Source organism: Brenneria sp. L3-3C-1 (assembly GCF_016456245.1).
Lineage (GTDB): Bacteria > Pseudomonadota > Gammaproteobacteria > Enterobacterales > Enterobacteriaceae > Brenneria.
This window is the reverse complement of record NZ_JAEMHF010000001.1, coordinates 922,747-980,417: the sequence shown is the minus strand read 5'-3', so window position 1 is coordinate 980,417 and position 57,671 is coordinate 922,747. Positions and strand designations below refer to the sequence as shown.

Sequence of the window (57,671 nt, the reverse complement as noted above, 5' to 3'; positions counted from 1 at the left end):
CGCCCATGTCTATATCCGCAGTTGGATCGGCACCTATGGCTATATGTACCGTGATATCCAGATGGTGCGAACCATTATGTATCTGGCGATGGTGCTGGTGATTGGGGTGGCGTGTTTTAATATTGTTTCCACGCTGGTGATGGCGGTTAAAGATAAGAGCGGCGATATTGCCGTGTTGCGTACCCTGGGAGCAACGGACGGGTTGATCCGCGCTATATTTGTCTGGTATGGCTTGCTGGCCGGACTGTTGGGCAGCGTGATCGGCGTGATTGCGGGGGTGATCGCCACGCTACAGTTGACCAATATTATTCGCGGTATCGAATCAATAACCGGTCATCGTTTCCTATCCGGCGATATCTATTTTATTGATTTCCTGCCGTCAGAGTTACAAGCGGTCGATGTTATCAGCGTTTTGGCGACGGCACTGGCGTTGAGCCTGATCGCCAGTTGGTATCCGGCGCGGCGCGCCAGCCGGATTGATCCCGCGCGGGTATTGAGCGGGCAGTAACCTTGTACATCCACACTCACAGCCGTGCGGCGTGGAAATGTGTCATCAACCATTTAAGGGGCGGTCATGTATTACGGTTTTGACATGGGCGGCACGAAAATCGAGCTGGGCGTATTTGATGCCGGGCTAAATATGGTTTGGCAAAAGCGCCTTCCCACGCCTCGCAACAGCTATGAAACGCTGCTGAATACGCTGGTCGACATGACCAAAGAAGCCGATGCGCAGGTAGGCATGGAAGGCAAGGTCGGCATTGGCGTGCCGGGTATGCAAACCGGCGACAACGGCGCCCTGTTTACCGCCAATTTGCCGGCGACCATGGGGCGGCCGCTGGGCGCGGATCTGGGGCAGTTATTACAGCGCGAGATCCGTATTAATAACGACGCCAACTGTTTTGCCCTGTCTGAAGCCTGGAATGAGGAATTTCGCGCTTACCCGGTCGTATTGGGCGTGATCCTCGGTACGGGCGTCGGCGGCGGATTGGTGGTGAACGGACGTCCGGTGGACGGGCGAAACGGCATTGCCGGGGAGCTGGGGCATTTCCGTTTGCCGTCCGACGCGCTGGCGATCCTCGGCGAGGATATTCCGCGGGTTAAATGCGGCTGCGGGCAGTCCGGGTGTATTGAAAACTATATTTCAGGCCGCGGATTTGAATGGCTGTATGCGCATTTTTATCAACAGACGTTGCCGGCGGTGACCATCATCCGGCACTATCGCGCGGGCGATAACAATGCGCTGGCGTTCGTCGATCGGTTTATGGATTTACTGGCGGCCTGTTTAGGCAATCTGTTGACGCTTCTCGATCCCCATCTGCTGGTGCTGGGAGGCGGGTTATCGAATTTCGACGAAATTTATCAGATATTACCGACGCGTTTGCCGGCGCGATTATTACCGATTGCCAAACTTCCACGCATAGAAAAAGCGCGTTATGGCGATGCGGGCGGCATTCGCGGCGCGGCATTGCTACACTTAATGGATCAATAGCAGGAGCAGATATGCAAACGCATCAACGGTTAGGACGTTTTCATAAAGGGAAACGAATGCGTCAGCAGCGTCTGCGTGCACGTATTTTCCACCGAGATTATCTGGCGGCGACCGAAGTGAAAAAGCCAAGAGTAGTGGTGTTGACCGGCGCGGGGGTTTCCGCGGAATCAGGCATCCGTACCTTTCGGGCGGCCGACGGTCTGTGGGAAGAGCATCGGGTTGAGGATGTCGCCACCCCCGAGGGATTTCATCGCAACCCCGAGCTGGTGCAGGCATTTTATAACGCCCGCCGCCGCCAGTTACAGCAGCCCGACATCGTGCCCAATGCGGCTCATCTGGCGCTGGCTAATCTGGAAGCATTGCTGGGGGATAACTTTTTACTCATCACGCAGAATATCGATAATTTGCATGAGCGGGCCGGCAGCGAGCGGATTATCCATATGCACGGCGAGTTACTGAAGGTGCGCTGTTGTCAGAGCGGGCAGATTTTCGACTGGACGGGGGATCTCTCCGCCGAGGAGCGATGCCACTGCTGTCAGTTCCCGGCGCCTTTACGTCCGCATATCGTGTGGTTCGGTGAAATGCCGCTTCAGATGGATAAAATTTCTCAGGCATTGGCGCAGGCGGATTATTTCATCGCCATCGGCACGTCCGGGCACGTATATCCTGCCGCCGGGTTTGTGCATGAAGCGCATGCGCATGGCGCCTATACGCTGGAACTGAATCTTGAACCCAGCCTGGTGGAGAGCCAGTTTGACGAAAAAATTTACGGCCCGGCCAGTACCGTGGTGCCCGAGTTTGTCAGCGCCTGGTTGACGCGTCGGAAAACGATCGTGTTCTGATGATTCGTCTAGCCTGCCGCTTATTCGATTAGCGAATAAGCTTTATTGTCTTCGCTTAAACGATCTGGTTCGGTAGCTTCCTGGCGAACCAGATCGTTGACTTTCGTCATCAATCCCGCACGCTCGGCGAGGTGGTTTTTTCCTCCCGCGGCAAGGCGTAATTCTCGCATTCGTTGACCTGGTCAAACGCAAAGGTTGCCGAGTGGTTGAAGAAACAGAACTCGCACTCGCGGCAGCGTGCGTGCGTGTCCGTCTCCGCGGGGGGGATATCTCGGGGAGAGCCCACCCGCTGGACAAAATTCCGCAAACTCGTCAACATCGCCATACCCTCACTGAAGCCTGCCGTGGATCACCACCAACCGAAATGAATGAGAGCTATTCTCATAGGATTAAGCGTAGTCGATATCCGGATAATCAGGGAATGACAATCCAATGCGAAAGCGACGGATAAAATCGGTTACCATAGCGCAGGCGTCTGTCGGGACAGGCGCTTTTCCTTTGTCGCGGATGGACTATGCAGCCATTGAATCCGGGGTATACCCAGTTAAAACGACAGCAGCGCACTGACGATCGTCGGCGATTAATCCTGCTGTTTCTTCTGACATTATTTACGCTGACGATCGGCCTGTGCGCCGGCGACCGCTGGATTTGGCCGTTATACTGGCTGGATGACGCACAGCGCATCTTTATCTGGCAGTTGCGCTTGCCCAGAACGTTGGCCGTGATGCTGGTGGGCGCGAGTCTGGCGATGTCCGGCGCGGTGATGCAGGCGATATTCGATAACCCGCTGGCGGAACCGGGATTACTGGGCGTCGCCAACGGCGCGGGGGTGGCGCTGGTGCTTACCGTCCTGCTGGGACAAGGTATGCTGCCGATATGGGTATTAAGCCTCAGCGCTATCGCCGGTGCGCTGCTGATCACCTTTCTGCTGCTGCGTTTTGCCCGTAGACAAGTATCCAATGCCCGTCTGCTGCTGATTGGCGTTTCGCTGGGAATTATCTGTAGCGCGATGATGACCTGGGCGGTCTACTTCAGCACCAGTCTGGATTTGCGGCAGCTAATGTACTGGATGATGGGCGGGTTCAGCGGGATCGACTGGCGGCAGGGCTGGCTGATGCTGGCGCTGCTGCCCTTGATCCTATGGCTGAGCCGCCGGGGGACGGTGCTGAACGGGCTGGCGCTGGGTGAGATACAGGCGCGCCAACTGGGGGTATCGGTTTACTATTGGCGCAACGTGCTGGTGCTGGTTATCGGCGCGCTGGTCGGCGTGAGCGTGGCGCTGGCGGGGGTGATTGGGTTCGTCGGATTAATTATTCCGCATATGTTGCGGCTGTGCGGGTTAACCGATCAGCGTTATTTATTAACCGGCTGCGCGCTGGCCGGCGGTTCGATTCTTATGCTGGCCGACACCGTGGCGCGGGTGGCGCTGGTTTCCGCCGAGTTGCCGATTGGCGTCGTTACCGCTACGCTGGGAGCGCCATGGTTTATCTGGTTGTTGTTACGTAACAGGATTTAGCTCACCGCACAGCCAGCAATGGCCGACGGCCCCTATCTGACAGAATAAAAAGGATTAAGACGATGAGTAATGAAATCTACGCCATTCCACTGAAAACCATTGACGGACAACAGACGACGCTTGAATCCTATCAGGGCAAGGTGGCGTTAATTGTCAATGTGGCTTCAAAGTGCGGCTTGACCAAGCAATACGACGCATTGGAGAAAATCTACGAAACCTATCGTGACCAGGGATTTGTCGTGCTGGGGTTTCCATCGAATGAATTTGCCGGACAGGAGCCGGGTAGCGATGAAGAAATTCAGGCGTTTTGCCGGACGACATTTGGCGTTCAGTTTCCGATGTTCAGCAAAATCGACGTTAACGGCGCCGGACGACATCCGCTGTACCAGCTATTGATCCGCGAACAGCCTAAAGCGACCAACTCGTTGCTGAGCGGGTTTTACGCTCGCTTAGTCAATAAAGGCCGCAAGCCGGCGAATCCGGAAGATATCCTCTGGAACTTTGAAAAATTCCTGATCGCCCGCGATGGCAGCGTAATTCAGCGTTTTGCCCCGGATCTGGCCCCCGACGACGCGACGATTACCGATGCCATTGAAGCGGCGCTGGCAAAGTAATTGGCTGCGCAATCCACGCCCTTGCTGCAACTGAGGCAGGCCGGCGTTTCCTCCCGCCTGTCTCCGGTTGATGTCGAGTGCCGCGCGGGTCAACTGCTGCATATTATTGGCCCGAACGGCGCAGGGAAAAGCACCTTGCTTGCCCGAGTCGCGGGCATGCTGGCCGGCGAGGGGAGCGTTTATCTGTGCGGTAAGTCGCTGTCGGACTGGTCCGCGCCGGATCTGGCGCTGCGGCGGGCCTATCTCGCCCAGCAACAGCCTCCGTCATCGATGATGCCGGTGTTTCAATATTTGCGTTTGCACCAGCCTCCCACGGCCGATGAGGCGGTTGTCGATGAGGCGGTGGGTTTTCTGGCCGCCCGCCTGATGCTGACGGATAAACTGACGCGTTCGTTAACCCGGCTTTCCGGCGGCGAGTGGCAGCGCGTCAGGCTGGTCGCCGCGCTATTGCAGATTTGGCCGGCGGCGAATCCTAACGGACGGCTGCTGCTGCTGGATGAACCCGCCAACAGTCTGGATGTCGCGCAGCAGGCCGCGTTGGACGAACTGCTGCATATGCTGCGTCAGGCGGGGCTAAGCGTGATTGTCTGCGCCCACGATCTAAACCACAGTTTGCACCATGCCGACAGCATCTGGCTGATGTCCGCCGGACGACTGGTCGCGCAGGGCGACGCCACTGAGGTAATGACGCCGGAAACGCTGTCGCCGGTGTTTGGCGTCGATTTCCAGCGCCTTATGGTGGATGGCCGCTTCTGGGTGATAGCGGGTCGCGCCTGAGCGAAAATCAGCAGAAACCGGCTTTACTTGCCAGTTATGCCCTTTCAACGCTAAATTAAATAGAAATATCATTCTGATAGATAACCTCTGCCGAGCGCAGGCGCGATCCGGCAGATTTCTCAGGTAACAAGCATGATACGTTTACGACTCTGGCTGGTATTGGCAAGCCTGATCATGGCGGGATGCAGCAGCCACAACAACCCGCCGCCCAATGCGCGCCTGAGTGATTCGATCATGGTGGTGGCGGAGCTTCACGATCAGCTTAGTCAATGGTATCGCACCCCTTATCGCTACGGCGGATTAGATCGAAACGGTATTGACTGTTCCGGTTTTGTTTATTTGACGTTCCGCGATCGGTTCGGCTTGCAGTTGCCGCGTACCACCGAGGATCAAACCGAATTGGGTGAACGGGTGGATCGCGACAACCTGTTGCCCGGCGATCTGGTGTTTTTCAAAACCGGCAGCGGCGGCAACGGGCTGCATGTCGGCATCTATGATAAAGACGATCAGTTTATCCATGCCTCCACCAGCCAGGGCGTTATTCGATCGTCACTGGAAAATGTCTATTGGAAGCGGGCATACTGGCAAGCGCGGCGTATCTGATGGTTTTTATTATTTAGCTCGTTGGCATGGTGGCGCAGTGATACAGGAATATATTGCTATTCTATTTTTTATCAGGGCAATCACAGTATTTTCCAATTATAAACATCACGACAACGGCTATTGATAAGTGGATTATTTTTTCACTTCAGGGCGCATATCCAACGAAAAGTAGATACAAAATAATAAAAAAATAGGCTTAATGAAAAAATGCAAGTTGATAAAATATAAGTCCAACTATCTTCTTGATAACGTCAAGTATGACTTTTTCGCCGTTCATCTATTTTATTAATCAGAGCGTCGATTTCAGGGCAGGCGTGATGCCTATCAGCGGTGGTGAAGGGCGGCAAATGGAAGCGCGGCCGGCGAACCGGCGCCGTTAACAAACAGAAACTTTAGTTTGAAATCTGCCCTCGGTGTGAAAGATGCATTTTTTAGTCTATAAATTAGAGAGTATTTTTATAGGCTATAACGGCTTTATGCGTATTCGTCTGGAAGTGGATTATGTAAATGATTATGTTTTCTGGCCTATGTATAGCCTGGAAGGCAGGCTATTGGCGGTAGAAATGATCAGCCGATTTAATAGCCTGTCGGGGAACCTGAGTATACCGCCAGATATTCTGATTAATATGCTGAAAAAATCGCAAAAACATGATTTTGTTAAAGAACAACTCGGTTTTATAAAAAACAGCGCCGACTGGTTTACGCAGAACAACACGTTGCTGGTGCTAAAGGTTGACCATGAAATAGCCGATTTCCTGGTAGGTTCGAAAAGCGTGTGCGACGAGATTAAAACCATGCCGTTCATTCAGTTAGAGATTAATGAGCTATTCCCGAATTTATCTCGGGGTAAAAGAGATGCCCGCCTTTTAAAACTGAGTGAATGGTTTGATCTGTGGCTGGATAATTTTGGTTCGGGGAAAATTAATCTGCAACCGCTGCATGATGGGCTGCTTAATACGGTGAAAATGGATCCGAATTTTGTCGGGCATTTATTATCCCGATCGGCGAATACCTTGATCATGGAACCGTTATTGCGAGTCATTAAAAACCATTATCAAGGGGTAAGAATTATCGCCAAAGGTATCGACACGCCTGAGTATCTCAACAAGGCCAGACTGCTGGATATCGACGCGGTGCAGGGAAATCTTTGGCCGGCGGTTCACTTTGATGAACTAAAAACGCAGGCTGATTTTTTCTCATAAGCCCTTTTTTTCGTTCGCGAATTTCTTTTCAATTCGGCTTAGTTTGCCAGCCGGTGCGCTGGATAAATAATAACCACAGACTTACTCCGTGTTAATTCCCGGCTTACCGCTCTACACTTTCCGGTAAAGGGAGAGAACATGCCGCAGACACTATCGTTCGTTAATCACTATTTTCAACAGCTGCCGGGGTTTTATACCGCACTGCATCCTACGCCGCTTCAGGGCGCGCGTCTGCTGTATCACAGTACCGGACTGGCGGATGAGCTCGGGCTATCGCCTGAGTGGTTTACCCGCGAGCATGAAGCGGTCTGGCGCGGCGAACGATTATTGCCCGGCATGGCGCCGCTGGCGCAGGTTTACAGCGGTCATCAGTTTGGCATGTGGGCCGGGCAACTGGGCGACGGACGCGGTATTCTGCTGGGTGAACAGCAACTGGCGGACGGCCGCAGCATGGACTGGCACCTGAAAGGCGCCGGCCTGACCCCGTATTCCCGGATGGGAGACGGCCGTGCGGTATTGCGCTCGGTTATCCGTGAGTTTCTGGCTTCTGAAGCGATGCATCATCTGGGCATTCCGACGACACGCGCCCTAACCATTGTCACCAGCGATCAAACCATACAGCGCGAGCGGGAAGAACCGGGAGCGATGCTGCTGCGGATGGCGGAGAGCCATGTACGCTTCGGCCACTTTGAACATTTCTATTATCGTCGCGAAGGCGAAAAAGTCCGTCAACTGGCGGATTTCGTTATCGCCCGCCACTGGCCGCAGTGGCAGGATGACGGCCAGCGCTATGCCTTATGGTTCGGTGACGTGGTGGAGCGCACCGCGCGACTGATGGCGCAGTGGCAGGCGGTCGGTTTTGCCCATGGCGTGATGAATACCGATAATATGTCGATTCTCGGTTTGACCATCGATTATGGCCCTTACGGGTTTTTGGATGACTATCAGCCGGATTATATCTGCAACCACTCCGACCATCAGGGACGCTATGCTTTCGATAATCAACCCGCGGTTGGTTTATGGAATCTGCATCGCCTGGCGCAGTCGCTATCGGGGCTGATGAGCGCCGACGAGCTGGAAACGGCGTTGGCCCGTTATGAACCGGCGCTGATGCAGAAATATGGCGAACTGATGCGCGCGAAACTCGGGCTGTTCAGCGCGCAGGCGACGGATAACGCTATTCTTCAGGGTTTACTGCGTCTGATGCAGCAGGAACGAAGCGACTATACCCGTACTTTTCGCCTGTTGGCGCAGAGCGAGCAGCACAGCGCGCAGTCGCCGTTGCGCGATGAGTTTATCGATCGTCCCGCTTTCGACCACTGGTTTAGCGGTTATCGCCAGCGGCTGATGCAGGAAGAGCGGGGCGACGCCGAACGCCAGCGGCGAATGAAAGCGGCCAACCCGAGGTTTATTCTGCGCAACTATCTGGCGCAGAACGCGATTGCGCAGGCGGAAAAAGACGATATCAGCGTGCTGACCCGATTACACCAGGCGCTGTGTCAACCCTATGAGGATCGTCCTGAGATGGACGACCTGGCGGCATTACCGCCAGAGTGGGGCAAACATCTTGAGATATCCTGTTCCAGTTGAATCCGGCTACTGGCGCAGGTAAACCTGTGGGATCGGGTATTCGGGGTGCGGGCTGACGTTCAGGTCGGCCTGATACCAGCGGGTCAGGATCTCTGCTTGCAGCACCTGAGCCGGCGTGCCTTGCGCCACCAGTTTGCCGTCGTGCAGCAGTAAAATCCGATCGGCATAGAGGGCGGCGAGATTGAGATCGTGCAGTACGCAGCATACCGCCAGCGGCTGCTGTTGGGTCAACTGCTTCAACAGCCGCAGCAGGTGCTGCTGATGATAGAGATCCAGCGCCGACGTCGGTTCATCCTGAAACAGCCAGCCCAGCGTCGGCTGCGGGTGCCAGAGCTGAGCCAGTACCCGCGCCAGCTGCACGCGCTGCTGTTCGCCGCCGGAGAGCTGGCGGTAATCGCGATTGGCTAACGTTAAGCAGCCGGTTTGCTCCATTACCCGGCGGATGACCTCATCATTCCGCCGATCGCGGCTATAGGGTGAACGCCCCATAGCGACCACCTCCTGTACGCTGAATGCGAAGGCCATGCCGCTGTGCTGGCGCATCACCGCACGGGTTTTCGCCAGCGCGGTAGGGTTCCACTGTGCAAATGGCTTACCGGCTAACCGGCATTCGCCCCGATCGGGCGTCAGATAGCCGGTCAATAAGCGCAGCAGCGTGGATTTACCTGCGCCATTCGGCCCGATAATGGCCACGATCTCACCGCAGTTGATTTCCAGCGAAATATCGTCAGTCAGGCATCGTCCGGCGGTGTGGAAATGGAGATTACGCGCCACCAGCGCGTTATCCGGAACGAGGTTATTCATTGCCGCGTCCTTTATGCTGCACGATCAGCCATAAGAAGTAAGGCCCGCCAATCAGGCTGGTTAACAGCCCGACGGGCATTTCCGCCGGCGATAACACCGTGCGGGCCAGCGTATCCGCCACCACCAGCAGGCAGGCGCCGCCGAGTATCGAACCGGGAATAAGCCAGCGGTGATCGGCGCCCAGATGCAAGCGTATCAGATGCGGAATAACCAGCCCGATAAAGCCGATAACGCCGCTGACCGCGACGGCGACGCCCACCAGCAGCGAGCTTAATAGCAACAGCGTGTACTTGGTTCGTTTAACGTTAACCCCAAGATAATGCGCTTCTTCATCGCCCAGCTGTAGCAGGTTTAAGCGGCGGGTATGAAACAGGGTTATCACGATGGCGGGAAGCGCCAGCGTGGCCGCCACCAACAGCATCGGCCACTGCGCCTGTCCCAAACTTCCCATGCCCCACAGCGAAAGTTGGCGCAGTTGCTGGTCGTTACTGATATAGGTCAGCACGCCGACCGCCGCGCCGCACAGAGCGTTAAGCGCAATCCCCGCCAGCAACAGCCGGGTCAATCCGCCTTGTTCGCTGCGGCTAAGGATGAAAATGATGGCGGTAATCGTCAGGCTGCCGGCAAAAGCCGCGAACATCGGGCTGTAAAGCGCCAACAGCGGCGGAAGGCTGAGCGGCAGAATAATGCTCAACGCCATGGCAAGCGCCGCGCCGCCGCTGATCCCCAGCAGACCGGGATCGGCCAGCGGATTGCGGAATAATCCCTGCATGATGGCGCCTGAACAGGCTAACGCGCCGCCGACCAACACGGCCAGCAACACCCGGGGAAGACGAATATTCAGCCAGATATGCCATAGCGGGTCGTCAAGCGGCGTCTGCCACAGTGTCTTGAACGACAGGGCGAGCGCGCCCATATTCGCCGCGCACACCACCAGTATCAGCATTAGCGCCAGCAAACCCGCCAGTAAATAGCGGGGATTGAACCGTTGCGTCATTGTATTTTTTCTGCGACCTGGCGCAGCGTCGCCATCAGCGCCGGCGTCTCCAGCGTAAAGCCGAGCATGGCCATGTCGTCAACGACCAGCAGCCGACGCGCTTTACCTGCCGGCGTCAGCGCCAGGCCCGGTAATTTCCATATCTGTTCTTCGCCGCCCAAGCTTTTTAACCCCTGGCTGGAGATCAGCACCAAATCCGGCGCGCTGGCTACCACGCCTTCCTGCGATAAGGGCTGATAACGTTCGATGCCCTGCATGGCGTTGGTTAACCCAACGCGCCGGATGATGGTATCGGCAGGGGTATTCTGTCCGGCGGCCATGGCGGTCATGCCGCCGTGGCTGAGAACAAAGAGCGCCTTAACCGGCAGAGGCGTTTGGGCGACGTTGGCGATTTGTTGTTGATAAGCCTCGGTCAGCTTCTTGCCTTCGGCCTCTTTATGCAGGGCCTGGGAAATCACGCTGATTTTTTGCGGCACCGTTTCCACCGCCGGTTTGGCCGGAACGTGAATCACTTTGGTTCCGCTGTCCGCCACCTGCTTTAATACCAGAGACGGTTGGGCCAGTTCGCTGGCAATGACCAGTGAGGGTTTCATGGCCAGGATGCCTTCGGCGTTGAGCTGACGCATGTAGCCAACGTCGGGTAACGCCGTGGCGGCGTCAGGATGCAGGCTGGTGCTGTCTCTGGCGACCAGATCTTTTTCGGCGCCGAGCGCATAGATGATTTCCGTCACATCGCCGCCAATGGACACAATGCGTTCCTCGGCTGAAACGCTGAACGGCAGCGCCATCAATAACGGTATTAACCAGTTTTTCATGCGGCAAGATCCTTAAGCGGTTTCAGCGCGCCGATCTGCTCGCGCCACTGCTGTTGTTCAGGCGTGCCTTCGGTACGCTGCCCAAATAACTGCGCAATCTGCGTACCGTCCGCGGCGTATAATTCCAGACTGGTCACGATGCCGTCGGCGGTCGGTTTGCGGGTAATCCAGCTCTCGGCAATCGAATTTTCAATCAAATGCAGCGTGAAATCCTGATTGAAAATGTTGATCCATTCGGCATGCTGCTCCATGCGTTCCACGCGTTCGATTTTACCGGTAAAAATCTGCACGCAGCCACGGTTGCCAACAAATACCATGATTTCATTCTGCTCTTCTCTGGCGGCGAACAGGATCTGTGATAATGCGCCGTTATCAACCTGATAAGCCAGGTCGTCGCTGACGGCGCGAAAAGCCTGTTGGCGGGTCAGATTATAGCGTTTTAGCAGAATGAAGAATTGGTGTACATCGGTCATCGCCCGCCATTCCGCTTCAAATTGCGGGTTAGGCTCCGCCGATGGCGTGACGGCGGGGTTGGCGGGAAGAACGTCAATTGCCAGCGCCGGATTTTCAGCGCTGACAAATTTCTCGATGAACTGCTGCCAGGCCGGCATATCGGTTGTGTCGGTCGTATAGACTTTAAGGATGGCGTCGCCCTGGCGATCAAAAAACTGAATGCTGTGACGCTCTCCGCGCGGCGTGACTTCCCGCAGCGCGAAAGCCGACGCCCATTGGTGCAGAAACAGGCGCAGATCCAGCTCGCGCGGATTAAGGATCAGGCCGGCGTGACCGTCAAGATGCTGATTTCGATAGTAGCCGACATGTTCATGTACGGCGTAGTGGTTACGCGTAATCGATTTGGTATTCCCCACCTGCTCCAGCGCGCCGAGCCAGGCTTTGGCATCGCCCTGTAGACGCTGAGCATCGTGCCCGACGCGGGCGTGAGTTAATTCCGCCTCGCTGATGCCGAGCTGGGCCGCCAGATCGCGGGCATATTTACGTGGGTGCGCAATCTTGGCTTGCAGGTATTGTTGGTAAATCGACGTCTGCATTCTTACTTCCTTATCTTTGGTATTAATCACAGCATAGCCGGAAATGAATGAGAATCATTTTCATGTAACAAAAAAGTTACATCAAGTGAAGTTTTCTTAATCCGCCGGGAATGAATGATAACCACAGGATCGGAGGGGAAGGCCGGACGGTTAGGGAGAGATGCGCACGCGCCGGTAGTGAAAAGCAAGCCCCTCTCTGATCAATCGACCGTGACCAGAGAGGGGCGGGGTGATTAGTTCAGTTCCGGCCAGTAGTCGCGGTTGGCCTCAATCAAGTCATCCAGAATCGCCTTGGCTACGCTGGCGCTCGGTACGGTTTTCGACAGGCTGATGGCCTGCCACAGTTTTTGATAAGAGTGTTCCTCCCAGGCCTCTACCACCAGTTTTTCCACCGCCACCTGCTGGCTCATCAAGCCTTTCTGGAAGGTGGGGATAGCGCCCACCTGCAACGGTTCCGGCCCGTTACTGCCGACCAGGCAGGGAATTTCCACCATCGCATCGTCATCAAAATTATTGATCGCCCCGTTGTTCTCCACGATCAGCAGCATCCTTTCCTGGGTATTAAAGGCGATGGCCCGGGCCAAATCGACGATATAGGAGGCGTGTTCGTCAATTTCAAGATCGCCCGCCGCGCCGGAACGGGCGTTGATAATCGCATTACAGGCGCCGAAAACATGTTTTTCACGACCGGCCATCACCTCATTGGCGCGGGTATATTCGGGGTTGGAATGCGCCACCACATAGTCGGGGAAAAAATAGTATTTCAGGTAGGTGTTTGGCAGCGTTTGCGGATCGAGGGCGCAAACATCTTTCGCCTTGGCAAAGGTATCATTCCAGCTCGGCTCAATGTTGGTGTCGCTGGTTTGCGGAATATAGCCATATTTCGCCACGTGTTCGCGTATTTTCGGCAGCAGTTCGTTGCCGTCTTTATCCTGAATGGAAGTCCACCAGCCAAAGTGGTTCAGCCCGTAGTAACGGACTTTCATCTCCTTACGCGATTTCAGACCGATGATTTCCGCCATCCGTCCCTCGATGCCGATCGGCATATCGCAGATATTGAGGATCTTGGCCTGCGGGCGCAGTTTTCGCGTCGCTTCCGCCACAATCGCCGCCGGGTTTGAATAGTTCAACATCCAGGCCTGCGGCGAATATTTTTCCATATAATCCACCAGTTCCAGCACGCCGCCGATGGAGCGCATACCGTAGGCAATCCCGCCCGGGCCGCAGGTTTCCTGACCGACCACGCCGTGACGCAACGGGATTTTTTCATCCAGCTCGCGCATGGGGTATTTCCCGACGCGAATATGCGCCATTACGAAATCCACATCGCTAAAAGCTTCTTGCGGATCGGTGGTGTAGCTGAACGCGATATCCGGCGCTTGCTCCTTGAGCAGGATCTTGCAGGCTTCGGCGATGGTTTCCTGTCTTGCGCCGTCATTGTCATAAAATTTCAAGCTGCCGATAGGAAAGCGATCCTGATTCTGTAGCAGCATAAGGACGATACCCGGGGTAAAGGTGCTGCCGCCGCCGGCGATAACGATTGAGAATTTTTTCATGAGTGAACCTCCGTAAGACGTGAATGTTGCATCAGATTTTCCAGACGATCGCGAACCTGCGGAACCGACAGGCCGACGATAATTTGAATAGCGTTACTGTTACGCACGACGCCGTGCGCGCCGAGCTGGCGGAATACCTCATCAGGCTGCATCAGCGCGGGATCGGCAAGGGTGATGCGTAAGCGTGTGGCGCAATTGGCCAGGGTGACGATATTGGCCGTTCCGCCCAGCGCATCCAGGTAAGCCTGCGCTTGTTGAAGTTGAACAACCGCTTGATTGGCCTGCTTATTACGTAGATCCGCTTTGTAGTAAAGTTTGACTTCGCTGTCTTCGCGGCCCGGCGTTTTGATGTTGAAACGCAGAATCACGCTGCGGAAGATGAGAAAGTAGAGGAACGAAAACGCGACGCCGATGCCGATCTGGAGCACCATGTTCATCGCATGGTGATGAAACATCGGCAGCCAGTTTTGGGTGACGATTTCAATCAGTCCGCCCCCCATATTGCCGACGATGCCCATCATGTACATTATCGTAGCCATGGTCGCGGCCAGAATGGCGTGAATGGCAAACAGGAATGGGGCGATAAATAGAAAGGTAAACTCCAGCGGTTCGGAGATCCCCACCAACGCCGAGGTTAACGCGGCTGGAATAAGCAGGCCGGCGATCTTGGACTTATTCTCCGCGCTGGCGGTCGAATAGATGGCAGCGGCGATACCGATAGCGCCGAATATTTTTGAATTTCCGTGCAGGGCGAATCCTCCCACGGGAAACAGCTCTTTCAACGGAAGCGTGGATTGGCTGAAGGCCTGGATATGCTCAATCCAGCTGATCTGAATCCCGTTCTCCACCGCCGCCGGGCCGAAGATAAACGGTCCGTAGATAAAATGGTGCAGGCCGGTCGGGATCAGAATGCGTTCTAAAAAGGTATATACCCAGACCCCTAACGCGCCAGACGCCAGCATTAAGTCTTGCAATGACGAAATTCCCATTTGAATTTTCGGCCAAATAAGCAGGGTTAACCAAGCGGCGGGGATCATAATAAGGAAGCTAATCATCGTTACATAAGCCGTTCCCTGAAATATACCGAGATAAACCGGTAATATTTTCTCGTAAAAACGATTATGAATCGCCGTTATCAGACCGGAAATAGCAATAGCGCCAATAATACTGGTGTCCAGCGTTTTTATTCCGGCAATCGTGGTTAATCCGCTGACGCCGCCGACCTCAACGCTGAAATCAACATTAAAATAGCCGCCCCATTGCGTCGCCATCGCCTGAATCAGATAATTGAAGGTGAGGTAAGATACCAGCGAGGCCAGGCAGGCTCTGGCCGGCGCCCGATCGGCAAGGCCGATGGGCAGGCTGACGGCGAATATCAGCGGCATATTACGGAATATCGTCCATCCGCCTTCTTCAATAACATAAACGATCTGAAAAAATAGACTGTCCGGGTTGGCTAATTCGCCGACAAACATCGGATTGCTCAACACAATGGCAATGCCGACGATAATACCGGCGAAGGGGAATAATAAAACAGGAGTAAACATCGCTCCACCAAATCGTTGGATTTGACTTAGCATGGTATTGTCCTTCATTGTAATTTACATAGGGTGATATTATTTTTTTCTGTAAATAGGAATTCGTTTCCTGTGCGTTGAGAATATGAATATTCGCATCGGCGAGTCGCAAATTAACCAGAGATTTGTGAGCCGGGTCATGAATTGGTGATAGCCTGAGTGGTCTGCTTTTTTGCTTTGTTGCAGATCTCTGGCGGCGGGAAAGGGTGCAGAAGAAAAGGTTTCAATCTAACGCTATGATAAAAATAGTGATTTAGAAATGGATACGGGCAGCATAAAGGCCAAACAGGCGGAATAGAGGTCTAAAAGTGATCTACAAATCTATCGCGGAACAGCTCCGTTCGCGGATAAATTCAGTTGAGTTTAGCGCGGGAGACGCCATTCCGGCGGAAAAGGCGCTGGCGGCGCAGTTCAGTGTTTCACGGATGACGATCCGTAAGGCCATTGAGATCCTGGTAAAGGACGGTTTATTGCAGCGCCGTCATGGCAGCGGTACGTATATCCAGCAAAAAGACTTCCAGCATGAGAGCCGGGCGTTGAACAGTTTTGCCGAGCATATGCGCCGCATCGGGCGAACCGCCCAGAATGAAGTGGTGGATTTTCGCATTATCCCGGCGCCGCCTTCCATCGCCAGTCAACTGCGTTTGCGGGTCGATGAGAAAATCTATTTTTCCCGGCGGGTGCGTTTTATTGATGAAAAACCGCTGATGGTTGAAGACAGCTACCTGCCGGTGAAGCCCTTCCCCGAGTTATCGATCAAGCATTTACAAGGCTCTAAGTTCGCTTACATCGAAGATGAAAAGCACATCGTGATTGCCGGCTGTTATGAAACCTTTTCCCCGGTGCTGGCGGATGCGTCCGCTGCCAGGCTGTTGCGCGTAAAGGACGGTTCGCCGCTATTGCAAATGACCTCATTAACGCAATCCGTCGAAGGGGCTTACCTTGATTTTTCCATCATGCTTTGTAACGTGAATAACTATCAGGTGAACTTTTATATGCAGCGCAACAAACTTGCCCTGTGAGGCGAGGGAAACGACGGCTTGGCCGCAAACGCAAGCCGGCTAGCCCATCAGGCTAGCCGGCTCGGGATTTAAGCTTAATACCGTCAGGATGGCGGATTAATTAAGCTGGTAAATGCCCGCCTGCCACGGTTGCAGTTCAAGTTTGGTTGCATTTGGCTGCACGGCGTCTTTCATGCCGCTCTCCACTACGGCTTTTTTGATCGACAACTCAGCGGGCAGCGCATAGTCGATCGGCTGCTCCTTGAAGTTCACCACGATCAGATATTTGTCGCCGTTAAGAATGCGGGTGTAGGCATAGACATCATTATTGGCGGGATCGAGATCCTGAAAAGCGCCATAGGTCAGTGCCGGGGTCGCATGTCTGATGGCAATCAACTGACGATAGAAGTTATACACGGAATCCGGATCTTTGGCTTGATCGGCGGCGTTAATCTCTTTGTAGTTGGGGTTAATGCGGAACCACGGCGTGCCATCGGTGAAGCCGGCATTCTTGCTATTGCTCCACTGGAACGGCGTACGGCTATTATCGCGGCTGGTCTGTTTCACATTCTCCAGAAACTCATCCGGCTTCGCTTTCCCGGTTTCAACAAAGTCCTGCCAGAAGCCTTTCACTTCAATATCATCAAACTCGTCGATATTTTGGAAAGGATAGTTGGTCATCGCCAATTCCTCCCCCTGAAAGATAAACGGAGTAGCGCGCTGGGTTAATACCAACGTCGCCAGCGCTTTGGCTGAAAGGGCGCGCCACTGCGGACGATCGTCGCCAAAGTGTGAGACGGCGCGCGGGTTGTCATGGTTGCCGAGAAAGAAAGTATTCCAGCCGTATTCCCCGGCCATGTCCACCAGCCGATTGTTTATCTGCCGGAACTGAGACAATGTCCAGTCATGGTGCCGCCATCTTTCCTCAACCGAGCGGTCGAGACGGATCAGATCGAAGGAAAAAGCCATATCGAGTTCCTTACGACGCTGGTCAATAAACGGCGCGGCTTCTTCAATCGGCACGCCGAAAATTTCGCCGGCGGAAACCAGATCATTTTTTGCCAGCACCTTCTGATGCATTTCCTGAATATAACGGTGAAGATTAGGCCCCTGAGTGTAGGTGTAGGCGAAGTTTGCCCGTTGCTCGGGAGTGAGGTCGGGAAAAGCCGGATTTTTCGAGAACGTGGCGACGGTATCCATCCGCAGACCAGACACCCCTTTATTAACCCAGAAGCGCAGCATGTCGTAGATATCTTCACGCACTTTGGGATTATCCCAGTTCAGATCGGGTTGTTGAATACCGAAGTAATGCAGATAGTATTGATTCGTCGCGTTATCTTTCTGCCAGGCGGAACCGCCAAAAAAGGAGGGATAATTATTGGGCGGATTGCCGTCCTTACCGTCGCGCCAGATATAATAGTCACGATAAGGATTATCTTTCGATTTTCTGCTTTCCTGGAACCAATGGTGCTCAGCGCTGGAGTGATTGACCACAACATCAATCATGAGGCGCATATCGCGTTTTTTCATTTCAGAAATAAGGCGATCGAAATCCTCCATATTTCCGTATTCTTTCATTATCTTGCGATAGTCACGAATATCGTAACCATTATCCACATTGGGAGAGTCGTAATGGGGATTAATCCAGATAGCGTTGATACCAAGATCTTTTAAATAATCCAGCTTTTCGGTAATCCCTTTAAGATCGCCGATACCATCGCCATTGCTGTCTTTAAACGAGCGTGGATAAACCTGATAAAATACGGCCTCTTTCCACCAGGCCGGGCGAGCGGATACGCCATCATTAATCGCGATGACTGACGAGTCATCATCTGCATTATTCTGCGGCTGCGCACTGCATAATCCAGAAAAAGTTAACCCCGCCAGTAATGCGATACTAATATTTAAACGTCTTTTAACCATAGTCATATATTACTCATAATTAGTTATGATATAGAATTATTTTCTATCGAAATTAGCCGAATATTGGCTGCGGGGAAGTCTTACAGCGCAATCAGTTACGGTCAACTTATAATTGCAAATGTAATTTTTATTCTCAATAACTATTGTAATTCCGTGATGGCAAAGTAGTCATAAGATTAATAATTAAAACTGATGTTAAAAAATAAAAATCATTATTAGCAGGTTTATTATTTAACGGCCTCCTTGCCGTAATAAATTTAAAGTCATATCGACTGTATTTTCCGTATTAATACATACGGCGACTCATACCAAGAATATCGATGATTTTGGCGGAAATTTCTTCTACAGAATAATTGGTGGTATTGATGTATTTAATCTGATGTTTGCGAAACAGGGCTTCGACTTCGCTGATTTCCATACGGCACTGGCGCAGAGACGCGTAACGGCTATTGCCTCTGCGCTCTTCACGGATCGCCGCCAGCCGCTCAGCATCGATGGTCAGGCCGAACAGCTTGTGCTGGAAAGGTTTCAGCGCGTCGGGCAGACGTAGATTATCCATATCATCGGCGATAAAAGGATAATTGGCGGCCCGAATACCGAATTGCATCGCCAGATAAAGGCTGGTCGGCGTTTTACCGCAGCGTGATACACCGAGCAAAATGACCTGGGCCTGATCGAGATTACGCAATGAAATACCGTCGTCATGCGCCAACGTATAGTCGATGGCGGCGATGCGCGCCTCATATTTACCCAGATTATTGGCGGTCAGACCATGAGTTCGGTTTGCCACATGGGTGGGGGCGATATTCAGTTCTTTTTGTAACGGCGCGACCAGCGCTTGCACGATGTCCTGACAAAATCCCTCGCTGCTGATAATAATGTCACGCACGGTAGGGGTAACAATCGAATAAAATACCAGCGGGCGTAAACCACTCTGCCGGTATGACTGATTAATTTGTTCACGAACGGCTTTGGCCCGAGTTTCACTTTCAACGAAAGGTAAAGTATAACTCACGGTATTCACCGGAAATTGTGACAGCACCGCATGGCCGAGCACTTCTGCCGTAATCGCCGTACCGTCTGAGACATAAAATACGCTTCTTTCCACCTGAACCCCTTATGGTGTTTTCTACAATAAAGCACTACTTCACCAAAGTTACATTTTTAAATACTTTTATTGAAACGATATTTCATCATTTCAATGATAAAAATAACATTCTTTTACACTATTGCATTTTTATCGTGTTAATCAATTATTGGCGATTAAATTAGTTTTTTTTATAGGTTGATCGATTCACCTGTCCCTGATTTATAAAACGCTATGCTACCCTGATTAAGTTGAGACAAATTCTCAATCAAACGCTTTCAAACCCTAATTGTATGCAGAAAGGATTATTTCCGATGTCCAATAACGGCCCTGATTTGCGTAATGTCCTCTGGTATAACCAACTCGGAATGCACGACGTTGAGCGGGTGGGCGGCAAAAATGCCTCTCTGGGTGAGATGATTACCAACCTTTCAGAACTCGGCGTCGCCGTTCCCAATGGTTTTGCGACAACGGCACAGGCGTTTAATGATTTTCTTAATCAAAGCGGAATCAATCAGCGCATCTATACGTTGCTGGATAACACCGATATTGATGATGTGAGTCAATTGGCGAAAGCCGGTACGCAGATCCGTCAGTGGATTATTGATACGCCATTCCAGCCTGAACTTGAGAATGCGCTTCGTGATGCGTACCGGCAATTGGCCGACGGTGAAAAAGAAGCCTCGTTTGCCGTGCGTTCTTCCGCAACGGCGGAAGATATGCCGGACGCCTCGTTCGCCGGGCAGCAGGAGACTTTCCTGAATGTACAGGGCATCGAAGCGGTGATGATCGCCGTGAAGCACGTCTTTGCCTCCCTGTTTAACGATCGCGCCATTTCCTACCGCGTGCATCAGGGATACGACCATCGCGGCGTCGCGCTGTCGGCCGGCGTGCAGCGGATGGTGCGTTCCGATCTGGCCGCCGCGGGGGTAATGTTTACCATTGATACGGAGTCCGGATTTGATCAGGTGGTATTTATCACCTCCGCCTACGGTTTAGGGGAGATGGTGGTGCAAGGGGCGGTTAACCCGGATGAGTTTTATGTGCATAAGCCCACATTGCTCAACAACAAGCCGGCCATTGTTCGCCGCAATATGGGGTCGAAGAAAATCCGCATGGTTTATGCCGACAGCCGGGAGCATGGCAAGCAGGTGAGGATTGAAGATGTTCCCGAGCAGCAGCGTAGCCGTTTCAGCCTGACGGATGACGAAGTGCAGGCGCTGGCGCGCCAGGCGTTGCTGATCGAGCGGCACTACGGCCGGCCGATGGATATCGAATGGGCGAAGGATGGTCACAACGGCGAGCTGTATATCGTTCAGGCGCGCCCGGAAACGGTTCGATCCAATGGCCAGGTGATGGAGCGCTATCATTTGCCCTCCGGCGGCAACGTGCTGGTTGAGGGGCGCGCCATCGGCCATCGTATCGGCGCCGGCGAGGTCAAGGTGATTCATGACATCGGCGAAATGCATCTCATCAATGCGGGCGATGTGCTGGTTACGGACATGACCGACCCCGACTGGGAGCCGATCATGAAAAAAGCGGCGGCCATCGTAACCAACCGCGGCGGGCGTACCTGTCATGCGGCCATCATTGCCCGTGAGCTGGGGATCCCGGCGGTCGTCGGCTGCGGAGACGCCACCGAACATCTGCATAACGGGCAGAAAGTGACCGTGTCCTGTGCCGAAGGGGACACCGGCTATGTCTATCAGGATCTGCTCGATTTCACCGTCAAAAGCTCACAAATCGATGAAATGCCGGATTTACCGCTGAAAATCATGATGAACGTCGGCAACCCCGATCGGGCCTTTGATTTCGCCTGTTTACCGAACGAAGGCGTCGGGCTGGCGCGTCTGGAGTTCATCATCAACCGGATGATTGGCGTGCATCCACGCGCATTACTGGAATTTGATCAACAATCGCCCGAGCTGCAACGCGAAATCAAAGCGCTGATGAACGGTTATGACGATCCGGTGGAGTTTTATGTCGGCCGGTTGACGGAAGGCATTGCCACGCTGGCGGCGGCGTTCTCGCCGAAACGGGTGATCGTGCGTTTATCCGACTTTAAATCCAACGAGTATGCGAATCTGGTGGGCGGCGAACGCTATGAGCCGGAAGAAGAGAACCCGATGCTGGGCTTCCGCGGCGCGGGCCGTTACGTCTCCCCGGATTTTAAAGACTGCTTTGCGCTGGAGTGCGATGCGGTTAAACGGGTACGAAACGATATGGGGCTGAAGAACCTGGAGATCATGATCCCGTTCGTGCGCACGGTTGAGCAGGCGGAAGCCGTGATTGAAGAGCTGGCTCGCCAGGGGTTACGCCGTGGCGAGGACGGGCTGAAAATCATTATGATGTGCGAAATTCCGTCCAATGCGCTGCTGGCGGACGCGTTTCTGCAACATTTTGACGGCTTCTCCATCGGTTCAAACGACATGACGCAATTAGCGTTGGGGCTGGATCGCGATTCAGGCGTGGTGTCCGCGCTGTTTGACGAACGTAATGATGCGGTGAAGGCATTGCTGTCAATGGCGATTAACGCCGCTAAAAAACAGGGTAAATATGTCGGCATCTGCGGTCAGGGGCCGTCGGATCATGAAGACTTCGCCATCTGGTTGATGGAACAGGGCATTGATAGCCTGTCCCTGAACCCGGATACCGTGGTGCAGACCTGGTTGAATTTGGCTGAACACCAGAAGTAATTGAGTGATGCCCCTCCCAGCCTTTGTGCCAGGGGCATCACGCTCAAACCCGCTCTCAGAGAAGGCGGGTTTTTTACTGTGCAATCAGGAAAGAGCTGAACTGCGGCGTCATCACGGCATTAAAACCGTTGTCGGTTTTGGTGATCAGGTAAACGGCCAATCCTTTTTGCTCCGCCAGTTTCAACGCTTTTTCACTGCCCATTACCATTAATCCGGTATCCCAACCGTCGGCTTCCAACGCCGTTTGCGCGATAACGGTCACCGAAACCAATTGGTGGGCGATCGGCTGCCCCGTGGCCGGGTCAATGACATGGGAATAGCGTTTGCCGTCCTGCTCAAAGTAATTGCGGTAGCTGCCGGCTGTGCTGATGGCGTATCCCTGTAAATCGACGGCCGCCTGCATGGCATTTTCCCGGTCGGTCGGTTTCTGGATCGCCACGCGCCAGGGGATGCCTTCGCCATTGACGCCTCGGCTGGATATCGCTCCGCCGACGGAAACCAGATAGTTGGTAATGCCTTTGCGCGCCATCAACTGCGCCAGCACATCGGCGCCATAGCCTTCGCCCAGCGTCGATAAATCGACATACAGATCGGGCAGATCTTTCTGTATCCATTCGCCATGCTCATCGCTGATTAGCTTCAGATGATTCAGCCCGACGTTTTGCCTTGCCAAATCAATCTGCTGCCGGCTGGGGATCTGCACCGGCCGTTTATCCGGCCCGAATCCCCACAGATTGACCAGCGGGCCAACGGTAATGTCCATCGCGCCGCCGGTTGCTCTGCCGATACGCTGGGCGGCCAGAATGATATCCGCCATGCCGTTGCTGATGGGCTGGGGGGCGGAACCGCGATATTGGTTAAATTGCGATAGCGTTGAATCTTTACGGTAGGTCGAGATCTCGTTGTTTGCCTGTTCCAACAAACCGTCGATCTCCTGCTGAAGCTGCTCCTTGCTTTCCGTCAGTTCGCCACTGATTTTTACGCTGTAAAACGTCCCCATCGTTTTTCCTTCAATGGTCAGCAACGGACGTGATGTGGTCTGCGGCGCGTTATCGCAGGCCGTAAGCAGGCTGAGCAAGCCGCCCAGTATTAATCCCTTAATAGTAAGATTAGTCATGAAAAAACTCCCAGGAACAAAGCAACCTGCTAACAAATAAAGCAAAGTACGTGAAATGCAAATAGCAGATTGACAAAAACCTGGCTGGCCGCAATTTATTCGCCATAAAAAAACGCCGGGAGCGTTTTTCAACGTCACCTAGTGGCGGCGCGGAGGGTGGCGGGCAGGGATAGCCCGCCATAAAAAAAAAGCCCATCTCATGGGATGGGCAAAGACTACACACAGCAATTCGTTACTAACTCTGACGAGGAGGAAACCTCATTGACAAACAGTAGGTTAAAACTAGCTCCGATATACATGCTAGGGATTATGCCCGTCGGAGTCATTAAGAATCATCCTAATGGTTAATTGTTTTTTAATATTTGAAGGGGAAAAAGAAGGCGGATTTCAGTGAAATTGAACTAATAATGTAAAATAAGTAAAATTTTTAGGAATAATCCCGTAAAAACGCAGGCTAAACATTAAATTTATTTATCAATTAAGGTGCCACGAGAGAAATTCCCGTGGCAATGGATGGCGTTTGACGACGGTCACTCTTTAGTGATGTTGGGATTAAGAGGATCGCGAGTGATCACGCCGGGTTCCGGGATTTCCCGCATCCAGGCGAAAAGCAGGCGATAGGACACGGCAAGCACCACCGGCCCGATAAATAGCCCAATCATGCCAAAAGCCAATAATCCGCCGATCACGCCGCACAGAATCAGCAGCAGCGGCAGGTCGGCGCCGAGGCGAATCAATACCGGGCGGATGAAGTTATCAATGGTGCCGACCACGCAACTCAAGACCAGCAGCACCGTCCCCCAGGTGGTATCCCCGCTCCAGTAAAGCCAGATAATGGCCGGGATCAGTACCGGAAGCGGCCCCAACTGCACCAGACAGAACAGAAACATCAGTACGGTCAGCAGAGTGGTATAGGGGATTCCGGAAATGAACAGCCCGAGGCCGCCCAACAGAGACTGAACAATGGCGGTCACCACTACGCCCAGCGCCACCGCGCGAATGGATTGGGCGGCCAGAATGACCGCGGTATCGCCCCGTTCATGCCCGAGACGAATCGCGAAGTGGCGTACCGATTTGGCGACGGCTTCCCCTTTGTAGTAGAGCAGTGCGCTGAATACCAGCATCAGGGCGCAGTGCATCAGGAAGCGGCCGACATGCGCGGCCTGAGCCACCAGCCAGGTCGCCGTTTTGCCGACGTAAGGCTGCGCTTTGGCAAACAGGCCGCTGCCGCCGCTTTGCAGCAGGGTTTGCCAACTGTTGTACACCCGGTCTCCAACCAGTGGAATCGACGTCAGCCATTCCAGCTTCGGCGGTGAGAAATTTTCCTGGCTGGCCGCCCAGTTCATTAATGCCGAGCTGTTATCGATAGCGCTGCCGACCAGTATGGCGATCGGCATCACGAACAGCAGGATCAGCAGTAGCGTCATGGCGATAACGGCCAGAGAGCGACGCCCCCACAGCAGATTTTGAAGTTTGATTAACAACGGCCAGGTTGCAATCACCACCATGCTGGCCCAGGCAAAGCCTAAAATGAAAGGCTGAACGACCCAAAAACAGGCAATGATCATGATGGTAATAAACAGCAGGCTAAACAATATCCTGGCCAGGTCGAAACGCTGTTGTTGAGATTTTCTTATCAATGAATAGTACCTCTGTAAGTAGACATAATGTCTGAAAGCAACGCCGCTATAGCAAGGCGATGGAAACGGCGATGATTTATCATGAGATATTTCCGTAGTTTTTGACAGTCTGTTGAACATTTTGTCGGTCAAACAGTATAAACCCAATACTCAATGTGTTTTTTATCGATCCAGCGGCGCGACCAGGGGAAATATGATAAAACGTATTAAGTCTGCTGGTTGGATAAACGGAAAGCGGGATTTCAGGGATAGCTAGCGTAAATCATTCATTCACCGGCACCTAACGTCATATTGGCAAACATTTCTTTATTGTACGGACAGGGTCAAAAGATAATGATCCCACAGATCTCTCAGTCACCCGGGCTGGTTCAGCCGGTACTTAATTTTTTGGAAGCATTGAAACAAAATGGATTCACCGGCGATACTGCGACAAACTACGCCGATCGCCTGACGATGGCGACAGATAACAGTATTTATCAGCTATTGCCGGATGCCGTTGTTTTTCCCCGCTCCACCGCCGATGTTGCAATTTTGACGCGTCTGGCCGGTGAGGAACGCTTTCTCAGTCTGACATTCACGCCCCGTGGAGGCGGCACCGGAACCAACGGCCAGGCCCTGAACCGGGGCATTGTGGTGGATATGTCACGCTACATGAACCGCATTCTGGAGATTAACCCGGAGCAGGGGTGGGTAAGGGTCGAGGCGGGGGTGATCAAAGACCAGCTAAACCAGTATCTCAAACCTTTCGGTTATTTCTTTGCCCCTGAATTGTCCACCAGCAACCGGGCGACGCTGGGCGGCATGATTAATACCGATGCCTCGGGACAAGGCTCGCTGGTCTACGGCAAGACGTCCGATCATGTGCTGGGTCTGCGGGCTCTGCTGCTGGGTGGCGAAATGCTGGATACCCAGGCGATGCCGGTTGAACTGGCGGAGCAACTGGCGCGGGAAGACTCCCCGATGGGGCGGATATACCGTACCGTGCTCCACCGCTGCCGTGAACAGCGTCAGTTGATCCTCGATAAATTCCCCAAACTGAACCGTTTTCTGACCGGCTACGATTTGCGCCACGTTTTCAGCGACGACCTGCAAACCTTTGACCTGACGCGTATCCTTACCGGATCCGAAGGGACGCTGGCGTTTATTACCGAAGCCAAACTCGATATTACGCCGTTGCCGAAAGTGCGGCGGCTAGTCAATATCAAATATGACTCTTTCAATTCAGCCCTGCGCAATGCGCCGTTCATGGTGGAGGCGAAAGCGCTGTCGGTCGAAACCGTCGACTCCCGGGTGTTAAATCTGGCGCGCGAGGATATTGTCTGGCACTCCGTCAGCGAATTGATCACCGATGTTCCCAATCAGGACATGCTGGGGCTGAACATCGTCGAGTTTGCCGGTGATGACGAGTCCCTGATTAACCAGCGGGTGACCACGCTGTGTGAACGGCTGGATGCGCTGCTGGCGGCCGGTGAGGCGGGCGTCATCGGTTATCAAACCTGTAACGATCTGGCGGGCATTGAACGCATTTACGGCATGCGCAAGAAAGCGGTCGGTTTGCTGGGCAACAGCAAAGGGCTGGCTAAGCCGATCCCGTTTGCCGAAGATACCTGCGTGCCGCCGCAGCATCTGGCGGACTATATCGTTGAATTCCGCGAGTTGCTCGATAGCCATAATCTGACCTACGGCATGTTCGGTCACGTGGATGCGGGCGTTTTACATGTGCGTCCGGCACTGGATATGTGCGATCCGCGGCAGGAAATGCTGATGAAGCAGCTTTCCGATCAAATCGTCGCCCTGACGGCGAAATACGGCGGCTTGCTCTGGGGCGAGCACGGCAAAGGGTTTCGCGCCGAGTACAGTCCGGCGTTTTTTGGCGCCGAGCTGTATGCCGAATTGCGCCGCATCAAAGCGGCGTTCGATCCTGACAACCGCCTGAATCCGGGTAAAATCTGCGCGCCGCTGGATGTCGATGCGCCGATGATGAAAGTCGATGCCGCCAAGCGCGGAACCTATGATCGCGTCATTCCGTTGGCGGTTCGCACGTCGTTTCGCGGCGCGCTGGAGTGTAACGGCAACGGGCTATGCTTTAATTTTGATGCCCGCAGCCCGATGTGCCCGTCGATGAAAATCACCGGCAACCGGATTCATTCGCCGAAAGGGCGGGCGACGCTGGTGCGCGAGTGGCTGCGTTTGCTGGCGGAGCAGGGGGTCGACCCGGTAGCGCTGGAGAAAACGCTGCCGCAGCAGAAACTCAGCCTGCGCGCGCTAATCCAGAAAACCCGCAATACCTGGCATGCCCGACAGGGAGAGTATGATTTTTCTCATGAGGTAAAAGAGTCGATGTCGGGGTGTCTGGCGTGTAAAGCCTGTTCGACGCAGTGCCCGATTAAGATCGACGTACCCGGCTTCCGCTCCCGCTTCCTACAGTTGTATCACACCCGCTATTTACGCCCGGTGAGGGATTATCTGGTGGCCGGGGTGGAAAGCTATGCGCCGCTGATGGCGCGCAGTCCGAAAACGTTTAACTTCTTTTTGAAAATGCCGTGGGTGAATGCGCTGAGCCGCAGACAGATCGGCATGGTCGATCTGCCGCTGTTGTCTTCTCCGTCGTTGCGCCAGCAGTTTGCCGGCCACCGCGCCAGTACCACCACGCTGGAACAGTTGGAAAAACTGTCCGCGCAGCAACGCCGGCAATATGTGTTAATCGTGCAGGATCCGTTTACCAGCTATTATGATGCGCAGGTGGTGGCCGATTTTGTTCATCTGGTGGAAAAACTGAAGCTGAAACCCGTGTTGCTGCCTTTCTCGCCGAACGGCAAGGCGCAGCATATTAAAGGTTTTTTGCACAGCTTTGCGAAAACCGCCGCCAAAACGGCCGACTTTCTCAATCGCGTGGCGCAATTGGGCATGCCGATGGTCGGTGTCGATCCGGCGCTGGTGCTGTGTTACCGCGACGAATACCGTGAAATTCTGGGGGATAAACGGGGTGACTTTAACGTGCAACTGGTGCATGAGTGGCTGATGACCTCGCTGGCGGAAAAAACACCGCAGGCCGCCACCGGCGAATCCTGGTATCTGTTCGGGCATTGCACGGAAACCACTGCGTTGCCGGCCAGTACCCAGCAGTGGGCGGATATTTTCTCCCGCTTCGGCGCCCGACTGGAAAACGTCAGCGTCGGCTGTTGCGGCATGGCGGGAACCTATGGGCATGAAAGCAAGAATCTGGTGAATTCGCAGGGGATCTATGCGCTGTCCTGGCAACAGGCGTTGCAGAAGTTGCCGCAAAAGCGTTGCCTGACCACCGGGTATTCCTGCCGTAGTCAGGTGAAGCGCATGGAAGGTAGCGGCTTGCGTCATCCGTTACAGGCCTTGCTGGAGATTATCTGATGCTTTGGAAACGGCCGATGACCCTCGAACAACTCAATCAGCAAAGTCAGGGATGTATGATTGGTCATCTTGGCATCCGCTACACGCGGATAGCCGACGATCATCTGGAGGCGGTGATGCCGGTGGATCATCGCACCCGCCAGCCGTTTGGCTTGCTGCACGGCGGGGCTTCGGTGGTGCTGGCCGAGTCGCTTGGCTCGGTGGCCGGCTATCTGTGCACCGAGGGGGAACAGCAGGTGGTGGGGATGGAAGTCAATGCCAATCATCTGCGCGCGGTGGTTGACGGTGAAGTGCGCGGCGTGTGTCGCGCCTTGTACACCGGGCGGCGCAATCAGGTCTGGCAGATTGATATTTTCGACGGTCAGAATCGCCTGTGCTGCACGTCGCGTCTGACAACCGCGGTGATCACCCCGTAGCACGGCGTCAATCAACCGGTCGACAGACGAGCGGCGTGTCGGGCGCGGCCGGTTAACTCCGATTCAGATCGCCCGGGCATAAAGTTGTTTGCGCCGGGCGAGTTGAGTCGTCACGCGCTATCGATGATCAGGGTAAAAAAGCCACCCGTTTAACGAAATCGGTCTGAAAGGCGGTGGCTTTATCCCACGATCCCTGCATGCTCAACTGGTGGCAGATCGACTTCAGCGTATTGCGCGCAAAGTAGTAACTCTGAACCCGGAAGAGGTGGCAGCGCTTTTCATTATTTATCTCTTTAATCAGCCGGTTGTGCAATTTTACCAAGGCGTGTAAATAGCTGTCGTCATCGCCATTTCTCAGACATAAATCGACCATCTCCATACAGGCGTTATGATAGCGTCTCAGATGATCGAGATGGCTGCCCGGTCGGTTCAGGCGCGCCTCCGCCATATAGAAATCCACGGTGGCGTCCCGGATTTGAAATTTATATTCGTCAATCTGATATTGCAGCCAGGCATTCACGGAAAGCATGGTTCTCAATCCTGAATAGTAAATGATAATCATTATCATATTTATAAAAATAGTCTGGATCAATGGGGAAAACGCGCTTACCGACAAAAAACTTCCGGGAGAAGTTTTTGACGTCGCATCAGCGACGGCCGCAAGGGGGCGGCCAGGGACGGCACGCCCCAAAAAACTTCCGGGAGAAGTTTTTGACGTCGCGTCAGCGACGGTTCGGCGCAAAAATTGGCCGACGATGAAATTAAATCATCATTAACTTCTCCTGTTTTATAAATAGGTATCTTCGATGAATGTTATACTAATGATAATGAATTGATAATTTCCGCGCATGAGATAGCATGGTCGGAGTGTCTATTAGTCCTTATTTATCAGCTTGTTGGCTTTGATTTTTTTCGCGATTTCGGCCGGATTAGCCGAATGCGTCAGGGCGGTTATCGCCGCTGAAAATGAAATGTTACGAATAGCCCTGCGAAACAAGAGGTTGAAGCTATATCTATTATCACTAACATTAGGGGAAACCAGCCTGAAACTGGTACCAAACGTAATGAGGTATGCCTTATGCAAACGGAAAATGTAGGAACTTTTTCTCTGGATGAGAATGTCTGGCAAGGACTGACGCTGACGGATAGCGCAGCAGCACAGATAAAAAATTTAATGCAGCAGGATGCCGCCGTAAAGGGCTTGCGGCTTGGCGTTAAGCAATCCGGTTGCGCCGGGTTCGGCTATGTGCTGGATCTGGTGCGTGAACCCGAGACGGATGACTTACTGTTCGAACGCGACGGCGCAAGGCTTTATGTACCGTTAAAGGCGATGCCTTTTATTGATGGCACCGAGCTTGATTTTGTCCGTGAAGGGCTGAATCAGGTGTTCAAGTTTAATAATCCCAACGCTCAGCATGCCTGCGGATGTGGCGAGAGCTTCGGCATTTAAGTGATGAAAATTATGGCACGTAGCACAGTAGATGTACCTGATGATGTTCAGATCTGGATGGGTGACGGGCGTTATAAAGAAGGCTTCTTCACCGAACTGGCGACGGATGAACTGGCGCACGGCATCAACGAAGACGTTGTCCGGGCGATTTCAGCGAAACGCAATGAGCCGGAGTGGATGCTGGAGTTTCGGCTTAACGCCTATCGGGCGTGGCTGGAAATGGAAGAACCTCACTGGCTGAAAGCCCATTACAAGGAACTGGACTATCAGGATTATAGCTATTATTCCGCGCCGTCCTGCGGCAGTTGTGATGATACCTGCGGCTCTCAGCCGGGCGCGACGCAGCAATCGGGCATTACCGACGTCAATAATTACCTGACCAGCGAAGTGGAAAACGCCTTTAATCAACTGGGGGTGCCGGTGCGGGAAGGCCAGTCGGTGGCGGTTGACGCCATTTTTGACTCCGTTTCCGTGGCGACGACCTACCGGCATGAACTGGCGGAGCAGGGGATTATTTTCTGTTCCTTCAGCGAGGCGATTCAAGAGCATCCGGAGTTGGTTCGTCAGTATCTCGGCAGCGTGGTGCCGTCGAACGACAACTTCTTTGCCGCGCTGAATGCGGCGGTGGCCTCCGACGGCACCTTTGTCTATGTGCCGAAAGGCGTGCGCTGTCCGATGGAGTTGTCCACCTATTTCCGCATTAACGCGGCGAAGACCGGGCAGTTCGAACGCACGATCCTGATTGCCGATGACGACAGCTACGTCAGCTATATTGAGGGCTGTTCGGCCCCGGTGCGCGACAGCTATCAGCTGCATGCCGCCGTGGTTGAAGTGATCATCAATAAAAACGCCGAAGTGAAATATTCCACCGTGCAGAACTGGTTTGCCGGTACGGAGGCCGAAGGCGGGATCCTGAACTTCGTGACCAAACGGGCGCTGTGCGCCGGCGAACATGCCAAGATGTCGTGGACGCAATCGGAAACCGGCTCGGCCATCACCTGGAAATATCCCAGCGTGATTTTGCGCGGCGACAATTCGGTCGGCGAGTTTTTCTCTGTGGCGCTCACCAATGGCCGTCAGCAGGCGGATACCGGAACCAAAATGATTCATATCGGTAAAAATACCCGTTCGACCATTATCGCCAAAGGGATTTCCGCCGGCCACAGTGAAAACACCTATCGCGGGCTGGTGAAGATTATGCCGAGCGCCACCAACGCGCGTAATTTCACCCAGTGCGATTCCATGCTGATTGGCAGCGATTGCGGGGCGCACACTTTCCCCTATGTGGAAGTGCGAAACAACACGGCGCAACTGGAGCATGAAGCGACGACCTCGAAGATTGGCGACGATCAGCTGTTTTACTGCCTGCAACGCGGCATCAGCGAAGATGACGCCATCTCGATGATCGTCAATGGTTTCTGTAAGGACGTTTTCTCTGAGCTGCCGCTGGAATTTGCCGTAGAGGCGCAAAAATTACTGGCGATTAGCCTGGAACATAGTGTGGGTTAATTCGTCGGCTACCGATGCTTTTCATCGGTCACGAAAATGATGAGCGTCACAAGGTGTAAGACGCCTGAAGGATAGAGCATGTTAAGTATTGAAAATTTGAAAGTCAGTGTCGAAGGCAAAGAGATCATCCAGGGTCTTAACCTCCAGGTTAAGCCGGGCGAAGTCCATGCCATTATGGGGCCGAACGGCTCAGGGAAAAGCACGCTCTCCGCTACGCTGGCGGGCCGTGAAGAGTATGAAGTGACCGACGGCGCGGTAAGTTTTAAAGGCAAGGATTTGCTGGAATTGGATCCTGAGGATCGGGCCGGTGAAGGCATTTTTATGGCGTTTCAATATCCGGTGGAAATCCCCGGCGTCAGCAACCAGTTTTTCCTGCAAACCGCGGTCAACGCCGTGCGTAAGTACCGGCAGTTGGAGCCGCTGGATCGTTTTGATTTCGCCGACTTTATTGAAGAGAAAATCCAGTTGCTGAATATGCCGGCGGACTTGCTGACCCGTTCCGTCAATGTCGGGTTCTCCGGCGGCGAAAAGAAGCGTAACGACATTTTGCAAATGGCGGCGCTGGAGCCGGATTTATGCATTCTGGATGAAACCGATTCCGGGTTGGATATCGATGCGCTGAAAATTGTCGCCAACGGGGTGAATTCGCTGCGCAACCAGCAGCGCGCCTTTATTATCGTTACGCACTATCAGCGCATTCTGGATTATATCAAGCCGGATTACGTCCACGTGCTGTATCAAGGGCGTATCGTGAAATCCGGCGATTTCTCGCTGGTGAAACAGTTGGAGGAGCAAGGCTATGGCTGGCTTACCGACCAACAATAAAACCGCTGCCAAAGCAGGCATCGAACAGAAACAGGAAAAAGCCTTACGGCAGTGGCATAACCTGTTTGAAACCTACAGTACCCGGCGATCGGCAGAGGCCCACCGGCACTGGCAGGAAGTGCTGCGCCTGGGATTGCCGCATCGCAAACATGAGCACTGGAAATATACGCCGCTGGACGGTCTGCTGGCGCACGAATTTGTTGCCGCCGGCACGCCGCAGGTTGACGACGCAACGCTGAATGCGCTGGCGCTGCCGGTCGACTGCTGGCGTCTGGTGTTTATTGACGGGGTGTTCAATGCCGAGCTTAGCGATACGCAGTGGGGGCCTTATCAGGTCGAAACCAATGGGGATCGCAGTCAGTACAAACTGCCGGCGGCAATCCAGCCGGACGTGTTTCTGCACCTGACCGAAAGCCTGGCGGTGGAAACCCTGTTGATTCGCTTGAGCGCCGGTCAACAGGCGGAAAAACCGCTGTATTTGCTGCATATCGGCAGCGGTCGGACGCCGGCGTCCGAGTTGAATACCGTGCACCACCGTTATCATCTGGACGTCGAGCGCGGCGCCGGCGCGCAGATTATCGAACATTATGTCAGTCTGGACGAACAGGCGCATTTTACCGGCGCGCGCTTGACCATCAATGCCGCGGAAAACAGCCGGGTCAGCCATATCAAACTGGCGTTTGAAGCGGCGGCCGGCTATCACTTTGCGCATAATGATTTGGTGCTGGCGCGTGATGCGCAGGTTCGCAGCCACAGCTTTTTGTTGGGCGCGGGCCTGACGCGCCACAACACCAGCGCCCAGCTTAACGGTGAAGGCACCAATCTGGTGATGAATAGCCTTATCCTGCCTGTCGGCAGCGAGGTTTGCGATACCCGCACCTATCTGGAACATAATCAGGGTTATGGTGAAAGTCGCCAGTTGCATAAAACCATTGTCAACGATCGCGCCAAAGCGGTGTTTAACGGTATGATCAAAGTCGCCCCCCACGCGCTGAAAACCGACGGTCAGATGACCAACAATAACTTGCTGCTGGGGCGGCTGGCCGAAGTGGATACCAAACCGCAGTTGGAAATCTATGCCGACGATGTGAAATGCAGTCATGGCGCCACCATCGGCCGTATGGATGATGAGCAACTGTTTTATCTGCGTTCGCGCGGCATTACCCAGCAGGATGCGCAACAGATGATTATCTTTGCTTTTGCCGCGGAACTGACGGAAGCCATTGCCGATGAATCATTAAGAGAGGTGATCTTGAAGCGTATCGCGCTGCGCCTGCCGAACGCGCAGGACGATTTATTAAAGGCAGAGCTATGAGTTATCCAATCGAACAGATTCGGGCCGATTTTCCGCTGTTGGCGACAGAAGTGAACGGGCAACCGTTGGCTTATCTGGACAGCGCCGCCAGCGCGCAAAAACCGCAGGCGGTGATCGATCGGGAACTGGCGTTTTACCAGCATGAGTATGCCGCCGTTCACCGTGGCATTCACACCCTTAGCGCACAAGCCACCAGCGCGATGGAAGCGGTGCGCGAACAGATTGCTTCGTTCATTAATGCCGCGTCGGCAGAAGAGATCGTCTTTGTGCGCGGCACGACGGAAGCCATTAACCTGGTGGCGAACAGCTATGGACGCACGTTCCTCCAGCCCGGCGACAACCTGGTTATCACCGAGATGGAGCATCACGCCAATATCGTTCCCTGGCAGATGCTGGCGCAAGCGCGCGGCATTGAAGTCCGCGTATTGCCGCTGACGGCAGAGGGGACGCTGGATGTGGCTAAGCTTCCGGCATTGCTGGACGAGCGCACCCGCCTACTGGCCGTCACCCACATTTCCAACGTACTGGGCACCCTGAACCCGGTTAAACAGATTATCGCCCAGGCAAGAGCCGTCGGGGCGGTGGTTCTGGTGGATGGCGCCCAGTCGATTATGCATCAGCCGATTGATGTGCAGGATCTGGATTGTGACTTTTTTGCCTTTTCGGGACATAAAATCTACGGCCCCTCAGGAATTGGCGTGCTGTATGGCAAAAGCGCGCTGTTACAGGCGATGCCGCCGTGGGAAGGCGGAGGAGCGATGATCCGTCAGGTTAGCCTGCGCACCGGCACCACCTACGCGGACGCCCCCTGGCGTTTTGAAGCCGGTTCGCCGAATACCGCCGGCATCATGGGGTTGGGCGCGGCGCTGAGTTACGTCACGGCGCTGGGGCGCGAGTCGATCCAGCGCTATGAATCTTCTCTGATGCGTTATGCGCTTGAAGCCTTGACCCAGGTGCCGGATCTGACGCTGTACGGGCCGGCTGAGCGACAGGGCGTGATTGCGTTTAATCTGGGGCAGCACCATGCCTATGATGTCGGAAGTTTCCTCGATCAGTATGGAATTGCGATTCGCACCGGTCACCACTGCGCGATGCCGCTGATGGAACACTATGGTGTTTCCAGTATGTGCCGCGCGGCGCTGGCCGTTTATACTACACGCGAAGAAATTGACCGGCTGGTCGCCGGGTTGCAACGTATCCATCGATTACTGGGTAACTAACAGACGTTTTGTTGCCCGGGGAGGAAAAAATGGCAAGTCTGCCGGATCCGCAGAAATTAATCCGTAATTTTTCGCGCTGTCATAATTGGGAAGAGAAGTATCTTTATATCATTGAGCTGGGCGCCCGTCTGGAAGCGCTGCCGGATGCGTGGCGGCAGGCTGAAAACTTGATTTCAGGCTGTCAAAGTCAGGTGTGGATCGTCATGGAGCGTGACGAGCGCGGCCTGGTCACGCTGCATGGCGACAGCGACGCCGCCATCGTGAAGGGGCTGATTGCCGTGGTATTCAGTCTTTATCAGGGGTTGAGCGCACCGGAGATCGTGGATCTGGACGTGCGTCCTTTCTTTCAGGAATTGGCATTAAGTCAGCATCTGACGCCGTCCCGCTCGCAGGGATTGGAAGCCATGCTACGGGCGATCCGGGCGCACGCGGCGCGATTATCCTAGCGTTGGCTACTCATCGGTGATCTCGACAGAAAAAGCGCCGGGTCGGCAAGCCTGGCGCTTTTTTGTTTTTATATAAGCTTAACATTCTGATATTTCAGAATTAGTCCCGTAGATTTATTTTCGGCGCAATTTTATTCTGGCGTTGATTTTGTAAAGAATTGAATATCAATACATTGATTTTTAAATCAAATATTATTTTGTTACAACAATGCTAATATAGCAGGAGCGGATACTGGTCTCTGACAAGAGAACCAGGCATCGTCTGTTAAACCGACACCAGAGCCATGATGTAGGAAACTTCGTATGAAACGCGCGTTAACTTTACTTGGTATGGTATTTGCCACGTATCTGGCAGGCAGCGCAGCCGCCAGTGCGACGGAATATCCATTGCCGCCGCCAAACAGTCGTCTTATCGGTGAGAATATCGCTTATACGGTTCCCAATGACGGGCGCCCGCTGGAAGCGATTGCCGCTGATTTCAAAATTGGCTTATTGAACATGATGGAAGCCAATCCCGGAGTCGACCCTTACCTGCCGACCGCCGGTTCGATATTAACCATCCCGACGCAGATGCTGCTGCCGGATACGCCGCGAGAGGGGATCGTGGTTAACCTTGCGGAACTGCGGCTCTATTATTATCCGAAAGGCAAGAATACCGTTATCGTGTATCCTATCGGGATTGGGCAACTGGGGCGTAACACGCCATTGATGACTACCACCATCAGTGAGAAGCGGGCTAACCCGACCTGGACGCCGACGGCAAATATTCGCAAGCACTATCTTGAAGAGCAAGGCATCACGCTGCCGGCGGTTGTACCGGCGGGGCCGGATAATCCGATGGGGCTGCATGCCCTGCGTCTCGCGGCGCACGGCGGCGTTTACCTGTTGCACGGCACCAATGCCAATTTTGGTATCGGTATGCGCGTCAGTTCGGGCTGTATTCGTTTGCGGCCTGATGATATCAAGGCGCTGTTTGACAATGTGCCCACCGGTACGCGCGTACAAATCATCAATGATGCGATTAAGACCTCTGTGGAACCGGACGGTAAACGTTACATAGAAGTGCATCAGCCGTTGTCCAAGTCGGATAAAGACGATCCGCAGACAATGCCGATCGCGATTACGGCCAAAACCAAAAAATTCACCGATGCAGAAGATACCGACGCTAAAACCGTAGCCGAAGCCATCTTCCGCCGTTCCGGAATGCCGATACTGGTTAATGTCGGTCAGGACATTAATACCTATCAGGAACCCATACAGTCGGCTTCTGAGGGCGCTGAGACGCTACAGGGCGCGCCAATTACGGCTCTCTCATCGCCGGAGCCGGTTAATCACCCGGCGGCGGGGGTTCAGTAACGACGGGATTTGAAGCCATGCGGGGCGCACGCTATTCGCGCCCTGATAAACGCAAACAATGTGAAGTGAAAATTTGCAAAAAAAATGGCGCACACTGTGCGCCATTTTCACTACTTAACCAGTTCGATTACTTTTTGTAAGTGCGAACTTGGTTGTCCAGACGCTGGTTAGCACGAGCTGCGTCGTCTTTAGCAGCCTGTACGTCAGAGCGGATTGCGTTCACGTCGTTGCTCAGCTGATCAACTTTAGCGTTCAGAGTCTGAACGTCAGAAGACAGTTGGTCAATTTTAGCGTTGCTGGAACAACCGGCCAGCAGAGTAGAACCCAGGATTACCGCGCCCAGTACCAGTTTAGTACGATTCATTATTAATACCCTCTAGATTGAGTTAATCTCCATGTAGCGTTACAAGTATTACACAAACTTTTTTCTAATGAGAATAAATTTTTGATGAGAACATGCTTAATTTTGCTTGTTCGCTCAAAGAAGCAGCGGGTTTTACAGAACAATGAAAAAAGTAAGGAAAACAGCCGCATTTCCATCGGAAAACTCTGAGCTTTTGGGCGTTGAAATGCGGTGTTAAACAAAAGCATTTATTGGGTTGCCAGAATAAGTTTGGTCACCACTGAATATAAAAAAAGCGCCGGTGACGGCGCTTTTTTAACGTTGTACGCGACGCGCTGATTTACAGGCGGTGTACCGATGCGGTATTGGTGGTGCCGCTTGGCACTAATGCGCCTGAAACCATGACCACAACGTCGCCTTCCTGAGCATAACCGCTGTTCAGAGCCGCTTCTTTACCGATACGATAGAAATCATCGGTAGAGGCGATTTCTTTTACCAGCAGCGTGTCGACGCCTTTACTCAGCAGCAACTGGCGGGCAGTCACTTCATTGGTCGTCAGCGCCAGGATCCGCGCGTTCGGGAAGTATTTACGAATGGACTTGGCGGATTTACCGCCGCTGGTGGCGACAACGATTAAAGGCGCATCCAGCTTCTCGGCGGTATCGACGGCGCCGCGGCACACAGCCTCGGTAATGCGCAGCTTGCCGACGGTTTTGATGCTTTCCAGACGGGGTTTCATGACGGTGTCGGTGCGTTCGCAGATGGTGGCCATGATGGTCACTGATTCCAGCGGATATTTCCCTTTGGCGCTTTCGCCAGACAGCATGACGGCATCTGTGCCATCAATGATGGCGTTCGCGACGTCGCCGGCTTCCGCGCGGGTAGGGCGCGGGTTTTTGATCATCGAATCCAGCATTTGCGTCGCAGTGATAACCACTTTGCGCGCCAGATTACATTTCTCGATCATCATTTTCTGCGCGAAAATAACTTCTTCAACCGGGATCTCAACCCCCAGATCGCCACGCGCGACCATGATGCCGTCGGAAGCTTCCAGAATTTCGTCGAAATTATTCAGACCTTCCTGGTTTTCAATTTTAGAAATGATCTGAATGTGTTCGCCGCCGTGTTCTTTCAGATGCGCGCGAATTTCTTCAACGTCGGAACGTTTACGGATAAAGGAGGCGGCAACAAAGTCAACGCCTTGTTCGCAACCAAAAATCAGATCGCGTTTGTCTTTTTCCGCCAGGGCCGGCAACTGGATAGAGACGCCCGGCAGGTTAACCCCTTTGTTTTCGCCCAGATCGCCATTGTTTAACACTTTACAGACGACTTGATTGCCGTTAATGGCCGTGACTTCCATGCCGATCAAACCATCATCAACCAGTACGGTATTCCCGACGCTCAAATCTTCAGTGAAGCCCGCATAGGTAACGGCAACGCATTCCTTATTGCCAATGACGCTTTGGTCGGTGGTAAAGGTAAACGTTTGACCGGCGCTCAGAGAAACATCCGCTCCGTTTTCCAGCTTCATAGTACGGATTTCCGGCCCTTTGGTATCCAACAGAATGGCTGCCTGCTGACCGGTTTTTGCCAGCACTGCGCGCAGATTCTTGATGCGTTGACCGTGTTCAGCGTAATCCCCGTGCGAAAAGTTCAGGCGCATAACATTCATGCCGGCGTTCAGCATGTTGCTCAGCATCTCTTCTGATTCTGTTTTAGGCCCGATGGTGCAAACAATTTTTGTCTTTTTCATACGATAGCTTCTACAAGTTGTGGTGGATAAAAAAACGATTGAACCGGTGGTTGCGATAGGTTTACCGCCGGAAAGAATGTACTTGAAAACAGTCTGAAAGAGATAAGTATAATAGACGATGAAGCACATGACCGATTATCGCGCATAATCAACGGGATAAGGGCAAGCGATGCCTTTGATAATAATTTTAATGATAGTGGCACGTTACTTAGCTGAAACCATTCAATTAAAACAACGTTCCGTATTATAGTTATTAGTCAATGAGAAACAAGCTGGTTGTAGGCATCAAATTGCATATTTTGGCCGGTTTACGCAAAAAAACTGACGATTTGTGTCTTTTACCGAGCTTTGTTGCGCAACCGCCCAAAAAATCACCGCTGCGCAAGGGCGGTATCGGTAAGCTCAATACGTCATAGAGTGACATGGATCACCTTTTTCTTTAGTAATGAAAAGAAGATGTAAATAAAATGTTTCCTGTCGATCCGTATCTCGTTTCTGCTTGGACAAGGTTGAGAAGAACCCGATAAGTGGCATTTACGCTACTTCAGGATAGTGACATCAGCGCGGATAAACGTATTTTTCTGGCGAAAAGTATGCGGCATTTGCCCGCAATTTCAGGACGGCTTTTACGGTTGTACGCGGGTCAGAAGGGTAAGTGAATCGGGAGGTTGCTGTTTATGCTGTTAGGCGATGGAGTGTGGAAATATTTCATCGCATATTTTCAACTGATAAAAATAAAACCGCCCTTATTCGGTTGGAGGAATAAAGGGCGGTTTGTATAGTCAATATTTATAATTCGGTGTTAATTAGCCCTTGCCAGGTTTTGAGCCCATAAAGCATTGAACATAACCGCCATGAGCCCCCTTGACAGTATTCCATCTAACTCCGATCCCACCAGAAACGACTTTCATTTCTTTAAGGTTCAGTTCACGCAGATTATTTTGCTTTTTCATTTTCATTTTCATTTCCTCTCGATTAATAAAGATTAAGGTAAATTATATCGTTAGACCATTGCTAATGGGCTAACGATACTATTTCCAATCACTTATGCTAAATATAACTTTACGACTGAACAGCCTATAACCTCATAATCCTGATGGCGTGTAGGTTTATGGAGAGTGCTGAGCATTAAAAAATTATTTATCAGCCTTTCACAACATGTTTAGTAGGGTAAAGTTGAATGTTTACACCGTGCTTGTTTTTAATGAATTTGATTGCCACACCACCAGAAACGGCTTTCATTTCTTTAAGGTTCAGCTCACGTATACTACTTTTCTTTTTCATCCCCTATTTCCTCTCGGTTAATAAAGTATAATATAAGATGTATTTAAAAACAAAGCAAGAGGTTAAATGCGTTATTCGGTTTTTTATAAAATTATCTCATTATGAGCGTGTATCTATTTTGCGATAATTCCATATACTATATTTTCTTGGCAAAAAATAAAAAAACTAATACTTAATTCCCTAATGAATCAATCAATCATCGTCACGTAATTTATCTTAAAAAATAAAGTCCATTTATATTATTTATAGCTGAGCGGCCTGGAGATTGATTACTCTGTCTGCGGATTTTATCGTCGACTCTCGGTGTGCAATAATAATTCGTGTAATATTTAGTTGTTTAATTGCCTGGTTTACATCGTTCTCGCTTTCATTGTCCAGCGCGCTGGTCGCCTCATCCATAAACAGAATCCCTGGCTTGCGATACAGCGCACGGGCAATAAAAATACGTTGTTTCTGCCCCCCGGATAGCCCTTCGCCCAATTCGCCTATTAGCGTTTCATAGCCCATCGGCATTTCCATGATGGCGTCGTGGATGTTGCTGGCTTTGGCGCATTCCACCATCCACTCTTCATTAATCTCTTCCACAAATCCGCCGATATTTTCCATAATCGAGCCGGAAAATAACCGGTCGTCCTGCATCACGCAGCCGATCATTTTGCGATAGTTGTTTACGCCGAGTTGCCGTATATCCACGCCGTCGGTCATAACGCAGCCGGCCTCCGGTGCAAACAGTCCGCACAGCACCTTCATCAGCGTCGTTTTCCCCGTCCCGGACGGGCCGGTTATCGCCACGCTTTCACCGGGCGCTATGCTGATATTCAAACCGCTGAATACCGCTTTGGACTGACTGTCGTAGCGATAACTCAGATTACGGATTTCCAGCGATATCGGCCGCATTTCGGCTTTATAGCGGGTATCCATCTTTTGCGGTTCGCGCTGATGTAAGGCGATATCGGCGATACGCTCGTTATGCAAACTCATCATACGTAATTCGAGCAGAAAGTTGGTCAACGACGCCAGTCGTTCGGAGAACTGCTCCCTGAATACGCCGAACGCCACAAACATGCCGATGGTCATCTGATTATCAATGACCAGGCTGGTCCCCAGCCATAGAATCATCACCTGATCGCAGGAGGAAATAAAGGTATTGAGGCCGCCGAAAAGCAGGTTCATTTTAGTCACCTTAATTCCGGTGTTGATGGTGTCGATTTCCAGATTAAGCCAGTGGCTGCTTCGTCGGCCGCTCATCCCCTGCATTTTGACGGTGGCTATTCCATACAAGGTTTCCATAAAAAACGAACCGGCGCGCGCGATTCTGATCAGCGACTCTTCCGACAGTTGACGGTAGCGATCGTATGTGAATAACCGGATAAGGACGTACACTGCGCTAAATCCCAGCACTACCAGGGTCAGGCGGCCGCCGTACAGCGCCATCATTACCAGCACGCACGCCACCATAATGCCATCCATGATCGCGCCCACCAGGCTGGTGGTAAAGGTCTTGCGTAGTTTGTCCAACGAATCGAAACGGGATTGAATATCCCCTAGCTTGCGTCGTTCGAAATAGCCTAGCGGCAGGTGCAGCAAATGGTTAAATAGCCCCGCCTGCCACTGCACATTGATCAGTGTCTCCATGACCATCGACGACCAGGCGCGCATCGTGCTTACCGCGGTGCGCAGCAGAATAAAAAACAACAGACCGGCGCATATCAGCGTCAGTAAGCCGCTATCTCCCGCCGGGATGGCGTGGTCCATTACCAGTTGTGTGCCTATCGGCACCACCAAATTGATGGTTTCAATCACCACGGAAAGACAAAAAATCTTTGTCAGCGCCCCTTTGATGCCATATACGCTGCGGATCAGCGTTCCCAGGCGCACCCGGTTTTTCACCGTTTCCGCGGTAAATTGACTGCTTGGCCAGATCTCAAGCGCCACGCCGGTAAAATATTGCGACATCTCAGCCAGACCGACCGTGCGCCGGCCGCGCGCCGGATCATGGAGTACAAAACGGCGATGCGTGGCGCTCACCAGCACCACGAAGTGATTAAAATCCCAGTGCAGAATGCACGGCGTTTTCAACGCGTTGATATCATCAAGATCCAGCGACAGCGCCCGGGTGGACATGCCCAGTTGTTCGGCAATATCATTTATCCCAGTCAGAGTGGCACCGCGCGCGGAGAGGTTGAAGCGTTGCCTTAGCGCTATCAGGTCGATGTTCTTACCATAATATCCGCATATCATCGCCAGACAGGCCAGCCCGCATTCCGATGATTCAGTCTGATGCACCAGCGGAATTCGGCGGCGCAGCTTTAAATCCAGTTTGCCGAGGAGAGTTTTGAATAAAGTCTTATCCATTTGCCGGCCCCGCAGCGCTCTGTTTCATGTCGTAGAATGGCGAAAGCATCCACTGATAAATTTTCCTTTTTTCCAAGAAGAGCGTGCTCTCCGCTTTCATCCCATTCTCAAGGGGCATGTACTTGCCGTCATAACGGATAGCCTGTTTTTCCGGTTTCACAACGACTTTATAATAGGGAATGGATGCCGTTTGAGTACTTTTGGGCGCCCCCTGGTAGGTTTGCATTTCCTGTGGAGACGCCGGCGTTTTCGACACCATGGTGACCGTTGCTGCGAACTGGCCGAATTTCTCGGCGGGAAACGCTTCATAACGCACATTGACGCTGTCGCCAACGGCGATATAGGGCACCGCGTCATTGGGCGTCCAAACGACTAAATAGTAGCTTTTTATATTGTTCGGGATAATCTGCAATAAACTGTCGCCGGGATTGACCATCTGTCCGACCGTTACGCTTAATGAATCTACTTTTCCTTCCGATGAGGCGCGAATAATGATTTCTCCGCCCATGTTGGTATTCACCAGTTCTTTTTGCAGGTCGTAGCGCTGAAGCTCCATTTGGTATATACGGTTATCGAATTCCGCCGCGTCGGTCTGAATCTGACTTTCCAGAGTGGTGATCTGTAAAGCGTTCTGTTCATTTTGGCCGCTAAGGGTTAATAAGTCATTTTGTTGTTGATAGTACAATGCTATCTGACTGCTTAATTGGTCTTTATTAATTAACCCTTTTTCCTGATACTGCTGATAGCTGTCCATGTACTGTTTGAGTTTCCTTATTCCTTCCTCTGATTGGCGGACGATCTCAGATGAGTGTTTAAATGCATTGCTATATTGTATTTTTTGTTTTTCCAATGTCTCCAGGGTGGTTCTTTTGCTTTGTTCCAGCCGTGAAATGATATTGTCGATGCGCACCAACTGGTTTTCGATATCCTGTCGTTGATTGTCACTCACTACGCCGTCGACGGTACTTTTACTAACATCAATCTGATAAACCGCATCGCCTTTTTTTATTCTCTGTCCTTCGGATACAAACTGTTTTACTACAAACCCCTGCACGCCTGAACCTATGCTGACCGTGCGCGGCCAGGTTGTTATTTCGCCGCTGACGTTAACGCGGCGCGTATAGGTGCCCTGGGTAATGAATATGATGAATATTGCGAGGAAAAGGGCGCAAAATACCATAATTATCCAGGCGGGAATAACAGAGAGCAAAATAGCTCTTCCTTGCCATTTCAATTTTTTGTTTTCTAATGCTTCCTGCCTGAACAAAAGATAATCTCCCACTGGCGAATACTAAGAAAGGCGGCGATCCTTCTTGAGATATTATCATGATTTCATTATTTCAGGAGTTGCGCAAGCATGGGGTGAAAATGAAGTTTAGTTCACTGCGTTTATTATTTATTGCCAATTAATTAATAACCATTATTCATAAGGAGCTTATAAATTTTATCATGGTACAAATATTTTTTAGTGACTCCAGAGTGTGTGATTATTAAAAACCGACATCAGCATTGCCTATGCTATGCATAAAAGATGACTAGAGCATTCGCGCGTTTACGCAAAAAATGCGCTGATTTGTCGTTTTTACACATTTTGTTGCGCAACAGCGTTGAGAATGACTTTCAGTCAATGACCGCTTCATGCATTCAAAGGCGATATAATGTGACGCGGATCACTATTTTAGTGAACAATGAAAAAGAGATGTAAATAAAATGTATTATGTCGATCCGTATCACGTTTCTGTTCAGGAACTGTTGATAAGACGATGGCAAGTGGTACCTTGACAGGCATTAAGGATTGTTACTGCGCAAGCAGGCAAGACCAGATATCCGCTCTCTCTGCGGGTGTCTGGTTTTTTTGTTTCCAGGGTATGAATGATGAAAATTGCCAAGATACTCAACAATAATGTCGTAACGGTTATCGACGAAAATAATAATGAGTCGGTTGTGATGGGCCGGGGGCTTGGTTTTAAAAAACAGACTGGCGATCGGTTGGACGAATCGCTGATTGAGCGCGTGTTTGTCATGAAAAGCGGGGAGTTGACATCGCGCCTGCGGGAACTGCTGTCGGAAATCCCGCTGGACGTGATCACCACGGCGGATAAAATCATCTTGCTGGCGAAAGAGCGTCTGCCGGGAAAATTGCAAAACAGCATCTACATTTCGTTGACGGATCACTGCCATTTCGCGATAGAGCGCCATAAGCAAGGCGTCAATATCCGCAATGTATTGCTGTGGGAAATTAAGCGGCTTTACCCGAAAGAATTTGCGGTTGGTTTAGAAGCGCTGGATATTATCGAGCAGCGTCTGGCCGTTCGTTTACCCGAGGATGAAGCCGGTTTTATTGCGTTACATTTAGTCAATGCCCAGCTTGACAGCGAAATGCCGGAAGTGATCCATATTACGAAAATCATGCAGGAGATACTGAATATTGTGAAGTATCAGTTGAACCTGGATTATGATGAACAGGCATTAAGTTATCATCGTTTCGTTACCCATTTGAAGTTTTTTGCGCAACGGCTGATCGGCAAGAATACGGTATTCAGTGATGATGAATCATTACATGATGTCATTAAAGAAAAATACCAACTTGCCTATCATTGTGCGGAGAAAATACAAAGTCATGTCGAGCAGCAATACCGCTATATATTGACCAAAGAGGAGTTGATGTTTCTGACGATCCATATTGAAAGAGTGAGAACCGAGTTGCTGGAAAAACAGTAAAACATTATGTGAGAAATTTGCTTTTCATCACATAATCACAATGATGTTGATATAATCGACTTGCATTAGCGTTACGACGGCGAATAAACTCTATTGCAGGATCGGATTTACTAAAATCAGGATTGTTACTGTAACACTGAATATGAGTGATACAGGCAAAACCTAAACCTTTTTTTTCTTAATGACCACCGTGGTGGCGAGAAAAATGGTTTGGGTTTTTTTTTGTCTCAAAAATAGCATTGGACGTCTGTAACGTCCTGATTTATCGGTGTAGTTACTGAGTGTTAAGGATAGGCAATGAAATACAAGACATTAGCCAGTGAGATACTTGAAGGTGTTGGCGGGCGCGGAAATATCAATAGCGTAATACATTGCGCGACACGGCTGCGTTTTAAATTAAAAGACGACAAAAAAGCGGATGTGGTTGCTCTTAAAAACAACCCCGGCGTTATTATGGTGGTCGAAAGCGGCGGTCAGTTTCAGGTGGTGGTAGGCAACCATGTCAGCGAGGTTTATCAGGATCTGCTTGATGTATCGGGTATAAGCGAAAACGCTAATGCGGACAATCAGGAAAGCAGTAATAAGGAAAATATCCTTTCACGCTTTATTGATATTATCGCCGGTATTTTTACCCCGTTAATGGGGGTTATGGCCGCATCCGGTTTATTAAAAGGGTTTTTAGCATTATGTCTGGCCTGTGGCTGGTTGGTGGAAAGCAGCGGAACCTATAAGCTTTTATTTTCCGCCAGCGATGCATTATTTTATTTCTTCCCTATTATTCTTGGTTATACCGCCGGTAAAAAATTTGGCGGCAATGTTTTTGTGGCGATGGCAATTGGCGGCGCGCTGGTGCATCCGACCATGATCGCTGAATTTAATGCCATGTCGGCCGCAGATTACCAGCCGCTACATTTCTTCGGTATTATTCCCATTACCTTTATTAATTACTCTTCGTCGGTTATTCCGATTATTTTCGCCGCATGGGTTTCCTGTCGGCTGGAAAAACCGCTTAACGCGATACTGCACGCCAATATCCGCAACTTCTTTACGCCAGCGTTGTGCTTGCTCATCACCGTGCCGCTGACGTTTTTAGCTATCGGCCCGGTGACCACCTGGCTGAGCCATCAGTTGGCTCATGGCTATCAGATGATCTACAGCACCAATCAAACGATTGCCGGCGGTTTTATGGGCGGCCTGTGGCAGATCTTTGTGATGTTCGGTCTGCACTGGGGATTCGTACCGTTGATGATCAACAACTTGAGCGCGCTGGGGCATGACACCCTGATTGCGGTGCTGACGCCGGCGGTGTTGGCGCAGGCGGGCGCGGCGCTGGGGGTGTCCTTACGTACTCGGGACGCGAAGCTGAAAGGCATTGCCGGTTCGGCGTTTCCGGCGGGGATATTCGGCATCACCGAACCGGCCATCTATGGCGTAAACCTGCCCCTGCGCCGTCCGTTTATCTTCGGTTGCGTCGGCGGATCGCTCGGCGGCGCCATCGCCGGCTATTTCGGCACCACACAGTACTCTTTCGGGCTGCCCAGTATCTTCGCCTTTACGCAAATGATCCCATCAACCGGGATGGATATCACCGTATGGGCGGCGATCATCGGCACGGCAGTCGCTTTTGTGTTCGCGGCGCTGGCCAGCTATCTGTTTGGCATCAAAAAAGAATCCGCACCGGAAGCCCCGGTGATTGAAGCCGCGCCGCAACCTACGGCGTTAGTCCGCCAGCAGCCGATCGGCAGCCCTATCCGTGGCGAGACGCTGCCGTTGGAACAGGTTAACGATCAGACGTTCGCCAGCGGGCTGATGGGGAAAGGCATCGCCATTAAACCGCTGGTTGGGCGCGTGGTTTCACCGATCGATGGCGTTATCGCATCGCTGTTTAAAACCAACCATGCGATCGGCCTGGCGTCTGACGATGGCGCTGAAGTGTTGATTCACGTCGGGATCGATACCGTAAAACTGAACGGTCAGTACTTCACCGCCCACGTTAAAACCGGCGATACGGTAAAGCAGGGCGATTTGCTGGTGGAGTTTGATTATCAGGCTATTGAGGCGGCGGGCTATGACACCACGACCCCCGTCATTATCACCAACAGCGACGACTACATTGATGTGGTGCCTGTAGCGGAAAACACCGTGCAGGAACAGGCGCCTTTATTAACGTTAGTGCGTTGAGAAACGAACATTTAATACCCGAATTGGGGAGGAGAGTTAGAGATGAGTCATCGTTTTCCTGACGGTTTTTTATGGGGCGGCGCGATTGCGGCTAACCAGGTAGAGGGCGCTTATTTAACGGACGGTAAAGGATTATCCACCTCAGATTTGCAACCGCAGGGCGTTTTCGGCGAGGTTGTGGAGAGAACCGAGGGCGACAGCGGAATAAAAGACGTGGCGATCGATTTTTATCACCGCTATCCGGAAGATATCGCCCTGTTTGCCGAAATGGGCTTTAAGTGTCTGCGCACGTCGATCGCCTGGACGCGAATTTTCCCACAAGGCGATGAGGAAACGCCAAACGAAGCCGGGCTGGCATTTTATGACCGTCTGTTTGATGAGATGGCGAAATACGGCATTCAACCATTAGTTACCCTGTCACATTATGAAATGCCATACGGCCTGGTGAAAAACTATGGCGGCTGGGGCGATCGTCAGGTAATCGCCTTCTTTGAACGCTATGCGCGTACGGTATTCCAGCGTTTTCAGCACAAGGTTAAATATTGGCTGACGTTTAACGAAATCAATGTGTCGCTGCACGCGCCGTTTACCGGCGTCGGTTTGTCGGAAGAAGAGAGTGATAAGGCAACCATTTATCAGGCGATCCACCACCAACTGGTGGCCAGCGCGAAAGCGGTCAAAGCCTGTCATGAAATTATTCCCGACGCCAAAATCGGCAACATGTTATTGGGCGGGTTGCTGTATCCGTTGAGCTGTAAACCCGCCGATGTGCTGGAAACGTTGCAACAGAATAGAGAGTGGATGTTCTTTGGCGATGTCCAGGCGCGCGGCGGCTATCCGGCTTATATGAAGCGTTTCTTTAAACAGCACGCCATTGAGTTGCAGATAACCGATGACGATCGTGCGGCGCTTAAAGAAACCGTGGATTTCATCTCCTTCAGCTATTACATGACCGGCTGCGTGACGGCGGATGATGAGATTAACCAAAAGGCGCGCGGCAATATCCTGAATATGGTGCCGAATCCGCATCTGGAAAGTTCGGAATGGGGCTGGCAGATCGATCCTGAAGGGCTGCGCATCCTACTGAATGTGCTGTATGACCGTTATCAGAAACCGTTGTTCATCGTCGAGAACGGGTTAGGCGCCAAAGACCGGCTTGAAAGCGATGGCAGCATCAACGATGACTATCGTATTCAGTACCTTAACGACCATCTGGTTCAGGTCGGCGAAGCGCTGGAAGACGGCGTTGAGGTGCTGGGATATACCTGCTGGGGGCCGATCGATTTGGTGAGCGCATCGAAAGCGGAAATGTCGAAGCGTTATGGTTTTATCTATGTCGATCGCGACGATCGGGGTAATGGCACGTTAGAGCGGAAGAAAAAGAAAAGTTTTTACTGGTATCGCGATGTGATTAACAGCAACGGTAACACCCTTAAACAGGGGTGATTTTACCCTCTTGCCGGCAGGCGTTCTGGCTTGCCGGCTATACGATTTTACGTTCTTATCATTGCTGAACGGATATTGACATGAATAGACGAGAGCTATTGATTAAAGCCGCTGTGGTGGCTTCCTGCATCAAAGCATGGCCGCTACCAAGCGCGCAGGCGAAAGCCAGTTCACCGGTACGGGCGCTCGCCTCGACGCCGGCGCAGCGTTACCTGCAATTGGCTGAAGCCCTGACCCCGGCCTTGCCGGAGGTTCCCTATCCGGCGCTGGCCGTTGTGGAGCCGAAAGCGGACAACAACGCCATGCTGGGCTATGTCATGCAGAAAACCATCGACATAGAGGCGTTGGCGCAGCGCAGGTTTAAAACCGGGGACAGCGTGATTGTCGATTTCGGCGATCATTACACCGGATTCCTGACGTTTTTATTGGATTGGAAAGGCATTTCCTGTGATTCTCCGGCCCGCTTGCGCTTGACCTTCGGTGAAGTGGTCACCGATGTCGCGGAATCGCTTTATCCCTACAACGGCTGGATTAGCGCCGCCTGGCTGCCGGAAGAGATTATCAACGTCGATTTTCTTCCCACGCCGGTCAGGATCGCCCGTCGGCAGGCTTTTCGCTATGTGAAAATTGATGTGATTGCCACCTCGTCCAATTTCGACGTCACATTCCGTGATTTTCAGGTTCAGGCCGTGTCATCGGCGGGCGAAGACAAGCAAGTCCCAGCTAAGTACGACAGTCCATTGTGGCGGGATATCGATAAAGTCAGCGTCAGGACGCTGCATGAATGTATGCAGACGGTCTTCGAAGATGGCCCCAAGCGAGATCGGCGATTGTGGCTGGGCGATCTGCGCCTACAGGCATTAGCTAACTATGTCAGCTTCAACAACACGGATCTGGTGCGCCGTTGTCTTTATCTGTTTGCCGGCCTGCAACGCGACGACGGCTATGTGACGGCATGCGTTTATGAAAAACCCGAGCCGAGAATAGGCGAGGTGGTATTGCTGGATTATGCGGCGCTGTTTGGCAGCGTTCTGTTGGATTACCTCCGCGCCAGTCAGGATAAATCCACGGTGGTTGAACTGTGGCCTATTGCGAAAAAACAAATTGAATTGCTGTTGCAGCATGTCAATCCGCAAGGCCTCTTTGTGGCGCCGGAAAAAGACTTCGTGTTTATTGACTGGAATGCCGGGGAAGATCAGGAATCCGCATCACAAGGGATGGATAAGCAGGCGGCGATGCAGGGCGTGCTGATTTATAGCTGTCAGCGTTTAGTGGAATTAGGAAAGGAGATTCATCCGACGGAGAATATGGACGACATGGTCGGGAAAATAACCCAATTGACCGATGTGGCCAGAAAAGTATTTTACGACTCGACATTGCAATTATTCGTCAGTGGTAAAAACCGACAGATATCCTGGGCCTCGCAAATATGGATGGCATTAGCCAATGTATTACCGCAAAAAGACGCCGCCGTTTGTTTACGCAAAGTGATGGCGACTTCTGAAGCCATACGGCCGCTGACGCCTTATTTATATCATCATATGGTGGATGCGCTGGTGCAGAGCGGATTAACCACCGAAGCTAAAAAACTGGTCGAAAATTACTGGGGAGGAATGATAAAAGCGGGTGCGGATACTTTCTGGGAGGCATTTGATCCTGAGAACCCTCAGGCTTCTCCTTATGGCAGTAAACAAATCAACAGTTATTGTCACGCCTGGAGCTGTACGCCAAGCTATTTTATTCGCAACCAATTCAGGAAATAGAATCGACGCAGCGATTAACTAAATAAGACTACCGTAAAAACGGTTTTATTAAAATTTAGGACAGATACTAATAATAGTATCGAATATTCCTTTTACTTTTTAACCTTGTATTCTACTTGGAAAATATTATGCGTAAAAAACACTCTCTAAAACCTATTGTATTATTAATGGCATCAGCACTATTGTCTAATAGTGCTATCGCCGCATCATTAACGGTTGAAGAACGTCTGGCGTTATTGGAGCAGGAATTACAGTCTACGAAAAAAGAATTACAGGAATATAAAACCATAGCGAATAAGCAGCAAACGGTAGCCGTAACGAATGGCGCGAAACTAACGGGCAAAGAGCGTATCGCCATTCCTGCAAGCGAAAAATCAGCGGAAAATGCCAATAACAATAATAAGTGGGATAAGCTAACTTCAGCCGCGGCTTCTCATCCGACTACGCCTCCAGAATTGACGTTGGATGATTTGAGTAAATATATCAAAGATGATATTGGGTTTAGCTATAATGGTTATTTCCGGTCTGGCTGGGCGACATCCAATCGCGGTGCGCCGAAGTCTTACGCCATCGGCTCTCTGGGGCGTTTCGGCAACGAACACAGCGGCTGGTTTGATCTGAAATTGTCGCAGAAAGTTTATGACAATAAGAATGGTAAAAAAGTAACGGCGGTTGTGCTGCTGGACGGTAACGTCGGCATGCAGTACGGCAGTGCATGGTTTGATTCGGAGTCGGAAAATGTGCTGGCGTTTTCCGATATGTACGTTACTACGCAAGGGTTCCTGCCCTTCGCGCCGGAAGCGGATTTCTGGGTAGGTAAACACGCTTTACCTGTGTATGAAATTCAACTGCTGGACTGGAAAAACTATCGTGCGGAAAGCGCGGCCGCTGGCGTGGGGATTGAAAATTGGCAGTTGGGACCAGGTAAGCTGAATATGGCTGTGGTCAGAGCGGATACGGATGCATACGCCCGCAATTATAGTACCAGCAGCAATAAGCAACAGGTGAATGTAAATTCCATCGATGTCCGCTATAAGGACATGCCATTATGGGATGGCGCGACTTTGGAAGTATTGGGTAAATACTCATTTGCCAACAAGAATGACACGAATAAGAGCAATGAAAATTCCGGCGAATATTACAAACTGAAAGACGCCTGGATTGCCGGCGCCATTTTACGCCAGAATTTCTCTGGCGGCGGATTCAATGAATTCACGGTACAGGGGGCGAATAATTCTATTGCCAGTGGTCTCTCCTTTGTTTCGGATGCCAACCCTGTCTATAGCTATAACGGTAATTATTATGGCGACCACTCCGGCAGCGCTTGGCGTGTTCTCTCGCAAGGAGAGAACTATTTGCTGCCTGATGTCATCATGGCTCATGCGTTGGTGTATACCAAAGGGAATGATATCTACAGCTATGACACCGGGGCGCATACCGATTTCGAAAGTATTCGCGCGGTGGCTCGTCCGGCCTATATATGGGACGAATACAACCAGACCGGTGTTGAACTGGGCTACTTTACCCAAACCAATAAAACCGGTGGGGTAAGTTACCAGGAGTCCGGTTATAAAACCACGCTTTATCACGCCATTAAAGTGGATACCAGTATTCTGACATCCCGGCCGGAAATTCGTTTCTACGGCACTTATCTGAAGATAAAGGATAACGAGATAAGTAGTGCGACATTCAACGATGAGAAGAGCGATCAGTTCACCGTTGGCGTACAGGCGGAAGTCTGGTGGTAATCTTTTATTCACATCGTGTGATGAATAAGAAACACAAGAATAGAGGATAAAATTGTGCTGATGAAAATGAAAAAACCCTCGCTCTCGCTGCTGGCCTTTTGCGTGCTCGCGGGGGGAGCCATAAATGCATCTGCGTTGCCGGCGGATTTTCCGGCTTATCCGCAAATGGCTATCCCGGTCAGTCAATACGTGACCGGGGTTAACCCGGATAACAGTATTACGTTCCGGTTATTTGCGCCTACGGCGAAAAAAGTCAGCGTATTCACCGGGGCGACGCCAGAAAGTCTTGCCTCGCATGCCATGACCAAAGATCAGAACGGAGTCTGGTCTTTCCAGACCCCGCCGCAACAACCCAATTTATATGAATACTTTTTCAATGTCGACGGGTTCCGCAGCATTGATACGGGAAGCGCTTTCACCAAACCACAGCGTCAGGTGAACACCAGTCTGATCCTGGTGCCGGGCAGCATTCTGGATGTGCGTCAGGTGCCGCATGGCGAGCTAAGAACCGTAACCTACCATGCCAAGACGCTGAAATCCGAGCGGCAGATGTTTGTCTGGACGCCGCCCGGCTATAGCGAAGCGTCCGAACCGCTTCCGGTGCTCTATTTCTATCATGGGTTTGGCGACACCGGCGCGTCCGCCGTCGTTCAGGGACGGATCCCGCAAATCATGGATAACCTGCTGGCGGAGAAAAAGATAGCCCCGATGCTGGTGGTCATTCCCGATACCGAAACGGATATCCCGGAGGCGATACCTGAAGATTTCCCGCCACAGGAGCGGCGTAAAGTTTTCTATCCGCGTAATGCATTGGCAGCGGATAAAGAACTTATCCATGACATTATTCCTGAAATAAGTCAGCGGTTTAATGTTCGCAAGGACGCCGACGGCCGGGCGCTGGCCGGGTTGTCGCAGGGCGGCTATCAGGCGCTGGTCTCGGGGATGAGCCATCTGGCGCATTTCGGCTGGCTGGCGACCTTCAGCGGCGTCACCACGGAAACCGTACCGAATGCCAACGTTTCCGCACAGCTCGAACGGCCGGAGGAAATTAACCGCCAACTGAAGAATTTCACCGTTGTCATCGGGGAAACGGATGGCGTGACAGGCAAGGATATTGCGGGATTAAAGACCATGCTTGAAAAGCAAGGGGTGCGGTTTGACTCTATTTCCTACCCGCAGTTGGGACATGAAATGGATGTTTGGCGTCCTGCCTATAGCGAGTTTGTGCAGAAACTTTTCAAATGATTTTCGGATATTGGCTCATTGCGTCAGGCATCGCTTCCCACGTTCGGCGGGGAAGCGGCATGAACGTATGACGACTCAAACAGGCGGCCAAGAACAGATGACTTGCCGATAACTATCTACTTACTATCAAGGAAATGAACCTGACTATGGTTATTAACAATCGCTTTTCTCTTTGGATCGCCAATACGGGCCGCAGCCTGGCGGCGGGGGTATTGGCGTGCAGCGCCTTTTCCGTTTCCGCCGCGCCGCAAACGCTGCCTTTTGATGTCGCGCCGCACAAGCAGGTTCGCGTGATTATCAGCACTGATGCCAAGAATGAGGCAGACGACGATTTTGCCGTGGCGCATGCGGTGCTGACGCCGACCATGAACGTCAAAGGGCTGATTGCCGCTCACTATTCGCAAACGGCGCCGATGATGCAGCGCGATGCTGAAAACAGCATGATGGAAAGCTATAAAGAGTTGCAGCATTTGATGAAGGTGATGGGGAAAACCGCCATTCCGGTCTATCGCGGCGCAACGCAGGCGCTGCAAAAGGGAGAAACCACGCCGGAATTGAGCGAAGGCGCAAAAATGCTGATCGAGGAAGCGCTGAAAACAGACAGCCATCCGCTGTTTGTGCTGGTCATGGGGCCCATCACCGATGTCGCCGCCGCGTTGCGCGCGGAACCCCGCATTGCTTCCAGGATGACGGTGGTATGGATCGGCGGCATGCCTTATCCGAAGGGCGGCTGGGAATACAATATGTTCAACGATCCGATTGCCGCAAACGACGTATTTAAATCGCAGGTTCCGCTGTGGCAAGTGCCGCACAACGTCTATATGTCGGTTCGGGTCTCACTGGCGGAGCTGGCCGCCCGGGTCAAACCGCAAGGTGAAGTCGGGGAATACCTGTGGCAGCAAATGATCGATTTTAATACGATGATTTCCAAGATCATCAAAGATGTGCCCTGGCCGAAAAGCGAAGTGTGGGTATTGGGAGACAATCCCTCGGTGTCTCTGCTGCTGGACGATCACGAATACAACTATACGTTGCGCGACGCGCCGCAGTTAAATGACGATCTCACCTATGCTCCACAACCGAATGCACGCCAGATCCGGGTGTATAACGCGGTGGATACGCGTTTCACGCTGGAAGACTTTTACGCCAAGCTGGCATTGGCCTATGGCGCGAAGCACTAGCATTTTCGTTAACGTCGTTACGCCCCCATGCGCCGGATAGCGCGGGGGGGTTGGACGTTTTGCAAAAAGTGGTTCATTGTCATCAGGCATACTTTCCCGCGAATATAGGGGAGATATGCCTGACTTACTTATCTCAAATTTCACCTTGTTCTATGGTTTGCCGGTGAGTTCTACCCGCTTAATTTCACCGACGACGAATAAATAACAGAGCATGGCGGCTAGTGCCGAGGCTCCCACAAATATTAATGCGCCATTAAAAGAGTGTAATTCTTTTACCAGATATCCAATGATCAAAGGCGTGGCGATGGAAGCGACGTTCCCGAATGCGTTGAATAATCCGCCGCACATGCCGGCGGCTTCTTTAGGCGCCGTATCTGAAATTACCGGCCAGCCCAGAGCGCCGAATCCTTTGCCAAAAAAGGATAAAGCCATCAACGTAACAACCAACACTTCACTATCGGTGTAATTGCATAAAATAATCGAGGTCGCCAGCAGCATCCCGAGAACAATAGGGATTTTCCGGGCGGCCGTAAGGCTAAAACCACGTTTAAGCAACCAGTCGGAGCTTAATCCGCCCAGTATCCCCCCGGCAAAGCCACATATTGCCGGAATAGATGCGACAAATCCGACCTTTAGAATTGACATCCCACGTTCTTGAACCAGATAGATAGGAAACCAGGTGAGAAAAAACCAGGTAATGGTATTGATGAAATATTGCCCGAGGAATACGCCTAAAAGCATCCTGTTAGTCAGCATTTGTTTAACGTAATGCCACTTTGGACCCTGCGATTTATTCTTGTTGGTATTGGAATCCATATCAACAAGGGCGCCGCCCTGGATTATATAGTCAAGTTCCTTTTGTGAGATACTGGGATGTTCGGAGGGATTGTGGATGTATTTAACCCAAACTATCGTTAATGCAAACCCTATGATGCCCATCACGATAAAAACATATTGCCATCCCCAGGCAAAAGTCAGCCAGCCAAGCAGCGGTGAAAACAATGCCAAAGAAAAGTATTGTCCCGCATTAAAACATGATGAGGCCGTGGCTCGTTCCCTCGTCGGGAACCAGGCCGCGGCGATACGGGCATTGGCAGGGAATGACGGCGCTTCGGAAAAGCCCAGCATAAAGCGTAGAAAAAACAGCGAAAAGACCGCATAGCCCAATGGGACGAATTCTACGAACCCTTGCAGAAAAGTGAACAATGACCACAAGAAAAGGCTGTAGGTATAAACTTTTTTAGAACCGTATTTATCCAAAAGCCAGCCGCCGGGAATTTGCATCACCAGATAAGCCCAGCCAAAAGCGGAGAATATCAGTCCCATATGACCTGGATCCAGCCCCAGGTCTTTGGACAGGGCGCTGCCGGCAATAGACAACGTGGCGCGATCGGCGTAATTAACACTGGTAATTAAAAATATAATCAATAATACAATGTAACGTATATGACTGTTTTCCTTGCGAAGCAGTGTAGGGTCGGTGTTCATAAAAATGCCTCTTGAAATTAAATCACCTCATACATACTATAAACATCGCTGAATTTGATTTTTTTGTTTTTCCATAAACAACAGTAAATTGTAGGATGTAATATATAGATAAAGCGTGGTTGAGGTTTGGAAACTTTTAAGGGACTATCTGGTTCTAACACGCTTATATAATTAATCAGCGCAATAATAAATTTACGCGCTGAGTTAAATAAACGTGTATCAAGATAGTGAGATAAGGAATTAACGAATATATTTTATCAATATATTATTATCCCCTTTGGTCTATTTCAATTTGAGCATCAATCCAGCCGGAAATTTGTTCATGCAAGGTTAGACCTAATCCGGGGCGGGTGGGAACAATCATATGACCGTCGCGAATCTCCAGCCGCTCGTTGAATACCGGCTCCAGCCACTCGAAATGCTCTACCCAGGTTTCATGCGCGTAAGCCGCGGCAAGATGAATATGAATTTCCATGACGAAGTGCGGCGCCATCATCAGACCACGATCTTCCGCCATCTGGGCGATTTTTAGAAATGGCGTGATACCGCCGACCCTCGGCGCATCATGCATTACGAGATCGATCGCCCCTTTTTGGATATAGTCAGCCACTTCTCTGACGCTGGTTAGCATTTCGCCGGTTCCGACCGGCGTGTCCAGCTTGTCGGCAAGTAAACGGTGTCCTTCGACATCGTATGCATCCAGAGGCTCTTCAAGCCACTGAAGATTATACTGATCCAGCACGTGTCCCATACGAAGCGCGGTAACGCGGTCCCACTGCTGATTGACGTCAACCATAAGCGGAACATCATCCCCCAGATGTTTTCGCACGGCGTCAACCCGTTGAAGATCAAGGCGACGGTCTGGATGACCCACTTTCATTTTTATCCCGCCGATGCCGTGTTCCAACGATTTGGCGGATTTCTCAATGATTTCCTCCACCGAAGCCTGCAAATAACCGCCGGATGTGTTGTAGCAGCGCACTTCATCACGTTGCGCGCCAAGCAATTTAGCCAAAGATAAGCCGGCGCGTTTGGATTTCATATCCCAAAGGGCCGTATCGAATGCCGCCACCACCTGGGTTGCTAGCCCGCTGCGGCCAACCGAGGCGCCCGCCCAGACCATTTTATTCCACAAGCGGGCGATATCGTTGGGATCTTCGCCAATCAGCACCGGGGCGATTTCTTTGGCATAGATATACTGTGCCGGACCGCCTTTGCGCAGCGTGTAAGTGAAACCCAATCCGCTGAAGCCTTGCTCGGTTTTTATTTCAGCAAACAACAGCGATACATCCTTAAGGGCATTTTGGCGTCCGGTCAGCACTTTTGCATCGCTGACCGCGCTCT

General features: G+C 51.9%; 47 protein-coding genes and 1 other RNA gene (2 of these 48 only partly in view). 27 read left to right on the top strand and 21 right to left on the bottom strand.

Annotated features, from left to right (window positions below; all coding sequences use genetic code 11):
* The 3 genes from lolE to cobB form a co-directional block, all read left to right on the top strand.
* Positions 1-508, top strand: the 3' portion of a protein-coding gene (gene lolE, locus JG725_RS04345; protein ID WP_199376774.1) for a lipoprotein-releasing ABC transporter permease subunit LolE. 740 nt of this gene lie to the left of the window's left edge; 508 of the gene's 1,248 nt are visible here — the last part of the coding sequence; its start codon lies beyond the left edge, outside the window; its stop codon occupies positions 506-508.
* A 66-nt stretch (positions 509-574) separates the two neighbouring features.
* The gene (nagK, locus tag JG725_RS04340; RefSeq protein WP_199376772.1) at positions 575-1,489 is read left to right on the top strand and encodes an N-acetylglucosamine kinase; all 915 of its coding nucleotides are present in this window, start codon (positions 575-577) and stop codon (positions 1,487-1,489) included.
* A gap of 11 nt (positions 1,490-1,500) precedes the next feature.
* On the top strand, positions 1,501-2,331 hold the full coding sequence (cobB, locus tag JG725_RS04335) for a Sir2 family NAD+-dependent deacetylase (RefSeq protein WP_172289243.1): 831 nt from the start codon (positions 1,501-1,503) through the stop codon (positions 2,329-2,331).
* Between the two features lie 20 nt (positions 2,332-2,351).
* On the opposite strand, the gene JG725_RS04330 is transcribed toward cobB, so the two are convergent.
* A complete protein-coding gene (locus tag JG725_RS04330) occupies positions 2,352-2,501 on the bottom strand; it encodes a hypothetical protein (protein WP_172289244.1) in 150 nt (49 codons plus the stop codon).
* 344 nt (positions 2,502-2,845) lie between these two features.
* Here JG725_RS04330 and btuC point away from each other — a divergent pair, with 344 nt between their 5' ends.
* The 6 genes from btuC to JG725_RS04300 all read left to right on the top strand — a co-directional run bounded on the left by btuC (position 2,846) and on the right by JG725_RS04300 (position 8,633).
* Entirely contained in the window at positions 2,846-3,847 is a 1,002-nt protein-coding gene (btuC, locus tag JG725_RS04325) for a vitamin B12 ABC transporter permease BtuC (protein WP_199376770.1), read from the top strand.
* 62 nt (positions 3,848-3,909) lie between these two features.
* Positions 3,910-4,461 (top strand): glutathione peroxidase, encoded by a 552-nt coding sequence (locus tag JG725_RS04320; protein ID WP_199376769.1) that lies wholly within the window; start codon positions 3,910-3,912, stop codon positions 4,459-4,461.
* On the top strand, positions 4,462-5,238 hold the full coding sequence (btuD, locus tag JG725_RS04315) for a vitamin B12 ABC transporter ATP-binding protein BtuD (protein ID WP_199376767.1): 777 nt from the start codon (positions 4,462-4,464) through the stop codon (positions 5,236-5,238).
* A gap of 132 nt (positions 5,239-5,370) precedes the next feature.
* Positions 5,371-5,841: a C40 family peptidase gene (locus JG725_RS04310; protein WP_172289247.1), complete on the top strand. Its 471-nt coding sequence runs from the start codon at positions 5,371-5,373 to the stop codon at positions 5,839-5,841.
* Positions 5,842-6,263: 422 nt separating this feature from the next.
* Complete coding sequence (locus tag JG725_RS04305; RefSeq protein ID WP_330527462.1) at positions 6,264-7,043, top strand: EAL domain-containing protein; 780 nt, start codon at positions 6,264-6,266, stop codon at positions 7,041-7,043.
* A gap of 138 nt (positions 7,044-7,181) precedes the next feature.
* The gene (locus tag JG725_RS04300) at positions 7,182-8,633 is read left to right on the top strand and encodes a YdiU family protein (protein ID WP_199376764.1); all 1,452 of its coding nucleotides are present in this window, start codon (positions 7,182-7,184) and stop codon (positions 8,631-8,633) included.
* A gap of 6 nt (positions 8,634-8,639) precedes the next feature.
* Here the strand turns inward: JG725_RS04300 and JG725_RS04295 are convergent, their stop codons facing one another.
* From JG725_RS04295 to JG725_RS04270, 6 genes are all read right to left on the bottom strand, one after another.
* Positions 8,640-9,437: a heme ABC transporter ATP-binding protein gene (locus JG725_RS04295; RefSeq protein WP_199376762.1), complete on the bottom strand. Its 798-nt coding sequence runs from the start codon at positions 9,435-9,437 to the stop codon at positions 8,640-8,642.
* Positions 9,430-10,434: an iron ABC transporter permease gene (locus JG725_RS04290; protein ID WP_199376760.1), complete on the bottom strand. Its 1,005-nt coding sequence runs from the start codon at positions 10,432-10,434 to the stop codon at positions 9,430-9,432. Before JG725_RS04290 ends, JG725_RS04295 begins: the two co-directional genes overlap by 8 nt.
* On the bottom strand, positions 10,431-11,249 hold the full coding sequence (locus JG725_RS04285; RefSeq protein ID WP_172289251.1) for a hemin ABC transporter substrate-binding protein: 819 nt from the start codon (positions 11,247-11,249) through the stop codon (positions 10,431-10,433). Before JG725_RS04285 ends, JG725_RS04290 begins: the two co-directional genes overlap by 4 nt.
* On the bottom strand, positions 11,246-12,298 hold the full coding sequence (locus JG725_RS04280; RefSeq protein WP_199376758.1) for a hemin-degrading factor: 1,053 nt from the start codon (positions 12,296-12,298) through the stop codon (positions 11,246-11,248). The genes JG725_RS04285 and JG725_RS04280 overlap by 4 nt, the downstream gene beginning before the upstream one ends.
* Positions 12,299-12,531: 233 nt before the next feature.
* Entirely contained in the window at positions 12,532-13,854 is a 1,323-nt protein-coding gene (locus tag JG725_RS04275; protein WP_172289253.1) for a 6-phospho-alpha-glucosidase, read from the bottom strand.
* Positions 13,851-15,434, bottom strand: a complete 1,584-nt coding sequence (locus JG725_RS04270; protein WP_199376757.1) for an alpha-glucoside-specific PTS transporter subunit IIBC — start codon at positions 15,432-15,434, stop codon at positions 13,851-13,853. Before JG725_RS04270 ends, JG725_RS04275 begins: the two co-directional genes overlap by 4 nt.
* Positions 15,435-15,739: 305 nt before the next feature.
* On the opposite strand from JG725_RS04270, the gene JG725_RS04265 reads away from it, so the two are divergent.
* Positions 15,740-16,453: a GntR family transcriptional regulator gene (locus JG725_RS04265; RefSeq protein ID WP_199376755.1), complete on the top strand. Its 714-nt coding sequence runs from the start codon at positions 15,740-15,742 to the stop codon at positions 16,451-16,453.
* A 96-nt stretch (positions 16,454-16,549) separates the two neighbouring features.
* Here the strand turns inward: JG725_RS04265 and JG725_RS04260 are convergent, their stop codons facing one another.
* Positions 16,550-18,361: an alpha-glucosidase gene (locus JG725_RS04260; RefSeq protein WP_370541587.1), complete on the bottom strand. Its 1,812-nt coding sequence runs from the start codon at positions 18,359-18,361 to the stop codon at positions 16,550-16,552.
* Between the two features lie 280 nt (positions 18,362-18,641).
* Positions 18,642-19,463: a pyruvate, water dikinase regulatory protein gene (locus JG725_RS04255; protein ID WP_172289256.1), complete on the bottom strand. Its 822-nt coding sequence runs from the start codon at positions 19,461-19,463 to the stop codon at positions 18,642-18,644.
* A 293-nt stretch (positions 19,464-19,756) separates the two neighbouring features.
* Between JG725_RS04255 and ppsA the strand changes: the two genes are divergently transcribed.
* Positions 19,757-22,138, top strand: a complete 2,382-nt coding sequence (gene ppsA, locus JG725_RS04250) for a phosphoenolpyruvate synthase (RefSeq protein ID WP_199376753.1) — start codon at positions 19,757-19,759, stop codon at positions 22,136-22,138.
* A gap of 73 nt (positions 22,139-22,211) precedes the next feature.
* Here the strand turns inward: ppsA and apbE are convergent, their stop codons facing one another.
* The 3 genes from apbE to ydiK all read right to left on the bottom strand — a co-directional run bounded on the left by apbE (position 22,212) and on the right by ydiK (position 24,895).
* A complete protein-coding gene (apbE, locus tag JG725_RS04245) occupies positions 22,212-23,255 on the bottom strand; it encodes an FAD:protein FMN transferase ApbE (protein ID WP_199376751.1) in 1,044 nt (347 codons plus the stop codon).
* 180 nt (positions 23,256-23,435) lie between these two features.
* Positions 23,436-23,547, bottom strand: an RNA gene (gene rprA, locus JG725_RS04240) — antisense sRNA RprA.
* Positions 23,548-23,785: 238 nt separating this feature from the next.
* Positions 23,786-24,895, bottom strand: coding sequence for an AI-2E family transporter YdiK (gene ydiK / locus JG725_RS04235; protein WP_199376749.1), 1,110 nt, complete (start codon positions 24,893-24,895; stop codon positions 23,786-23,788).
* 333 nt (positions 24,896-25,228) lie between these two features.
* On the opposite strand from ydiK, the gene JG725_RS04230 reads away from it, so the two are divergent.
* Together JG725_RS04230 and menI are read left to right on the top strand one after the other, a co-directional pair.
* Positions 25,229-28,282 (top strand): FAD-binding and (Fe-S)-binding domain-containing protein, encoded by a 3,054-nt coding sequence (locus JG725_RS04230; protein WP_199376747.1) that lies wholly within the window; start codon positions 25,229-25,231, stop codon positions 28,280-28,282.
* Positions 28,282-28,698, top strand: coding sequence for a 1,4-dihydroxy-2-naphthoyl-CoA hydrolase (menI, locus tag JG725_RS04225; RefSeq protein WP_172289261.1), 417 nt, complete (start codon positions 28,282-28,284; stop codon positions 28,696-28,698). The genes JG725_RS04230 and menI overlap by 1 nt, the downstream gene beginning before the upstream one ends.
* 127 nt (positions 28,699-28,825) lie before the next feature.
* On the opposite strand, the gene JG725_RS04220 is transcribed toward menI, so the two are convergent.
* Entirely contained in the window at positions 28,826-29,227 is a 402-nt protein-coding gene (locus JG725_RS04220; RefSeq protein WP_172289262.1) for a hypothetical protein, read from the bottom strand.
* 549 nt (positions 29,228-29,776) lie between these two features.
* On the opposite strand from JG725_RS04220, the gene sufA reads away from it, so the two are divergent.
* From sufA to JG725_RS04185, 7 genes are all read left to right on the top strand, one after another.
* Positions 29,777-30,148 (top strand): Fe-S cluster assembly scaffold SufA, encoded by a 372-nt coding sequence (gene sufA / locus JG725_RS04215; RefSeq protein WP_199376745.1) that lies wholly within the window; start codon positions 29,777-29,779, stop codon positions 30,146-30,148.
* Positions 30,149-30,160: 12 nt separating this feature from the next.
* Positions 30,161-31,657, top strand: coding sequence for a Fe-S cluster assembly protein SufB (sufB, locus tag JG725_RS04210; protein ID WP_172289264.1), 1,497 nt, complete (start codon positions 30,161-30,163; stop codon positions 31,655-31,657).
* A 78-nt stretch (positions 31,658-31,735) separates the two neighbouring features.
* A complete protein-coding gene (sufC, locus tag JG725_RS04205; RefSeq protein WP_199376743.1) occupies positions 31,736-32,482 on the top strand; it encodes a Fe-S cluster assembly ATPase SufC in 747 nt (248 codons plus the stop codon).
* Positions 32,457-33,797, top strand: a complete 1,341-nt coding sequence (gene sufD / locus JG725_RS04200; RefSeq protein WP_199376741.1) for a Fe-S cluster assembly protein SufD — start codon at positions 32,457-32,459, stop codon at positions 33,795-33,797. Before sufC ends, sufD begins: the two co-directional genes overlap by 26 nt.
* Positions 33,794-35,017 carry a cysteine desulfurase SufS gene (sufS, locus tag JG725_RS04195; RefSeq protein ID WP_172289267.1) on the top strand — a complete coding sequence of 408 codons (1,224 nt, stop codon included), beginning with the start codon at positions 33,794-33,796 and terminating at the stop codon, positions 35,015-35,017. Before sufD ends, sufS begins: the two co-directional genes overlap by 4 nt.
* Positions 35,018-35,046: 29 nt before the next feature.
* Entirely contained in the window at positions 35,047-35,463 is a 417-nt protein-coding gene (sufE, locus tag JG725_RS04190; RefSeq protein WP_199376739.1) for a cysteine desulfuration protein SufE, read from the top strand.
* Between the two features lie 303 nt (positions 35,464-35,766).
* Positions 35,767-36,819 (top strand): L,D-transpeptidase family protein, encoded by a 1,053-nt coding sequence (locus tag JG725_RS04185; protein ID WP_199376737.1) that lies wholly within the window; start codon positions 35,767-35,769, stop codon positions 36,817-36,819.
* Positions 36,820-36,946: 127 nt separating this feature from the next.
* Here JG725_RS04185 and JG725_RS04180 read toward each other — a convergent pair whose 3' ends face one another.
* The 6 genes from JG725_RS04180 to JG725_RS04155 form a co-directional block, all read right to left on the bottom strand.
* Positions 36,947-37,183 carry a major outer membrane lipoprotein gene (locus JG725_RS04180; RefSeq protein ID WP_005970385.1) on the bottom strand — a complete coding sequence of 79 codons (237 nt, stop codon included), beginning with the start codon at positions 37,181-37,183 and terminating at the stop codon, positions 36,947-36,949.
* Positions 37,184-37,502: 319 nt separating this feature from the next.
* Positions 37,503-38,915: a pyruvate kinase PykF gene (pykF, locus tag JG725_RS04175; protein ID WP_172289270.1), complete on the bottom strand. Its 1,413-nt coding sequence runs from the start codon at positions 38,913-38,915 to the stop codon at positions 37,503-37,505.
* A gap of 806 nt (positions 38,916-39,721) precedes the next feature.
* Positions 39,722-39,874 (bottom strand): hypothetical protein, encoded by a 153-nt coding sequence (locus JG725_RS04170; RefSeq protein WP_199376735.1) that lies wholly within the window; start codon positions 39,872-39,874, stop codon positions 39,722-39,724.
* A gap of 184 nt (positions 39,875-40,058) precedes the next feature.
* A complete protein-coding gene (locus tag JG725_RS04165) occupies positions 40,059-40,199 on the bottom strand; it encodes a hypothetical protein (RefSeq protein ID WP_199376733.1) in 141 nt (46 codons plus the stop codon).
* Positions 40,200-40,442: 243 nt separating this feature from the next.
* Positions 40,443-42,554 carry a peptidase domain-containing ABC transporter gene (locus JG725_RS04160; protein ID WP_172289273.1) on the bottom strand — a complete coding sequence of 704 codons (2,112 nt, stop codon included), beginning with the start codon at positions 42,552-42,554 and terminating at the stop codon, positions 40,443-40,445.
* Complete coding sequence (locus JG725_RS04155) at positions 42,547-43,821, bottom strand: HlyD family secretion protein (protein WP_199376732.1); 1,275 nt, start codon at positions 43,819-43,821, stop codon at positions 42,547-42,549. The genes JG725_RS04160 and JG725_RS04155 overlap by 8 nt, the downstream gene beginning before the upstream one ends.
* 608 nt (positions 43,822-44,429) lie before the next feature.
* Between JG725_RS04155 and licT the strand changes: the two genes are divergently transcribed.
* The 7 genes from licT to JG725_RS04120 all read left to right on the top strand — a co-directional run bounded on the left by licT (position 44,430) and on the right by JG725_RS04120 (position 54,839).
* The gene (licT, locus tag JG725_RS04150) at positions 44,430-45,275 is read left to right on the top strand and encodes a BglG family transcription antiterminator LicT (RefSeq protein WP_172289465.1); all 846 of its coding nucleotides are present in this window, start codon (positions 44,430-44,432) and stop codon (positions 45,273-45,275) included.
* Between the two features lie 297 nt (positions 45,276-45,572).
* Positions 45,573-47,456: a PTS beta-glucoside transporter subunit IIABC gene (gene bglF / locus JG725_RS04145; protein ID WP_199376730.1), complete on the top strand. Its 1,884-nt coding sequence runs from the start codon at positions 45,573-45,575 to the stop codon at positions 47,454-47,456.
* Between the two features lie 42 nt (positions 47,457-47,498).
* Entirely contained in the window at positions 47,499-48,902 is a 1,404-nt protein-coding gene (locus tag JG725_RS04140; RefSeq protein WP_199376728.1) for a glycoside hydrolase family 1 protein, read from the top strand.
* 80 nt (positions 48,903-48,982) lie between these two features.
* Positions 48,983-50,665: a sugar hydrolase gene (locus JG725_RS04135; protein WP_199376726.1), complete on the top strand. Its 1,683-nt coding sequence runs from the start codon at positions 48,983-48,985 to the stop codon at positions 50,663-50,665.
* Between the two features lie 128 nt (positions 50,666-50,793).
* Positions 50,794-52,413, top strand: coding sequence for a carbohydrate porin (locus tag JG725_RS04130; RefSeq protein ID WP_199377210.1), 1,620 nt, complete (start codon positions 50,794-50,796; stop codon positions 52,411-52,413).
* Between the two features lie 60 nt (positions 52,414-52,473).
* Complete coding sequence (locus JG725_RS04125; protein ID WP_199376724.1) at positions 52,474-53,658, top strand: alpha/beta hydrolase-fold protein; 1,185 nt, start codon at positions 52,474-52,476, stop codon at positions 53,656-53,658.
* Positions 53,659-53,804: 146 nt separating this feature from the next.
* Positions 53,805-54,839, top strand: coding sequence for a nucleoside hydrolase (locus JG725_RS04120; RefSeq protein ID WP_172289279.1), 1,035 nt, complete (start codon positions 53,805-53,807; stop codon positions 54,837-54,839).
* 150 nt (positions 54,840-54,989) lie between these two features.
* Here the strand turns inward: JG725_RS04120 and JG725_RS04115 are convergent, their stop codons facing one another.
* Positions 54,990-56,327 (bottom strand): MFS transporter, encoded by a 1,338-nt coding sequence (locus JG725_RS04115; RefSeq protein WP_199376722.1) that lies wholly within the window; start codon positions 56,325-56,327, stop codon positions 54,990-54,992.
* 268 nt (positions 56,328-56,595) lie between these two features.
* On the bottom strand, positions 56,596-57,671 hold the 3' portion of the coding sequence (locus tag JG725_RS04110; protein WP_172289281.1) for a mandelate racemase/muconate lactonizing enzyme family protein. Its footprint extends 58 nt past the window's final position; the window shows 1,076 of its 1,134 coding nt (coding positions 59-1,134); the start codon falls outside the window, past its right edge; its stop codon occupies positions 56,596-56,598.

Coding starts and splice junctions, on each gene's coding strand:
- JG725_RS04120 (WP_172289279.1), top strand. CDS start 53,805: ATGGTTATTAACAATCGCTTTTCTCTTTGGATCGCCAATACGGGCCGC.
- JG725_RS04230 (WP_199376747.1), top strand. CDS start 25,229: ATGATCCCACAGATCTCTCAGTCACCCGGGCTGGTTCAGCCGGTACTT.
- JG725_RS04280 (WP_199376758.1), bottom strand. CDS start 12,298: ATGCAGACGTCGATTTACCAACAATACCTGCAAGCCAAGATTGCGCAC.
- sufA (WP_199376745.1), top strand. CDS start 29,777: ATGCAAACGGAAAATGTAGGAACTTTTTCTCTGGATGAGAATGTCTGG.
- sufC (WP_199376743.1), top strand. CDS start 31,736: ATGTTAAGTATTGAAAATTTGAAAGTCAGTGTCGAAGGCAAAGAGATC.
- apbE (WP_199376751.1), bottom strand. CDS start 23,255: ATGACTAATCTTACTATTAAGGGATTAATACTGGGCGGCTTGCTCAGC.
- bglF (WP_199376730.1), top strand. CDS start 45,573: ATGAAATACAAGACATTAGCCAGTGAGATACTTGAAGGTGTTGGCGGG.
- sufS (WP_172289267.1), top strand. CDS start 33,794: ATGAGTTATCCAATCGAACAGATTCGGGCCGATTTTCCGCTGTTGGCG.
- menI (WP_172289261.1), top strand. CDS start 28,282: ATGCTTTGGAAACGGCCGATGACCCTCGAACAACTCAATCAGCAAAGT.
- JG725_RS04180 (WP_005970385.1), bottom strand. CDS start 37,183: ATGAATCGTACTAAACTGGTACTGGGCGCGGTAATCCTGGGTTCTACT.
- JG725_RS04270 (WP_199376757.1), bottom strand. CDS start 15,434: ATGCTAAGTCAAATCCAACGATTTGGTGGAGCGATGTTTACTCCTGTT.
- cobB (WP_172289243.1), top strand. CDS start 1,501: ATGCAAACGCATCAACGGTTAGGACGTTTTCATAAAGGGAAACGAATG.
- JG725_RS04170 (WP_199376735.1), bottom strand. CDS start 39,874: ATGAAAATGAAAAAGCAAAATAATCTGCGTGAACTGAACCTTAAAGAA.
- JG725_RS04130 (WP_199377210.1), top strand. CDS start 50,794: ATGCGTAAAAAACACTCTCTAAAACCTATTGTATTATTAATGGCATCA.
- JG725_RS04320 (WP_199376769.1), top strand. CDS start 3,910: ATGAGTAATGAAATCTACGCCATTCCACTGAAAACCATTGACGGACAA.
- ppsA (WP_199376753.1), top strand. CDS start 19,757: ATGTCCAATAACGGCCCTGATTTGCGTAATGTCCTCTGGTATAACCAA.
- btuC (WP_199376770.1), top strand. CDS start 2,846: ATGCAGCCATTGAATCCGGGGTATACCCAGTTAAAACGACAGCAGCGC.
- JG725_RS04305 (WP_330527462.1), top strand. CDS start 6,264: ATGCATTTTTTAGTCTATAAATTAGAGAGTATTTTTATAGGCTATAAC.
- JG725_RS04310 (WP_172289247.1), top strand. CDS start 5,371: ATGATACGTTTACGACTCTGGCTGGTATTGGCAAGCCTGATCATGGCG.
- JG725_RS04300 (WP_199376764.1), top strand. CDS start 7,182: ATGCCGCAGACACTATCGTTCGTTAATCACTATTTTCAACAGCTGCCG.
- JG725_RS04275 (WP_172289253.1), bottom strand. CDS start 13,854: ATGAAAAAATTCTCAATCGTTATCGCCGGCGGCGGCAGCACCTTTACC.
- licT (WP_172289465.1), top strand. CDS start 44,430: ATGAAAATTGCCAAGATACTCAACAATAATGTCGTAACGGTTATCGAC.
- nagK (WP_199376772.1), top strand. CDS start 575: ATGTATTACGGTTTTGACATGGGCGGCACGAAAATCGAGCTGGGCGTA.
- JG725_RS04135 (WP_199376726.1), top strand. CDS start 48,983: ATGAATAGACGAGAGCTATTGATTAAAGCCGCTGTGGTGGCTTCCTGC.
- JG725_RS04285 (WP_172289251.1), bottom strand. CDS start 11,249: ATGAAAAACTGGTTAATACCGTTATTGATGGCGCTGCCGTTCAGCGTT.
- JG725_RS04295 (WP_199376762.1), bottom strand. CDS start 9,437: ATGAATAACCTCGTTCCGGATAACGCGCTGGTGGCGCGTAATCTCCAT.
- JG725_RS04125 (WP_199376724.1), top strand. CDS start 52,474: ATGAAAATGAAAAAACCCTCGCTCTCGCTGCTGGCCTTTTGCGTGCTC.
- sufE (WP_199376739.1), top strand. CDS start 35,047: ATGGCAAGTCTGCCGGATCCGCAGAAATTAATCCGTAATTTTTCGCGC.
- sufD (WP_199376741.1), top strand. CDS start 32,457: ATGGCTGGCTTACCGACCAACAATAAAACCGCTGCCAAAGCAGGCATC.
- JG725_RS04160 (WP_172289273.1), bottom strand. CDS start 42,554: ATGGATAAGACTTTATTCAAAACTCTCCTCGGCAAACTGGATTTAAAG.
- JG725_RS04165 (WP_199376733.1), bottom strand. CDS start 40,199: ATGAAAAAGAAAAGTAGTATACGTGAGCTGAACCTTAAAGAAATGAAA.
- JG725_RS04115 (WP_199376722.1), bottom strand. CDS start 56,327: ATGAACACCGACCCTACACTGCTTCGCAAGGAAAACAGTCATATACGT.
- JG725_RS04330 (WP_172289244.1), bottom strand. CDS start 2,501: ATGCGAGAATTACGCCTTGCCGCGGGAGGAAAAAACCACCTCGCCGAG.
- JG725_RS04140 (WP_199376728.1), top strand. CDS start 47,499: ATGAGTCATCGTTTTCCTGACGGTTTTTTATGGGGCGGCGCGATTGCG.
- JG725_RS04185 (WP_199376737.1), top strand. CDS start 35,767: ATGAAACGCGCGTTAACTTTACTTGGTATGGTATTTGCCACGTATCTG.
- sufB (WP_172289264.1), top strand. CDS start 30,161: ATGGCACGTAGCACAGTAGATGTACCTGATGATGTTCAGATCTGGATG.
- pykF (WP_172289270.1), bottom strand. CDS start 38,915: ATGAAAAAGACAAAAATTGTTTGCACCATCGGGCCTAAAACAGAATCA.
- JG725_RS04220 (WP_172289262.1), bottom strand. CDS start 29,227: ATGCTTTCCGTGAATGCCTGGCTGCAATATCAGATTGACGAATATAAA.
- JG725_RS04260 (WP_370541587.1), bottom strand. CDS start 18,361: ATGACTATGGTTAAAAGACGTTTAAATATTAGTATCGCATTACTGGCG.
- JG725_RS04290 (WP_199376760.1), bottom strand. CDS start 10,434: ATGACGCAACGGTTCAATCCCCGCTATTTACTGGCGGGTTTGCTGGCG.